The 57,671-nt window shown below is 50.3% G+C and carries 57 protein-coding genes, 2 rRNA genes and 1 riboswitch (1 of these 60 running past the window's edge); of the genes, 56 read left to right on the forward strand and 3 right to left on the reverse strand.

Annotated features, from left to right (window positions below; genetic code table 11):
• The 3 genes from ACPV3A_RS18510 to ACPV3A_RS18520 all read left to right on the forward strand — a co-directional run.
• Nucleotides 1-185, forward strand: a 23S ribosomal RNA gene (locus ACPV3A_RS18510); the annotation flags it as partial.
• A 155-nt stretch (nucleotides 186-340) separates the two neighbouring features.
• Nucleotides 341-457, forward strand: a 5S ribosomal RNA gene (gene rrf / locus ACPV3A_RS18515).
• A gap of 346 nt (nucleotides 458-803) precedes the next feature.
• Nucleotides 804-1,241, forward strand: coding sequence for a hypothetical protein (locus ACPV3A_RS18520; RefSeq protein ID WP_194540285.1), 438 nt, complete (start codon nucleotides 804-806; stop codon nucleotides 1,239-1,241).
• A gap of 96 nt (nucleotides 1,242-1,337) precedes the next feature.
• On the opposite strand, the gene ACPV3A_RS18525 is transcribed toward ACPV3A_RS18520, so the two are convergent.
• Nucleotides 1,338-1,859 carry a hypothetical protein gene (locus ACPV3A_RS18525; protein ID WP_426200562.1) on the reverse strand — a complete coding sequence of 174 codons (522 nt, stop codon included), beginning with the start codon at nucleotides 1,857-1,859 and terminating at the stop codon, nucleotides 1,338-1,340.
• Nucleotides 1,860-2,091: 232 nt separating this feature from the next.
• Between ACPV3A_RS18525 and ACPV3A_RS18530 the strand changes: the two genes are divergently transcribed.
• From ACPV3A_RS18530 to rsmI, 10 genes are all read left to right on the forward strand, one after another.
• Nucleotides 2,092-2,277, forward strand: a complete 186-nt coding sequence (locus tag ACPV3A_RS18530; protein WP_071221101.1) for a sigma factor G inhibitor Gin — start codon at nucleotides 2,092-2,094, stop codon at nucleotides 2,275-2,277.
• Between the two features lie 139 nt (nucleotides 2,278-2,416).
• Nucleotides 2,417-4,084 (forward strand): aminotransferase class I/II-fold pyridoxal phosphate-dependent enzyme, encoded by a 1,668-nt coding sequence (locus tag ACPV3A_RS18535; protein ID WP_426200563.1) that lies wholly within the window; start codon nucleotides 2,417-2,419, stop codon nucleotides 4,082-4,084.
• A gap of 85 nt (nucleotides 4,085-4,169) precedes the next feature.
• Complete coding sequence (tmk, locus tag ACPV3A_RS18540) at nucleotides 4,170-4,814, forward strand: dTMP kinase (protein ID WP_071221099.1); 645 nt, start codon at nucleotides 4,170-4,172, stop codon at nucleotides 4,812-4,814.
• A gap of 64 nt (nucleotides 4,815-4,878) precedes the next feature.
• Nucleotides 4,879-5,208 carry a cyclic-di-AMP receptor gene (locus ACPV3A_RS18545; RefSeq protein ID WP_006207400.1) on the forward strand — a complete coding sequence of 110 codons (330 nt, stop codon included), beginning with the start codon at nucleotides 4,879-4,881 and terminating at the stop codon, nucleotides 5,206-5,208.
• A gap of 336 nt (nucleotides 5,209-5,544) precedes the next feature.
• Nucleotides 5,545-5,988, forward strand: a complete 444-nt coding sequence (locus ACPV3A_RS18550; protein WP_071221098.1) for a YaaR family protein — start codon at nucleotides 5,545-5,547, stop codon at nucleotides 5,986-5,988.
• Nucleotides 5,989-6,073: 85 nt separating this feature from the next.
• A complete protein-coding gene (holB, locus tag ACPV3A_RS18555) occupies nucleotides 6,074-7,060 on the forward strand; it encodes a DNA polymerase III subunit delta' (protein WP_071221097.1) in 987 nt (328 codons plus the stop codon).
• A gap of 56 nt (nucleotides 7,061-7,116) precedes the next feature.
• Nucleotides 7,117-7,917 (forward strand): PSP1 domain-containing protein, encoded by an 801-nt coding sequence (locus ACPV3A_RS18560; RefSeq protein WP_071221096.1) that lies wholly within the window; start codon nucleotides 7,117-7,119, stop codon nucleotides 7,915-7,917.
• A gap of 32 nt (nucleotides 7,918-7,949) precedes the next feature.
• Nucleotides 7,950-8,318: a DNA replication initiation control protein YabA gene (yabA, locus tag ACPV3A_RS18565; RefSeq protein WP_009591928.1), complete on the forward strand. Its 369-nt coding sequence runs from the start codon at nucleotides 7,950-7,952 to the stop codon at nucleotides 8,316-8,318.
• 205 nt (nucleotides 8,319-8,523) lie between these two features.
• On the forward strand, nucleotides 8,524-9,291 hold the full coding sequence (locus ACPV3A_RS18570) for a tRNA1(Val) (adenine(37)-N6)-methyltransferase (RefSeq protein WP_194540289.1): 768 nt from the start codon (nucleotides 8,524-8,526) through the stop codon (nucleotides 9,289-9,291).
• Nucleotides 9,288-10,181, forward strand: a complete 894-nt coding sequence (rsmI, locus tag ACPV3A_RS18575) for a 16S rRNA (cytidine(1402)-2'-O)-methyltransferase (RefSeq protein ID WP_426200564.1) — start codon at nucleotides 9,288-9,290, stop codon at nucleotides 10,179-10,181. The genes ACPV3A_RS18570 and rsmI overlap by 4 nt, the downstream gene beginning before the upstream one ends.
• Before the next feature lie 267 nt (nucleotides 10,182-10,448).
• Here rsmI and ACPV3A_RS18580 read toward each other — a convergent pair whose 3' ends face one another.
• Nucleotides 10,449-10,703: an AbrB/MazE/SpoVT family DNA-binding domain-containing protein gene (locus ACPV3A_RS18580; RefSeq protein WP_006207408.1), complete on the reverse strand. Its 255-nt coding sequence runs from the start codon at nucleotides 10,701-10,703 to the stop codon at nucleotides 10,449-10,451.
• Nucleotides 10,704-11,026: 323 nt separating this feature from the next.
• On the opposite strand from ACPV3A_RS18580, the gene ACPV3A_RS18585 reads away from it, so the two are divergent.
• From ACPV3A_RS18585 to ACPV3A_RS18645, 13 genes are all read left to right on the forward strand, one after another.
• Nucleotides 11,027-12,316, forward strand: a complete 1,290-nt coding sequence (locus tag ACPV3A_RS18585; protein WP_426200565.1) for an HD domain-containing protein — start codon at nucleotides 11,027-11,029, stop codon at nucleotides 12,314-12,316.
• Between the two features lie 97 nt (nucleotides 12,317-12,413).
• A complete protein-coding gene (locus ACPV3A_RS18590; protein ID WP_426200566.1) occupies nucleotides 12,414-13,178 on the forward strand; it encodes a TatD family hydrolase in 765 nt (254 codons plus the stop codon).
• A gap of 204 nt (nucleotides 13,179-13,382) precedes the next feature.
• A riboswitch (cyclic di-AMP (ydaO/yuaA leader) is annotated at nucleotides 13,383-13,597 on the forward strand.
• Nucleotides 13,598-13,868: 271 nt separating this feature from the next.
• Complete coding sequence (locus tag ACPV3A_RS18595; protein ID WP_426200567.1) at nucleotides 13,869-15,056, forward strand: G5 domain-containing protein; 1,188 nt, start codon at nucleotides 13,869-13,871, stop codon at nucleotides 15,054-15,056.
• A 185-nt stretch (nucleotides 15,057-15,241) separates the two neighbouring features.
• Nucleotides 15,242-15,793, forward strand: a complete 552-nt coding sequence (gene rnmV, locus ACPV3A_RS18600) for a ribonuclease M5 (protein ID WP_194540294.1) — start codon at nucleotides 15,242-15,244, stop codon at nucleotides 15,791-15,793.
• Nucleotides 15,790-16,674, forward strand: coding sequence for a 16S rRNA (adenine(1518)-N(6)/adenine(1519)-N(6))-dimethyltransferase RsmA (gene rsmA / locus ACPV3A_RS18605; RefSeq protein WP_339295224.1), 885 nt, complete (start codon nucleotides 15,790-15,792; stop codon nucleotides 16,672-16,674). Before rnmV ends, rsmA begins: the two co-directional genes overlap by 4 nt.
• A 112-nt stretch (nucleotides 16,675-16,786) precedes the next feature.
• On the forward strand, nucleotides 16,787-17,689 hold the full coding sequence (gene yabG / locus ACPV3A_RS18610) for a sporulation peptidase YabG (RefSeq protein WP_071221088.1): 903 nt from the start codon (nucleotides 16,787-16,789) through the stop codon (nucleotides 17,687-17,689).
• Nucleotides 17,690-17,978: 289 nt separating this feature from the next.
• Complete coding sequence (gene veg / locus ACPV3A_RS18615) at nucleotides 17,979-18,254, forward strand: biofilm formation stimulator Veg (protein ID WP_006207415.1); 276 nt, start codon at nucleotides 17,979-17,981, stop codon at nucleotides 18,252-18,254.
• A gap of 234 nt (nucleotides 18,255-18,488) precedes the next feature.
• Nucleotides 18,489-18,671, forward strand: coding sequence for a small, acid-soluble spore protein, alpha/beta type (locus tag ACPV3A_RS18620; protein WP_009591920.1), 183 nt, complete (start codon nucleotides 18,489-18,491; stop codon nucleotides 18,669-18,671).
• Nucleotides 18,672-18,849: 178 nt separating this feature from the next.
• Nucleotides 18,850-19,704, forward strand: coding sequence for a 4-(cytidine 5'-diphospho)-2-C-methyl-D-erythritol kinase (gene ispE, locus ACPV3A_RS18625; protein WP_216535570.1), 855 nt, complete (start codon nucleotides 18,850-18,852; stop codon nucleotides 19,702-19,704).
• 109 nt (nucleotides 19,705-19,813) lie between these two features.
• Nucleotides 19,814-20,641, forward strand: coding sequence for a pur operon repressor (gene purR, locus ACPV3A_RS18630; protein ID WP_071221086.1), 828 nt, complete (start codon nucleotides 19,814-19,816; stop codon nucleotides 20,639-20,641).
• 183 nt (nucleotides 20,642-20,824) lie between these two features.
• Nucleotides 20,825-21,109, forward strand: coding sequence for a septation regulator SpoVG (spoVG, locus tag ACPV3A_RS18635; RefSeq protein ID WP_006207419.1), 285 nt, complete (start codon nucleotides 20,825-20,827; stop codon nucleotides 21,107-21,109).
• A gap of 110 nt (nucleotides 21,110-21,219) precedes the next feature.
• Nucleotides 21,220-22,614 carry a bifunctional UDP-N-acetylglucosamine diphosphorylase/glucosamine-1-phosphate N-acetyltransferase GlmU gene (gene glmU / locus ACPV3A_RS18640; RefSeq protein WP_426200568.1) on the forward strand — a complete coding sequence of 465 codons (1,395 nt, stop codon included), beginning with the start codon at nucleotides 21,220-21,222 and terminating at the stop codon, nucleotides 22,612-22,614.
• Between the two features lie 81 nt (nucleotides 22,615-22,695).
• On the forward strand, nucleotides 22,696-23,649 hold the full coding sequence (locus ACPV3A_RS18645) for a ribose-phosphate diphosphokinase (RefSeq protein ID WP_006207421.1): 954 nt from the start codon (nucleotides 22,696-22,698) through the stop codon (nucleotides 23,647-23,649).
• A gap of 156 nt (nucleotides 23,650-23,805) precedes the next feature.
• Here the strand turns inward: ACPV3A_RS18645 and ACPV3A_RS18650 are convergent, their stop codons facing one another.
• Nucleotides 23,806-24,006, reverse strand: a complete 201-nt coding sequence (locus ACPV3A_RS18650) for a hypothetical protein (RefSeq protein WP_071221084.1) — start codon at nucleotides 24,004-24,006, stop codon at nucleotides 23,806-23,808.
• A gap of 107 nt (nucleotides 24,007-24,113) precedes the next feature.
• Here ACPV3A_RS18650 and pth point away from each other — a divergent pair, with 107 nt between their 5' ends.
• The 30 genes from pth to folP form a co-directional block, all read left to right on the forward strand.
• Nucleotides 24,114-24,677 (forward strand): aminoacyl-tRNA hydrolase, encoded by a 564-nt coding sequence (pth, locus tag ACPV3A_RS18655; RefSeq protein WP_076326543.1) that lies wholly within the window; start codon nucleotides 24,114-24,116, stop codon nucleotides 24,675-24,677.
• Between the two features lie 101 nt (nucleotides 24,678-24,778).
• Nucleotides 24,779-25,009, forward strand: coding sequence for an anti-sigma-F factor Fin family protein (locus ACPV3A_RS18660; protein ID WP_006207424.1), 231 nt, complete (start codon nucleotides 24,779-24,781; stop codon nucleotides 25,007-25,009).
• Between the two features lie 186 nt (nucleotides 25,010-25,195).
• The gene (mfd, locus tag ACPV3A_RS18665) at nucleotides 25,196-28,723 is read left to right on the forward strand and encodes a transcription-repair coupling factor (RefSeq protein WP_194540298.1); all 3,528 of its coding nucleotides are present in this window, start codon (nucleotides 25,196-25,198) and stop codon (nucleotides 28,721-28,723) included.
• Complete coding sequence (locus ACPV3A_RS18670; RefSeq protein ID WP_426200569.1) at nucleotides 28,707-29,792, forward strand: foldase protein PrsA; 1,086 nt, start codon at nucleotides 28,707-28,709, stop codon at nucleotides 29,790-29,792. The genes mfd and ACPV3A_RS18670 overlap by 17 nt, the downstream gene beginning before the upstream one ends.
• 326 nt (nucleotides 29,793-30,118) lie before the next feature.
• Nucleotides 30,119-30,661, forward strand: coding sequence for a stage V sporulation protein T (gene spoVT, locus ACPV3A_RS18675; protein WP_071221080.1), 543 nt, complete (start codon nucleotides 30,119-30,121; stop codon nucleotides 30,659-30,661).
• 199 nt (nucleotides 30,662-30,860) lie between these two features.
• A complete protein-coding gene (locus ACPV3A_RS18680) occupies nucleotides 30,861-32,540 on the forward strand; it encodes a putative polysaccharide biosynthesis protein (RefSeq protein WP_426200570.1) in 1,680 nt (559 codons plus the stop codon).
• 93 nt (nucleotides 32,541-32,633) lie between these two features.
• Nucleotides 32,634-34,148, forward strand: a complete 1,515-nt coding sequence (gene mazG, locus ACPV3A_RS18685) for a nucleoside triphosphate pyrophosphohydrolase (protein WP_426200571.1) — start codon at nucleotides 32,634-32,636, stop codon at nucleotides 34,146-34,148.
• Nucleotides 34,149-34,314: 166 nt separating this feature from the next.
• A complete protein-coding gene (locus tag ACPV3A_RS18690) occupies nucleotides 34,315-34,587 on the forward strand; it encodes an HU family DNA-binding protein (RefSeq protein WP_009591918.1) in 273 nt (90 codons plus the stop codon).
• Complete coding sequence (locus ACPV3A_RS18695; protein WP_076326537.1) at nucleotides 34,587-34,865, forward strand: RNA-binding S4 domain-containing protein; 279 nt, start codon at nucleotides 34,587-34,589, stop codon at nucleotides 34,863-34,865. The genes ACPV3A_RS18690 and ACPV3A_RS18695 overlap by 1 nt, the downstream gene beginning before the upstream one ends.
• Nucleotides 34,866-35,083: 218 nt before the next feature.
• Entirely contained in the window at nucleotides 35,084-35,365 is a 282-nt protein-coding gene (yabP, locus tag ACPV3A_RS18700; RefSeq protein WP_009591926.1) for a sporulation protein YabP, read from the forward strand.
• A complete protein-coding gene (gene yabQ / locus ACPV3A_RS18705; RefSeq protein WP_426200572.1) occupies nucleotides 35,362-35,931 on the forward strand; it encodes a spore cortex biosynthesis protein YabQ in 570 nt (189 codons plus the stop codon). The genes yabP and yabQ overlap by 4 nt, the downstream gene beginning before the upstream one ends.
• An 11-nt stretch (nucleotides 35,932-35,942) precedes the next feature.
• Nucleotides 35,943-36,293 (forward strand): FtsB family cell division protein, encoded by a 351-nt coding sequence (locus tag ACPV3A_RS18710; protein ID WP_113057411.1) that lies wholly within the window; start codon nucleotides 35,943-35,945, stop codon nucleotides 36,291-36,293.
• 114 nt (nucleotides 36,294-36,407) lie between these two features.
• Nucleotides 36,408-36,896, forward strand: coding sequence for a S1 domain-containing RNA-binding protein (locus ACPV3A_RS18715; RefSeq protein ID WP_009591896.1), 489 nt, complete (start codon nucleotides 36,408-36,410; stop codon nucleotides 36,894-36,896).
• A 345-nt stretch (nucleotides 36,897-37,241) separates the two neighbouring features.
• Nucleotides 37,242-39,752 carry a stage II sporulation protein E gene (gene spoIIE / locus ACPV3A_RS18720; protein ID WP_426200573.1) on the forward strand — a complete coding sequence of 837 codons (2,511 nt, stop codon included), beginning with the start codon at nucleotides 37,242-37,244 and terminating at the stop codon, nucleotides 39,750-39,752.
• A gap of 169 nt (nucleotides 39,753-39,921) precedes the next feature.
• A complete protein-coding gene (locus ACPV3A_RS18725) occupies nucleotides 39,922-40,662 on the forward strand; it encodes a vWA domain-containing protein (protein ID WP_076326532.1) in 741 nt (246 codons plus the stop codon).
• Entirely contained in the window at nucleotides 40,646-41,566 is a 921-nt protein-coding gene (locus ACPV3A_RS18730; protein WP_194540303.1) for a serine/threonine protein kinase, read from the forward strand. The genes ACPV3A_RS18725 and ACPV3A_RS18730 overlap by 17 nt, the downstream gene beginning before the upstream one ends.
• Before the next feature lie 453 nt (nucleotides 41,567-42,019).
• The gene (gene tilS / locus ACPV3A_RS18735; protein WP_426200574.1) at nucleotides 42,020-43,450 is read left to right on the forward strand and encodes a tRNA lysidine(34) synthetase TilS; all 1,431 of its coding nucleotides are present in this window, start codon (nucleotides 42,020-42,022) and stop codon (nucleotides 43,448-43,450) included.
• A 68-nt stretch (nucleotides 43,451-43,518) separates the two neighbouring features.
• A complete protein-coding gene (gene hpt, locus ACPV3A_RS18740; protein ID WP_071221070.1) occupies nucleotides 43,519-44,058 on the forward strand; it encodes a hypoxanthine phosphoribosyltransferase in 540 nt (179 codons plus the stop codon).
• A 99-nt stretch (nucleotides 44,059-44,157) separates the two neighbouring features.
• The gene (gene ftsH, locus ACPV3A_RS18745; protein WP_194540305.1) at nucleotides 44,158-46,233 is read left to right on the forward strand and encodes an ATP-dependent zinc metalloprotease FtsH; all 2,076 of its coding nucleotides are present in this window, start codon (nucleotides 44,158-44,160) and stop codon (nucleotides 46,231-46,233) included.
• A 229-nt stretch (nucleotides 46,234-46,462) separates the two neighbouring features.
• On the forward strand, nucleotides 46,463-47,401 hold the full coding sequence (nadA, locus tag ACPV3A_RS18750) for a quinolinate synthase NadA (RefSeq protein ID WP_339220816.1): 939 nt from the start codon (nucleotides 46,463-46,465) through the stop codon (nucleotides 47,399-47,401).
• 38 nt (nucleotides 47,402-47,439) lie between these two features.
• Entirely contained in the window at nucleotides 47,440-49,056 is a 1,617-nt protein-coding gene (nadB, locus tag ACPV3A_RS18755) for an L-aspartate oxidase (protein ID WP_426200575.1), read from the forward strand.
• Nucleotides 49,046-49,921 (forward strand): carboxylating nicotinate-nucleotide diphosphorylase, encoded by an 876-nt coding sequence (gene nadC / locus ACPV3A_RS18760; RefSeq protein ID WP_194540308.1) that lies wholly within the window; start codon nucleotides 49,046-49,048, stop codon nucleotides 49,919-49,921. Before nadB ends, nadC begins: the two co-directional genes overlap by 11 nt.
• Complete coding sequence (locus ACPV3A_RS18765) at nucleotides 49,918-50,682, forward strand: type III pantothenate kinase (RefSeq protein WP_071221065.1); 765 nt, start codon at nucleotides 49,918-49,920, stop codon at nucleotides 50,680-50,682. Before nadC ends, ACPV3A_RS18765 begins: the two co-directional genes overlap by 4 nt.
• Nucleotides 50,683-50,739: 57 nt before the next feature.
• The gene (hslO, locus tag ACPV3A_RS18770; protein ID WP_194540310.1) at nucleotides 50,740-51,624 is read left to right on the forward strand and encodes an Hsp33 family molecular chaperone HslO; all 885 of its coding nucleotides are present in this window, start codon (nucleotides 50,740-50,742) and stop codon (nucleotides 51,622-51,624) included.
• Nucleotides 51,625-51,644: 20 nt separating this feature from the next.
• Nucleotides 51,645-52,580, forward strand: coding sequence for a peptidylprolyl isomerase (locus tag ACPV3A_RS18775; protein WP_194545003.1), 936 nt, complete (start codon nucleotides 51,645-51,647; stop codon nucleotides 52,578-52,580).
• Nucleotides 52,581-53,008: 428 nt separating this feature from the next.
• Nucleotides 53,009-53,944, forward strand: a complete 936-nt coding sequence (gene cysK / locus ACPV3A_RS18780) for a cysteine synthase A (RefSeq protein ID WP_194540311.1) — start codon at nucleotides 53,009-53,011, stop codon at nucleotides 53,942-53,944.
• A gap of 263 nt (nucleotides 53,945-54,207) precedes the next feature.
• Complete coding sequence (locus ACPV3A_RS18785) at nucleotides 54,208-55,872, forward strand: anthranilate synthase component I family protein (RefSeq protein WP_426200576.1); 1,665 nt, start codon at nucleotides 54,208-54,210, stop codon at nucleotides 55,870-55,872.
• 1 nt (nucleotide 55,873) lies between these two features.
• Entirely contained in the window at nucleotides 55,874-56,455 is a 582-nt protein-coding gene (gene pabA, locus ACPV3A_RS18790; RefSeq protein ID WP_071221060.1) for an aminodeoxychorismate/anthranilate synthase component II, read from the forward strand.
• Nucleotides 56,452-57,339: an aminotransferase class IV gene (locus ACPV3A_RS18795; RefSeq protein ID WP_426200577.1), complete on the forward strand. Its 888-nt coding sequence runs from the start codon at nucleotides 56,452-56,454 to the stop codon at nucleotides 57,337-57,339. Before pabA ends, ACPV3A_RS18795 begins: the two co-directional genes overlap by 4 nt.
• Nucleotides 57,336-57,671 carry the 5' end (the start) of a dihydropteroate synthase gene (gene folP / locus ACPV3A_RS18800; RefSeq protein ID WP_426200578.1) on the forward strand. The gene runs 525 nt beyond the window's last position, so only the first 336 of its 861 coding nucleotides appear in the window; the start codon lies at nucleotides 57,336-57,338; its stop codon lies off the right edge, out of view. The genes ACPV3A_RS18795 and folP overlap by 4 nt, the downstream gene beginning before the upstream one ends.

Raw genomic sequence — 57,671 nt, forward strand, 5'->3', positions numbered from 1 at the left:
GCTGAAAGCATCTAAGCGTGAAGCCCCCCTCAAGATGGCTGAAAGCATCTAAGCGTGAAGCCCCCCTCAAGATGAGATTTCCCAATTAGTAAGACCCCTTGAAGACGACGAGGTAGATAGGTTGGAGGTGGAAGTGCAGCAATGCATGGAGCTGACCAATACTAATCGGTCGAGGGCTTATCCAAAAAACACCCCAAAAAGTGAAGTGAAGTGAAGCTTTGAAGCTGACACCGAATACTTTTCGGGGACCCCGATACCACATCGGGTGAATGCTACGAATTCTAATGTGCAGCAAAGATCGTTTCGTATCTAGTTTTCAGGTGATCAAGCATCTGAGCCGTTTGGTGGCGATGGCGGAAGGGTTCCACGCGTTCCCATACCGAACACGACCGTTAAGCCTTCCAGCGCCGATGGTACTTGGACCGAAGGGTCCCGGGAGAGTAGGACGTCGCCAAGCGAAAAACCACTGTCGATGTAATCGATGGTGGTTTTTATTTGTATTCACCGAAGTTTTGATGAAGTGCAGATTTAGAGATTGTCCGACTAATGATATATGCTGCAGCGTGATGTCAGCAGCTTCTCTGTTATATAACATGATCCTAAAATTGACGTAAACAGATGAAGATTTTGTTACCGATACCATGCCAAAAATCAGTATAATAGAATTAGGTATAATCGGGAATGTGATTACCGATATGCGCAGGCAGTAGGAAATAAGGCCTGATTGGAAGGTTCTCCATTAACCAACCAACTATGAATACTCATCTGGAGACCGGTTATTGTGGGGGAAGGAGGACAATTACATGTTGTGTAAACGTGGTCTGCATGTGGCAGGGATGATCTGTGCGGTTACGATCGTGTTGATCGGATCCGGATGTGGGGCATCCACAAAACCAAGCTGGGAAACCTTTGACGGCGCGGCGAATGTGAAGTCATTCCCGGTTCCGAAGGAAGCGAATAAAACGGAGCAAACCACAGGCATTAGTGACTTGGATTATGTACGGTATGCGCTTCCGGGCTTAAAGGGAGACGACAGCATTCCTGAAGCCTACCTGGAAGAGATTGAGTCGTGGGGATGGAAGCAGAAAGAAGTTGAAGATAACGGTTCTTCTTTAGTTTTTGAAAAAGGTAAAAGTATCGTCCACCTATCGGTGCATGACGATTTTCTTATAATCACGGTTCCGGCACAGCTAAAAAAACAAGCCATACAAGGATTGGAAAGCAATAAAGCAAATGAATAAAGACCTCGTTCCGACTTCGGAATGAGGTCTTTATTTAGTTTGAAACGGAAATCGGGTTTATAGCGCTATGTAGTGATGGATGCAGAAGCTTCAACATTATTGCAGGTAGTAGGAGATGTCCTGTTCATTCATTTTCAACATGCCATCTTTACGCTGGCCGCTCAGACGCAGCATCGTATAGCCGCGCGGGAGAAGGAGCCAAAGATGCCAGAACAGAAGCGTAATGGCAAAAGGCAGCGGAGACCAGAAGGCCATGATAGCGCTTAAGACAATCCCCACCCAACAGGTATAGAACTGCACTAAATTAAATACGCGACGGCTGACGTGTTGATCCGGAATATAACCAAGCCAAGGCAACCTCAGACGGAAGCGCCAACGTTTACGGTAGCTTGCTCCCAATAGGACGAGCACGGTATGTCCGACGACATACTGGATCCATAACATAAGCGGAAAGGCGATTAGCAGATAGAGCAGGAAATACGGTGACACCCAAAATGCACCTGCAGCCGCTGCTAGCCAAGGCAAACTTAAGTAGAGGATGAGCAAGCTTTTGGGAATTTGGATTTTCTTAATTAATCGATAGTGATAAAAGGTGGCTTGATCATGTGGATCTGCCATTGGGCTATGCCGTCCCCCTTTAAGTAGAAGTGAATTTCGATAGACGAGAAGATTAAGTCTTTTATGTCTTTATCGGACAAAATCATATTTTTATTAAGCTGAAAAAAAAGGTACAGACACAAGGGCACCAAGGGGTACATATACATAAAGCGTAGACCGATATCCTATGAAAAGGTTTAAAATAATAGAAACTGTGTCATACTAATAGGAAAAGGATCAAGGTGGGATGGTTATGGAAGAATTGACCGAACACGTGTGTATCATATGCAATCAGACGAAGACAGAGGGAATCACCATTGTCTCGCAATTCGTATGCGAGGAATGTGAGTCCGAAATCGTTCATACCAGTGCGGAAGATGCCAAATATCATTTTTTTATTCGTCAATTAAAACAGATTGCCATGCCGAAAAATGCATAGATGCGGGTACACGCGTCAAATGGGCCTGAATGAAAGGCCTTTTTTTGTTTAGAGGGGGCTTTCCGTGCATGGAGACGTAGGCGTAGGTTTCAAATTGCGTTAAAATAGGTTAGAGAATGTAATCCGAAGGGATATGTCGATGACTACACATAGAGAGCGTGCCCCACTTGCAGAAGCTTTAATATGGTATCGAGAACGTGGGGCTTCATCTTTTCATGTACCTGGTCATAAAAATGGCAGGGCATATGCAGAAGAAGGTAACGCTGCGGAGATGCTGCAAGAGGCCATGCGCATTGACGTGACGGAAATTACCGGAACCGATGATTTATTTCATCCGGAAGGCGTTATTCAGGAAGCACAGGAGCTGGCTGCAGATTGTTTTGGCGCAGAGGAAAGCTTCTTCCTGGTGGGGGGAAGTACAGCCGGCAATTTGGCGCTAATCCTGACGGTTTGCCGTGAACCGGGCGATATCGTGCTTGTACAGCGGAACGTACACAAGTCTGTGTTGAACGGATTGATGCTGGCGGGTGCAAGGGCGGTGTTTCTTCAGCCAGAGATGGACAAGCCAAGCGGTTTAGCCATTGCTCCATCTGCGGCTACGCTGGCAGCGGCTCTTGAGGCCTACCCTGAGGCACGTGGGGCGATCGTCACGATGCCGAACTACTACGGGATGGGGAGCGACTTAAGGCCGCTCGCGGAAGCGTGCCATAAGCGCGACATTCCACTGCTGGTGGACGAAGCGCACGGAGCTCATTACGGACAGCATCCCCAGCTGCCGATGAACGCTTTGTCATGCGGGGCGGATGGTGTGGTTCAATCCACACACAAGATGTTAGCCGCCATGACGATGGGAGCCATGCTGCATGTACAGGGCGGGCTGCTGGACCGAAGCCTGCTGCGCCAGCGGCTGGCCATGGTGCAGAGCTCCAGCCCCTCGTACCCGCTCATGGCTTCGCTGGATCTGGCGCGGCGGTTGCTGCACACGCAGGGCGCAGGCGCCTTCACGGCTGGCCTGGCCGCCGTGGAGACCTTCCGGCGCGGCCTCGCGAAGCTGCCGCGCTTCGGGCTGCTGCAGCCACCGCAGCCCGGGGGCCACGCCGCGGGCACGGCCGCTGCGGCGTATACCCGCCAGGACCCGTTCAAGGCGGTCATCTATGACCGCACCGGGTCCCTGAGCGGGTATGCACTCCAGCGCGCACTAGAGGCGCGCGGCTGTGTGCCGGAGATGAGTGACGAGCAGCGCGTCGTCTTATTGTTTACGCTGGCATCGACTCGGGAAGATGCGAATCACGTCTTATGGGCTCTTGTGCATATTGTAGAGCAGGGGGAGAAGACAGAAGGGATCGGAACCGAACCAGGCGCTACGGCAGAGAGCACGGAATTACTGATCCGGACACTGCGGGATCAGGGGGATTTCATGAGCTATGAGCCGCGAGAGGCCCACGAGGATATGGATTCCAATCATTTCGATACCGATGATAAATTGTTAACTGACGCAAGACTGATCTCCGATGTTTCCACGTGGAACAATTTGTCCGCAGAGACTCCTTATTCGGCCCCAATTCCTTTCTCACTCAAGCCGATTGACAGGGGGAGGTTGGAATCGGTGCCGTTAGCGAAGAGCGCTGGGCGAAAGGCGGCGGAGATGGTTATTCCCTACCCGCCAGGCATACCGATCTTATACCCAGGCGAACACATCACAGCGGAAATGGAACAGAGGCTCCTGGTATTAAGGCATGCAGGGGCGAAATGCCAGGGGATATCCGATCCAACGCTGCAAACCATTGTCGTTTATAAGGAAACGTGAAGGAAGGAACTCCACTTTACGCTGGTATACCGGAGTGTATAACTTAGAGCTCCTCGATCAACAAATGATGAAAGCAGGATACGCTATGAATAATCGCAGACCACTATTTATTACCATCGAAGGAGGAGACGGATCCGGAAAAACGACCATGATGGGCAGACTCGCTGCCTTTATGCAGAACCATTCGATTCCGTATCTGATTACACGTGAGCCCGGCGGCATTGAGATTGCGGAGAAGATCCGCTCCATTATTCTCGATCCGGAGCATACCGCGATGGATGCACGCACCGAAGCATTGTTGTATGCGGCAGCCCGCCGTCAGCATCTTGTGGAGAAGGTGGAGCCGGCTTTGAGCCAGGGCTTGACTGTACTGTGTGACCGGTTCGTGGACAGCAGTCTGGTTTACCAGGGATATGCACGCGGACTGGGCATGGAGGAGGTATGGAACATCAATCAATTTGCGATTGATACCCGCATGCCGGATCTAACGCTGTTGTTTGATGTGGAGCCGAAGATTGGCATGTCCCGGATCACGGCAAATGCAGAACGGGAATTGAATCGGCTGGATATGGAGACCATGGCATTTCACGAGAAAGTTAGGGAAGGCTATCTATTGGTAGCAGAACGTAATCAGGATCGAATTCGCATTGTGGATGCTTCCAAAACGCCGACTCAGGTGGAAAGAGAAATGATTCGTCACTTGGAAGACGCGATATTAAAGGATTTTTGAGGTTGTTTGTCAAATAAGTACTGTTAAGGACATACGATGTCCAAATAAACAAGGAGGGTTTACCATGAAATTGATAGTTGCGATTGTCCAGGATAAAGATAGCAACCGTCTCTCCGCCGCATTGGTCAAAGCTAATTTTCGGGCAACAAAGCTTGCAAGTACAGGCGGCTTCCTGAAGGCGGGGAACACCACCTTTATGATCGGGGTAGACGATTCACAGGTTGAAAGTGTGCTCAGTGTCATTCGCACAAGCTGTAAAGTTCGTGAACAGCTGGTCACCCCGGTAACCCCTATGAGTGGTACAACCGATTCCTACTTGCCGCTTCCGGTCGAAGTGCAGGTTGGTGGCGCAACCGTGTTTGTTCTCCCTGTAGAACGATTCGAGCATTTCTAAATTCATTTTCTGGATCTGCGATAGATACGTAACGGATGTTTTTATTGGGATATTTGACGGCTGTGTTCTCCTGTCACCAAAGTCTTCTGAACCACTTCTGTATCATAATAAAAATAGTTACCGTAGATCGCCGCACTCGGGAGATGATCTTAATAGATGGATGATTTCAATGAATTCCGGATAATCGTCCAATTTATCGATAATTGTTAGTAAATCGCTTGACAAGCAATCCATTTCAAGGTACGTTCACGTGAGGCACAGGTTTGTTCGATATGAACGTACCGATGCCTCCGTTTTATTAGATGCAAGAAATAACGCAATAGGCGGTGGATTCAGGTGAAGATCAATCCGGGCTTTCGGCCCATGAAAAGCGAACTCACGGTGCCGGATGGCAACGCCAGACCGATTCAGAAGCGATCGTTCTCGGATATGATGCAGCAGCAGGGAGAACGTGCGACCCATGAAGAGCTGAGTCGTCAAATGCGTGAAATTGCAATGCAAGGTGATCGATTGGCTAAGGCGATGACCGTTCGAGAGCTCAAAGCGTATAAATTGATGGTTCGCCGATTCCTGGAGGAAACGGTACGTCGCGGTGTGAAAATGAAAGAAACGCGCGGCTGGGACCGCCGGGGACGCGGAAAGCGGTATAATGTAATCGATGAAGTCGATTCTGCGCTGCTCGCAATGGCGGATGAACTGCTGGATACGGAGCAGGGGAGAATTGATCTGCTGAACCGAGTTGGTGAAATTCGAGGCATGCTGATCAATCTTGTATTCTAGCTGCAAAAAGCAAGGAAGCGTATCGTAATTCATGACTGCTCCACATGGAGGAGGATCATGAAGGATTGATAGAAAGTGAGGACTTATGTCTTTTAATGATATCGTAGGTCAAGAGACTGCGAAGCAACTGCTGCAAAATGCCTTGCGCCGTAATGCGGTCAGTCATGCCTATCTGTTTAGCGGCCCTCATGGTGCCGGACAGATGCAGACGGCGCTTACGTTTGCCAAGGCTTTGTTTTGTACGGAACTTGAAGACGATGCCTGCGGCCAATGTTTGGAATGCCGCAAGGTAGATCATGGCAACCATCCCGATCTTACATTGGTTGAGCCTGATGGAGCAAGCATTAAGATCGATCAGATTCGCGATCTTCAGCGTATATTCTCTTATCGATCGGAGAATCGCAATCCTAAGGTTTATATCATTGACCGGGCGGAGAAGATGACCACACAGGCAGCCAACAGCCTGCTGAAATTTCTGGAGGAACCCCAAGCGCCGGCTGTAGCGATTCTGATTGCCGAGAACGGACAGGCCCTTTTGCCCACCATTCAATCGAGATCCCAGCAGGTTCCGTTCAGGGCTTTAGATCCGCAGATGATGGAGAAGGTTCTTGTAGGGGAGGGTTATCCTGCCGCACTTGTACGCTGCGCAGTTCACCTTTCATCAGGACTTGATGAGTGCAGGAAAATATTGAGTGAGAATTGGTTTGCAGAAATTAGAAACGTAGTGTTACAATTAGGGAAGGAGTCTTTGAACCGCAGCGGCTCAGCGATCATCACAGCGAGTCAAAAAGTGTTCAAAACCGAACTCTCAGATCATCTGGACCTATTGTTCAGTATGTTTCATTTATGGTTTAAGGACATGATCCATGTCCAGTATGGAAGGAAAGAGTCTCTCGTTTTCATAGATCAGGCAGAGTATATCTCTGGTCATGCATCAGCCCGCAGCACAGCACAGTGGGTGTCATACATGGATTTGGCCGCAGAGTGTCAGAAGAAGTTACGCTATAATGTCAATGGACAGCTCAGTTTAGAGCAGTTATTGATGGGTTTGGGCGGTAACACTCCGGCGTGAGAAGACCCCCAGGCCCGCAGAATGGCCATTATGTACAGGCACAAGGGGGTTTATTTTTGTACAGTGTAGTAGGTGTCCGCTTTAAGAAGGCGGGCAAAATATATTACTTTGATCCGCTCGACCTGCCAGTGGAGAAGGAACAATCCGTCATTGTGGAAACCGCGAGAGGTATTGAGTATGGTCAAGTTGTGATAGGAAAGAAGGAGGTCGGTGAATCAGACGTTGTCCTTCCGCTCAAGAAGGTCATTCGGATCGCTGGTGATTCTGATGCCCGTGTGGTTGAAGAGAACAAACAAGCGGCTAAGGATGCATTCACCACCTGTTTAAATAAAATTCGGGATCACGAACTGAAAATGAAGCTGGTCGATGTGGAATTTACCTTTGACCGCAACAAAATCATTTTCTACTTCACGGCGGAAGGCCGTGTGGATTTCCGTGAGCTGGTCAAGGATCTGGCCAGTATATTCCGTACAAGAATCGAACTTCGCCAGATTGGAGTTCGCGATGAAGCAAAAATGCTCGGCGGTCTTGGACCTTGCGGACGCGTACTGTGCTGTTCCTCATGGCTTGGTGATTTTGAGCCGGTATCGATCAAGATGGCAAAGGATCAAAGCCTATCGCTCAATCCGACTAAAATTTCCGGGCTATGTGGAAGATTGATGTGCTGCCTGAAGTTTGAGCATGATAATTATGAAAGCGTGAAAGAAGAGCTTCCATCCGCTGGGAAAATGGTCGTTACTTCGCTTGGAGAAGGCAAAGTAGTCGGACTGAATGCGGATAAGCGGACGGTTCATGTTCAGCTGTTTGAAATTGGTAAGGTTAAGGAACTTCCAATGGATGACGTTGTCATCAAATAGTCCAATAGAATGTTTATTTTCGGGGTGTAGACTTGGAGAAGAAAAACATTTTTGTGCTCATTCAAGAGTTGGAAACACAGATGGGACATATACACAGTGAACTGGGTGGACTTAAGCTGGTCATCAAGGAACTGCTGGAAGAGAACCATCGCCTCAGTCTTGAAAATGAACAGCTCCGGAAAATTTTAAAGCGGGAAGTCAATCCGGCAGAATTGGAAAACCCAGTGGCTTTACAACCTCAGCCTCATGTGAAGGATGAGGAACATGAAGATGTGGTCGGCGAGGGATATGATAACCTGGCTCGGCTGTATCATGAAGGCTTCCACATCTGCAATGTCTATTACGGACATCTGCGGACGGAAGGGGATTGCCTGTTCTGCTTATCTTTTTTGAATAAATAAGAAGCCGTAGGAGAAACTGCCTACGGTTTTTTTCTAGAATGGAAAGGTTATACTGTAAGGATCGCGATTGAAAAAATACCATACGGCTGCTTGTCATGCAATGTGAAGAGCAGCCTTTTATGTATTTCATTTTATCAGGTACTATGTAGAGAGCCGATACACCAGAAGAGCGTGTTTGGAATTATGGAGATAAAGGGTTGAAACTATGAAATTGAAAGAAGTGTTATTGCAACCATCCGAGCGGATTGATGATCTGCTTACCCATGAGCTTGGCATCATCCAGAGTGAGGAGGTATTCAGCTTTTCCATGGACGCCGTCCTGCTCGCCAGGTTTGCCAGCATTCCGCGCAGGGGCCGTATTTTGGATATGTGCACGGGAAACGGAGTTGTTCCGATCCTGCTGTCAACACGTACAGGAGCGCCGATCGAGGGGATTGAGATTCAGCCCAGACTTGCAGACATGGCCAGACGGAGCGTCGAGATGAATGATCTGCAGGATCAGATCACGATTCATGAAGGAGATCTGCGGGAACTGTACAAGGAAAAAGGGTATGGAGCGTACGACCTGATTACGGTCAACCCGCCTTATATGCCGATGAACGGCAGCGACTTGAAGCTGAATGAGCACCAGGCGATTGCCAGGCATGAAATTCACTGTACGCTTGAGGAAGTAATTGAATCCTGTGCAAGACTGCTTCGCCAAGGCGGGAAGATGAGCATGGTCCACAAGCCCCTGCGGCTGGCAGAAATCATTACGCTGATGAGCAAATACCGGATTGAGCCCAAAGTCATCCGCTTTGTCCATCCGCGCGTGAATATGGAAGCGAACATGGTGCTTATCGAGGGGATTCGGGACGGGAAGCCTGAGGTTCGGCTGAAGCCCCCGCTGATCGTGTATGATGAGCAAGGAAACTACGGACCGGATTTTATGGAAATTTACTACGGAACACATAAGGATGAGACGAACGAATGAGAAATCTTGTACAGCAAAGTTATGCCGACCAGGGAGAGGGGAGCCCGGGCTCTCTGTATTTGGTGGCAACGCCGATCGGTAATTTGGAGGATATGACCTATCGAGCCGTGCGCATCCTTCAGGAGTGCGATATTATCGCCGCAGAGGATACGAGGCAGTCACACAAGCTGCTGACCCATTTCGAAATTCCGGCCAAACCGCTGTTTAGTTATCACGAGCATAATAAGGCGGCCAGCGGGCCTGAAATCATACGTTATATAATAGAAGGAAAAAATGTGGCACTCGTCAGCGACGCCGGTCTGCCGGCGATTTCGGACCCTGGCAGTGATCTGGTTTCACTTGCGATTGAAGCGGGCATTTCGGTCATTCCGATCCCGGGGGCCAATGCCGCTCTTTCCGCCCTAATCGTTTCGGGTTTGCCGACCGAACGGTTTACGTTTATCGGCTTTTTGCCGCGGGAGCGCAAAGATATCGTCCAGCAGCTGCAAGCTTTGCAATCGGCGCAGGGAACGTTATTATTTTATGAATCTCCGCATCGCGTGAAAAAGACCCTGGAGATCTTGCAGGAGGTACTGGGAAATCGGAAGGTGACCTTGGCTCGCGAACTAACCAAGCGCTACGAGGAGTTCTTGCGCGGAACCATCTCCGAATGTCTGGACTGGCTCACGGAGCATCCGCCGCTGGGAGAATATTGTTTGGTGGTTGAAGCCGGCAGTGCAGAAGAGGAGCTTAAAGAGAAAAATGCCTGGTGGCAGGAGCTTTCGCTCCAGGAGCATGTGGAACATTATGAGCGGGAAGGACTAAGCCGCAAGGATGCCATGAAAAAAACCGCGAGTGATCGCGGTGTATCGAAGCGGGATATTTATAATGCACTCCTGACGGATTCGTGATCTAGCGTAACTCGGCGCAGGGGGATAACAAATAGCCCCACAAAGTGGGGCCTATGCTTCGATGTTTATTCAAATCCTTTGCGGGGACCCCAAAACATATAAATAAATGCGATTAAAGAATTGCTCACTTCGCTGAAAACTTATAAATTCTTTAATATCAAAAAAAGACCCTCCTGCGGCCGGGTTCATAGCCGAGGAAGGCACCAAGGAGATATGAAAAAGGTTAGAATTAACAAAATGTAATAATGCTATTATATACTAAAAATCTTAATTTGTCACAGGTGTAGGGATTTCCGAGATACATTCATGGCAAACAATTTTACCTTTGAAGTAAGTGACATTCTCAGCGTTACCACAGAAGATGCAGGCAGGCTCATATTTCTTAAGCATGATGCGTTCGCCGTCTACATAAATCTCCAATGCATCTTTCTCACCAATTCCGAGCGTACGGCGTAACTCAATTGGAATGACGACCCGTCCAAGCTCATCGACTTTCCTTACAATTCCTGTTGATTTCATCATAACTTATAAATGCCCCTCTCGCCATAATTTAAAAAAGTCATAATTCGACATAGTTCTAGTTTTTATGTTATTTATAGTACCAACGATTCCCAAAACAGTCAACCTATATTTTTGAAAAATCGGAACCTATTTACGAAAGTATAGTGAACGAAACCCTTGTATAGCAACGTAATTACCATAAACGAACCAATTTTTGCTGCGGTTTTCTATTTGTCGATTTGGAAAGCGTAATTTTACCTTATTCGACATGGTTCGACATTAGATGTCAAAAGAAGTGTTTATCGGCAAAAACCCAAATCAAAACGATAAGGAGTTGAGATGGAATGCATTCACCAATTTCGGAAGAAAAAGTGTTTAAGGATCCCGTCCACAATTATATTCATGTGCAAGACGATATCATATGGCGATTAATCGATACCCCGGAATTCCAGCGGCTCCGCCGGGTGAGACAGCTCGGGACTTCATTTCTGACCTTTCACGGGGCCGAGCACAGCCGATTCTCCCATTCACTGGGAGTCTATGAAATTACGAGAAGAATCATCTCTCAATTCGAACGGAGGGGGTACTCCGATTGGCCTGCCGAGGAAAGGCAAGTTGCCCTCTGCGCGGCTCTGCTGCATGATTTGGGGCATGGGCCCTTTTCTCATTCTATAGAAGAAGCTTTTCATATGAATCACGAGGATTGGACATGCCGGATCCTGCTTGGGGATACTTGCGTCAATCAGGTACTGCGGGAGCTTGGAGCGGATTTCCCCGAGAAAGTGGCTTCGGTTATTAACAAAACCTACGACAAGCCGATTGTGATAAACCTGGTCACTAGTCCGCTGGATGCAGACCGGATGGATTATTTGTTAAGGGATGCGTATTATACGGGAGTCAATTACGGAACGATTGATATTGACCGGATCTTGCGGATGCTGCGGCCGTACCGGGATCGGGTCGTCGTGAAGGAATCGGGTATGCATGCCGTAGAGGATTACCTGATGTCAAGGTATCAGATGTACTGGCAGGTGTATTTTCATCCTGTCACCCGAAGCTCCGAAATTATCCTGCGCCAAATTTTCCGCCGGGCCAAGGAACTGCATGACCGTGGATATGCTTTTCGTTTCATGATCGAACCGCTTCCTGCGTTGTTTTCGGGGAATATCGGGGTGAATCAATATCTGCGCCTTGATGAAGCTCTGATCCAAACGGCCTTTCTGCAATGGACGGAGGAGGAAGATCCTCTTCTTAGCGAATTATGCGGCCGTTTCATGCACCGAAAGCTCTACAAATATGTAGAAATCGACAACATCGATCTGGAGACCATCGACGGGATACGCCACGCATTCAGTGCCGTGGGATTGCATCCGGAATATGACCTGGAGATTGATTTTCCAACGGATCTTCCTTATGATAAGGTTCATTCCGATATGCCGCTTAACGAGAAGCAAATCCTGCTTCTGGATCGGCATGATGAGCTGAAGGAAATCTCGGAGGTATCCGATATTGTACGCTCGATCAGCGGCATTCATAAAGGACGGTACCATCTTTATTATCCGGAGGAGAAGGTAAGTCCGCTGCTGGCTCAAATGCCGGATAAGATAGCCAGTGTTTTTAAACAACAACATTAACCTAGGTGGAAAACAGGAACATTTGGTTTATCTGCAATTTACCCAGCTAATGGAAGATATACGACACAGAAACGACAGGAAGGAGAGTGTGGATTTTATGTTGTTCGACACGCACACTCATATGGATGCTCCCCAATTCGACGAAGACCGGGAAGAGGCAATCCAGCGGGCGCTCGAAGCCGGCGTGACCCGGATGATCAATATTGGATTTAACCGGGAGACGATTCCGACTACGATGAAGCTGGCAGAAACCTATGATTTTATATATGCAGCGGTAGGCTGGCATCCTGTAGACGCCATTACCATGGAGGATCAGGACCTGGATTGGATCGCCTCTTTGTGCAGTCACGAGAAAGTGGTGGCTATAGGAGAGATCGGTTTGGACTATTATTGGGATACGTCTCCGAAAGAAGTTCAGCACCGAGTGCTTCGGCGTCAGATCGGACTGGCCCGGGAATTGAACATGCCGATTGTCATTCATAATCGGGATGCGCATGAAGATATCGTGAGAATTTTGCGCGAGGAAAAAGCCTCCGAGGTGGGCGGTGTCATGCATTCCTTCTCCGGAAGCTGGGAAACGGCCAAAATATGTCTCGATATGGGATTCCATATTTCGTTTGGCGGGCCGATTACCTTCAAAAATGCAAAGCAGCCCAAAGAGGTTTTGGCGCAGGTTCCGCTTGATCGATTATTGATCGAAACGGACTCCCCTTACCTAACACCTCATCCCTTCCGCGGGAAACGAAATGAGACCACTTATGTAAAATTGGTGGCGGAGGCGGCAGCCGAAATTAGAGGGTTGTCCTATGAGGAATTGGCCCAAATTACCACCCAAAATGCGCTGGAACGATTTGGTATTTAACGAAAACGAGAGCAAAAGCGATGAAAAAGGGAGCATTTTCGATTAATTAAAGTTTTTTAATCAGAAAAGGCGTTGATATTACAATATTTAAACTTTTACATGAGAAAATGTGGTTGAATGTTGCTTTACAACCTGCATACAAACAGGATATCATCTTTTCAGTGATAAGAAGCTGCGATGTGCAGATCGCGGCCGAATATTTCATGAACCGTCTCGCTTAATCTCCGAAATTTTGGGGAACGGGGGAACCGATACCGCCGTGCATACTGGTCTGAATGCGCGCAGCTGTATTTGATTTCTTTTTCGGGTCTTTGGGGTGAATTTGAAGGATCTCGCCATGAGCGGGTATCCGGATCTAGGGCGTCTCTCTTACGTCCGAACCCGACAGCTAACTCCGTAAGCGAAATAAGAGGGGAATTCTCGTGCATACCATTTCCATGATTCTAATCATCAGGAAGCCACGTTAGAGCCTCTAGTACTCTTTCAATGGCTTTCTTTTATTTTTGAATAATGGAGAGGGGATCATCATACTCTTGGTAAACAAGGGGTGGTGGTACATGGACGGAAAGACGGGAATTGACGCAGGGTGTAGATAGATAGCAGGGCGCCTTGTGAGAAAAATTGCTATAGTCACGTCAAATGCATTCATGCGTTTACCTAGACGGCGGGACTATGAAGGAGGATGGAATAGTGGGCATTTTTCAACCTGAAGAAACCCATGAATCACAATCATCCAGCATGTCTTACGCATTGAGATGGAAGCATGACAATTTGCGTCAACTGATGTTGCTCGGTGCCATGGGTGCCGTTACGGTATCACTTCTCATATCGTTGGTCGTACATGATCAGGCAGGCAAGGAGGTTCAGCTTGTCGTCGATGGTCGTGTCACCACAGTAGAAACACGTGGATCATTGCTGCAGGAATTGCTGGATGAGCAAGCGATCACGTTGAGTCCTCAGGATCAGATTTCGATGCCTTTAAACGGCGCGATCCAGGATGGAGACCGGATCATCATTGACCGGGCAATTCCAGTCAAAGTTACAGTAGGCAGCACAACCAAAACCATATTTACATCCCAGGATACGGTTGATCATGTACTTAAAGAGGCTGGTATTACGATCCAGGGTGAAGATATAGTACAACCGGCACAGAACACGAAGCTGACCAGCAATATGAATATCGATGTCGTTCGCGTCACGAAACAAAAAGTTAAGGAGACGGAGGATCGCAATTTCCGCGTGATCAAAACAGCCGACCCATCGCTTGAGAGAGGGGATAACCGCGTTATTCAGCGGGGCGAGCCTGGTCTCATGGTGAACCATTATGAGAAGGTCTACCACAATGGCAAGCTGGTTTCCAAGACGAAGGTCTCCCAAGAGATTGAACGCAGAACGAAGGATAAAATCATTGCTATTGGCACGAAAAAAGTAGAGAAGCCTGTCATCGTTCAGGCGGCAGCCACCGATGTAAAGGCTAAACCGGCTAAATTGTCCGGCACGAAAAAAGTAACGACCGCCAAGGCTGTCGAGAACAACGTGGTTTCTCGGGCAGGCGTTGATTTTAAATACAGCAAGGTATTGAACAACGTGTCGATGACGGCGTATTCCGCTGAGCAGCAGGGAATCGGTACACGCACTGCATCCGGTACACGCGTTACAGAAGGACGCACCATCGCCGTTGATCCTAACATCATCCCGATCGGCTGGTGGGTCTATATCGAAGGCATTGGCTTCCGTCGTGCAGAAGATACGGGCGGTGCCATCAAAGGCAACAAAATCGATGTGTATTATGATTCACTGAAATCGGCCATAAACTTCGGCCGGAAGAGCGGCCGCACCGTTTACGTGATCGGTCCGGTTAAACCTGAATTGAACTAGACGCATGAATTCCAATTTACAATACCATTCTAATGCTATACTATTTAGCTTATAATATATAATGATGAAGAAGAGGGAATATTTCCTCTTCTTTTGTTTTGTTAAGAACGGAGTATATAGGGCTAAGTTGGTAGAACCTAGAGGTTGTACAAGCCTGTTTTCTTGGGAAGGAAGAGAACAAACGCATGATTAAAGAAGTGATTGTTGTGGAAGGCAGAGACGATACCGTTGCCATTAAACGGGCCGTAGAAGCGGATACGATCGAAACGGGCGGCTCAGCGATCAATAAACAAATCCTGAAACGCATAGCGCTTGCTCAGGAGCGCAGAGGCGTTATTATATTAACCGATCCTGACCATGCAGGGGAGCGGATCCGCAAAATTGTGGATCAGGGTGTCCCTGGCTGCAAGCATGCCTTTATTCCGGAAGCGGATGCTACCCGCAAAGGGGATATCGGCGTAGAGAATGCCTCGCCAGAAGCGATACGGCGTGCGCTGGAGCGGGTACATACCTCCTTTGAGGGCGGAGAGAGCCTGATCAGTCTGGAGGACATGCTGGAGGCAGGATTATCAGCCCATCCGGAGGCTGCTGCAAGGCGTATGACGATGGGAAACCTGCTCGGGATCGGATATTGCAACAGCAAGCAATTCCATAAACGATTGGCCATGTTTCAAATATCGCGGGAAGAATTTCTGGCCGCACTTTCACAGCTGGAAGAAGGGGGCGTAAGCCAATGAATCGGATCGAGGATATATCAACACCAAGACGGACGAAGGAGATCATCTCACGGCATGGATTCTCCTTCAAGAAGAGTCTGGGTCAAAACTTTCTCATCGATCAGAATATATTGTATAAAATCGTGGAGGCTGCAGGACTGGATGAAGATAAGGGAGCGCTTGAGATCGGTCCTGGGATCGGTGCGTTAACCGAGAAGCTGGCACAGACGGCAGGAACCGTCACCGCGGTCGAAATTGATCAGCGCCTGATTCCCATCTTGCGGGAGGTCCTGGAGCCCTATGAGAATGTGAAGGTGCATCATGGGGATGTCCTGAAGGTGGATCTTCATGAGCTGTTCCGTCAGGATTTTGCGGGCGTATCGAAGGTAAGTGTGGTTGCGAATCTGCCGTATTATGTGACGACGCCGATTCTCATGAAGCTGCTGGAGGAGAAGCTGCCGCTGGAGAATATCGTGGTGATGATTCAGAAAGAAGTGGCAGAGCGGATGGCGGCCGCACCGGGAAGCAAGGATTACGGCAGCCTTAGCATTGCCGTTCAATATTACAGTGAGCCTAAGCTGGTCTGTATTGTGCCGCATACGGTGTTTATTCCGCAGCCGAATGTCGCTTCGGCCGTTATTCGCTTGGCGGTACGGGAACAGCCTCCTGTCAGCGTAGAAGATGAAAGGTTCTTCTTCGAGGTGGTCCAGGCCTCTTTCGCACAGCGGAGGAAGACGATTGCCAACAATCTGAAGAGCCGGTTCTTTCCGGGAGAAGGCCGTGAACGGCTGGAGCAGCTGCTGCAGGAGGCGGGCATCGAGCCTTCACGGCGCGGCGAGACCCTTAGTATTGAAGAGTATGCCCGGCTTAGCAACATATTGTACAACGCGGATATTCGTTAATACAGCCATTAGGGCGCCCATAGACCCGCGGAAGGTCTCGACGCGATAAATTGATGTTTCCAAGAACCAATAGTCACAGTGGCCCATACCATAGGGTAGGGGTGATGTTGTGATGAACTTGGGAGACTTGGTCGTTCGTAAATCCTACGGCGGCGATGTAACGTTCCGGGTAGAAGGCATGCGGCAAAATAACAATATCGTCATCAAAGGGACGGAATTCCGGTTACTGGCCGATGCTCCCGTTGATGATCTGGTCACGGTCCCGCATCCCACCTTAAGCGAACGAACAAAGCAGGCACAGATCAAAGCCAATGAGTCGCTGGACCGCCTGCAGAAGCACAGACAGGAGCAGAGCGAGCGTCAACTGGCCAGCCTGCGCAATATCGAAGGCGGCCAGCTTGCGGATAAAGGATATTTTGACGTGCCGGGCAAAGTGCTGCATTTGGATGGGGATCCCCAATACCTGAAGAAGAGTTTGACCTTGTACAATCAGCTTCGGGTCCCAGCGGAAGGCCATTATATCAATGAGTCGGGGATGGCCGATTCATTATATCGTCTTCTTCCGCGGGTAAGACCTGATATCGTGGTAATTACAGGTCATGATGGAGTTCTGAAGAGACGACAGCCATACGATTTATATAGCCTGGACAGCTATAAAAATTCACACAACTTTGTCACGGCCATTCAGGTAGCACGTCAATATGAGCGGAATCTGGATTCCCTGGTCATTGTAGCCGGAGCGTGCCAATCGCATTTTGAAGCGCTGCTGCAGGCAGGAGCCAATTTTGCCAGCTCGCCGGGGCGAATCCTCATTCATGCCCTGGATCCCGTCTACGTTGCCGCCAAGGCAGCCTATACGTCGGTCAGGGATACCGTGAACATTCATGATGTCGTTCATCATACGATCAGCGGCAGCCAGGGCGTGGGCGGAATCGAGACGAGAGGCAGCTACCGGATCGGTCTGCCCAAGCTGCAGGATTTGTCCACATTGAAGGTTACGCCTTCGGTCAGTTAGGCTCATACTGTGTGCTGAAAGAGGCTTATCGGCCGTTGAGGAAAGACCCGAGAAGAACCCCACAAGCTGGGGTTTTTTATTTTTTGTTTCAATTCTTTAAGAAAGTTGTCAAAAAAAATACATAAAGCTTGTCAATTTAGCACATATTAAAGCAAATGCACACGAGAAATACAGGGTCAAAAAAAATACGTTGACAATATATTTTTGATGCTGATATAATTAATGTTTTTGAATTGACAAATGACTGAATCTTTTGTATAATGGACAAGGAAAGAGGTGGTCGTCGACAATGGCTAAAAACGCGCTGTTGGAAATCAAACGCAGTCTCGATGCCCATTTAGGGCAAAAAATTACGCTTCGGGCTAACGGTGGCCGTCGGAAGACCGTCGAGCGTACTGGTGTTTTGGAAGAAACGTACCCTTCTGTTTTCATTGTGAAGCTGGATCAAGACCAGCAAACTTTTAAACGTGTGTCCTACAGTTATGCCGATATTCTGACCGAAACCGTGGAAATCATGGTAACCGGTGATGACAACGAGATGCGAATCACCTATATCAAGTCATAACGATATGTCATGAGAGAGCAGTCTCCACTTACAGGGAGGCTGTTTTTTGTTGCCATCGAACCGGGGAGAATGACAAGCGAAAATTAAACGCATACTAAGGCTGCGCGAGGCCTTCTTTATCCGTTCCATATGCGGAGATGGAGGTTAAGCTTGCAGGGGGGCGTAAAAGGTCACTGCATCGCGCCGGATGCTGTTCATGCCATACTCAATACATTTTCCAAGGAGGCGGGATTGATGAGCAGGAGAAGACGAAGCATTATGTCCGATCAATTGAAGACCGAATTGGCTAAGGAATTGGGATTCTACGATACCGTGGAAAAAGAAGGCTGGGGAGGCATTAAGGCCAAGGATGCCGGCAACATGGTAAAACGGGCGATTGAGCTCGCCGAGCGGGCAGCCCGCAAATCCGATCTGTAAGAGAAAGACCATAACGCGGCAGGGGCTTCCGGTTAAGCGGAAGCCCCTGTTTGTTTACCTCCATCAAACGGTCCCATGACTTCAAAGCCTGAGTTTGTTAATATAGAGGCATTAGATGTTTTTCCTCGAATATGTTAAGTTCAAGCATATGGGAAAAGCTAAGGATAGGTGAACGTTCTTGAAAATATACGAAAAAGCACCGGCCAAAATCAATTTGATGCTGGATGTACTTCATAAACGTCCTGACGGCTTTCATGAGGTAGAGATGGTCATGACGATGATCGACCTCGCCGATCGGCTCGAAATGTCCGAACAGAAGCGGGACACCATCATCATCACCTCACAGGCAGGGTACATACCGCTGGACGAGAAGAATTTGGCCTTTCAGGCAGCAAGACTAATTAAAGAGCGCTACGACGTGAAACAGGGTGTACATATTCACCTGGACAAAAAAATTCCCGTTGCCGCTGGGCTGGCAGGAGGCAGCAGTGATGCAGCGGCAACACTGCGCGGCTTGAACCGCCTCTGGGGACTGGGTATCCCCCAGGAGGAGCTGCTCGCGCTGGGGGCAGAGCTCGGCTCGGATGTGCCGTTCTGCGTAACGGGCGGCACCGCACTGGCTACAGGGCGCGGCGAGGTACTCACGCCGATCCCGAATCCGCCGCAGTGCTGGGTGATTGTGGCGAAGCCGCCGATCAACGTGTCGACGGCGGAAGTGTACGGCCGTTTGCGCAGCGAGCAGATTCAGCGCCACCCATCGGCAGAGCGCATGGTAGAGGCGCTTACGCAAGGCAGCTTCCAGCAGATGTGTCAATCGCTGGGTAACGTTCTGGAGGAGGTTACCTTGAAGATGCACCCGGAAGTTCAGCAGCTGAAGGAAGGAATGCTGAAATTGGGAGCTGACGGCGCGCTCATGTCCGGAAGCGGTCCTACGGTCTTCGGCTTGGTCTCCAAGGAATCCAAGGTAGCCCGAATTTATAATGGCCTGCGGGGGTTCTGCAAGGAAGTGTATGCCGTTCGCCTGCTGACTTAGAAACGGTTATGTTTGACAATTCGGGGTCGAATTTCAAACAAAGTTGTATAAATACGTACAAAGGTGTTATATTTAACATATAATATTCGGATTTAGCGAGGAACCCTAGGTGAAAAAATTAAAACGAAGCGAACGATTGGTCGATATGACCCAATATTTACTATCTAAACCGCATACGCTGATTCCGCTGACAACGTTCGCCGAGCGATATGGAGCAGCCAAGTCATCCATCAGTGAGGATTTGGCGATTATTAAGGACGTGTTCGAGAGTGAGGGACTCGGAGAGCTTCAGACCCTGGCCGGCGCAGCGGGAGGAGTCAGATACATTCCGAAGCTGCGCAAAGATCATGCCTTGCGGTTTGCGGAGGAGCTGTGCCAGCAGCTTCAGCAATCGGATCGGATTTTGCCGGGCGGATATTTGTACATGTCTGATCTGCTTGGACAACCTTCGCTGATGAACGAGGCGGGCAAGATCATTGCCACGGCGTTCGCCGACCGGGATATCGATGTGGTCATGACCGTAGAGACCAAAGGGATTCCACTGGCTTATGCGACAGCGGCCCAACTGAACCTGCCGGTCGTACTAGTTCGCCGGGACCATCAAGTGACCGAAGGGTCGGCCGTAAGCATCAATTATGTGTCGGGCTCGCACAAGAGCATCCATACCATGTCATTATCCCGCCGGGCGCTCAAGGAACGCTCCCGCGTGCTGATCGTGGATGATTTTATGAAGGCAGGCGGGACCATTCAGGGAATGGTTGACCTGCTGGGTGAATTTAATGCTGAAGTCGCAGGTGTCGGTGTGCTGGTAGAGTCGGGAGCGGTGGAAACCGAGGAAAGACTTCTGGAGGACTATATTTCACTGGCCATCTTAAGCGATGTGGACTCCAAAACGAAGAGAATTACCGTCAACCCTGGTAATTATTTCGAAAAATAGAGTCGCGATATTTGTCGATATAATAGCGTTTTCATTCGAATTAGCCCGAAGTCTGTCGAAAATATCACATTCTAAAAAAAATTCCTGTTTTTAGGACATTTTGTATTAGAAAAAAGAAGGATTTCTGGTTTGCTGTGTGGAATTATACACCAAGTCTCTGATGGAAAAAGGTGGTGAACACATATGCAAATTACGGATGTCAGACTCCGCCGTGTTAACTCTGAGGGGAGAATGAAGGCAATCGCATCCATTACCATCGATAATGAATTTGTCGTTCACGACATTCGCGTCATCGACGGAAACAATGGAATGTTTGTCGCAATGCCGAGCAAACGCACTCCGGATGGAGAATTCCGCGATATTGCCCATCCCATTTCTTCGGGTACCCGCGAGAAGATTCAATCGGCCGTCCTGGCCGAGTATGAGCGTGCGGCTACAGAAGAAGAAGTGATTGAAGAAGGCGCTTAAGATTTACAATTGGGGTTCAAGGAAAAGAGAGCCATATTTGTGGCTCTCTTTTCTTTTTTTGTAGAATGAGATATATTCAGTAGTGAGTTCAAGAGGAGGAGGCATGGCCCTTGAAAAGATTTGCTATTGTGCTCGCCGCTGGGCAGGGCAAACGTATGAAATCCAAACTATATAAAGTGCTGCATCCTGTTTGTGGCAAGCCGATGGTAGGACATGTACTGCAGACAGTACAGCAGGTGAACTGTGAGCGCAGCGTTGTGGTGGTTGGACATGGCGCTGAAGCCGTTCGCACGTACCTGCAGGACGCAGCGGAATATGTTTTACAGGAGCAGCAGCTCGGAACGGGCCACGCTGTGAAGCAAGCCAAGGATCTTCTTGGCGGGGAAGAAGGCTCGACGATCGTCATTTGCGGGGATACTCCTCTGGTGACGTCCGAGACACTGGAGAATCTTTTGAAGCTGCATGAGAGCAACAATGCGGCCGCTACGGTGCTTACCGCGCATATGGATAACCCGAAAGGCTACGGCCGGGTCATTCGAGGCGAGGATGGCAGCGCACTTCGGATTGTTGAGCAGAAAGATTGCAGTCCGGAAGAGGACGCCGTCACTGAAATTAATACCGGTACCTATTGTTTTGACAATAAAAAGCTATTTGCTGCACTGGACAATGTAACCAACCAGAATGCGCAGCAGGAATATTACCTGACCGATTGCATCGGTATTCTGAAACAAGCCGGCGAGACCGTGCTTGCTTATCAGACGGATGATTACGCGGAATCGATTGGCGTCAACGACCGTCTGGCGCTGTCGGAAGCCGAAGGCTTCATGAGAGAACGCATCAACCGCACGCACATGTTGAACGGTGTTACGATCATTGACCCGTCATCAACCTATATCGGGGCTGATGTTAAGATTGGTTCAGATACCGTGCTCTATCCCGGTACCGTCCTGAAAGGAAATACGGTGATCGGTGAAGATTGCGTGATAGGACCGGATTCCGATATCGAGGATTCCGTTATTGCGGATGGTGCCAGCGTCAAACATTCGGTGCTCAGCAGTGCTGAAGTCGGCTCTCGGACCTCTGTAGGACCGTATGCTTATCTTCGTCCAGGCGCCAAGCTGGGGGATGATGTAAAGGTGGGGGACTTCGTTGAAGTGAAGAACGCCACGATTGATAACGGCTCTAAAGTATCTCATCTCAGTTATGTGGGTGATGCCAAAGTCGGCAAAAACGTTAATATCGGCTGCGGTGCGATTACAGTCAACTATGATGGTTATAATAAGTCCATTACCGAAATTGAAGATGATGCATTTATCGGCAGTAATGTGAATTTGATTGCACCGGTGAAGGTGGGCAAAGGCGCATTCGTTGTTGCAGGCTCTACCATAACGGATTCCGTTTCGGATAATGATCTGGCCATCGCCAGACAGCGTCAGGAGAACAAGCCAGGGTACGCAGAGAAGATCCGGGAACGCGCTATCGCCAAGAAGAACAAGAAATCGTAATTATCCCTGCTTCCTTTACCAAGATATGAAGCGGTGATCGGATACCTAATTCAACGAACCAGCACGGAGGGTTTTTATTCTATGACTTATCTTGATTCTAAATTAAAAATATTCACGTGTAATTCCAATCCTAAACTTGCCCATCAAATCGCCGATTATATCGGCATTCCGATGGGGGAATCGCATACAACCAGCTTTAGCGACGGCGAGATTCAAGTAAAGCTCTCCGAGAGCGTGCGGGGCTGCCATGTTTATATTGTGCAGTCCACCTGCTTGCCGGTGAATGATAACCTGATGGAACTGCTGGTTATGGTGGATGCGCTCAAGCGGGCATCCGCGAAGAGCATCAACGTGGTTATTCCGTATTACGGATATGCCCGTCAAGACCGCAAAGCGCGTTCGCGGGATCCGATCACCGCTAAGCTGGTTGCGAATCTGATCGAAAAAGCAGGAGCTCATCGTGTCATTACGATGGACCTGCATGCGATGCAGATTCAGGGATTTTTCGATATTCCGGTGGATCATCTGCTCGGGGTGCCGATTCTTGCCCAATATTTCCGTTCAAAGCAGATCGAGAACCCTGTCGTTGTATCTCCGGATCATGGCGGTGTCGTTCGCGCGAGAAAGCTTGCTGATTTCCTGAATGCGCCGCTGGCGATTATCGATAAACGCCGCCCTGAGCCGAATGTCAGTGAAGTCATGAACATTATCGGGAATATCGAAGGTAAGACCGCCATTCTGATTGATGACATTATCGATACCGCCGGTACGATTGTGCTGGGTGCCAATGCGTTGATGGAAGGCGGCGTTAAGGAAGTCTACGCGTGCTGTACACATCCGGTTCTCTCGGGCCCTGCCCATGAGCGCCTGGAAAACTCCCCGCTGAAGGAAGTTGTTGTAACAGACACCATTCCGATCACCAATCCGAACCCGAGCAGCAAGCTGACGGTATTGTCGGTTGCTCCGTTGATGGGTGAAGCCATCATCCGGGTTCATGAGGAATTGTCGATTAGTAAATTGTTTGAAATAGAATAATAAACCGTGTAAAGGCAGGGTTACATCTCCTCATGAGGAGATGTAACCCTTGTCGGCTATGGCGACTTTGTAGCTTGGGTTAAGCAAGAGCAGGTGAACAGCCTGGGGGAAAACGTTTTCATAATTTCAGCCTGATAATACGTGCTGCGCAGGCTATCAATATCCGGGCCTGGAGATGAAAGTGAACGTGTTCCGGTTGTATAGCGTCCCCTCAAGCTCGACAAAGTAGGCGTCGACTGCAGTGATCAGACCCACGTCGATGTGACAACCCAGTTCATAGACTTGAACAGGGATGCCATGCTTCATATGGTATTGAAAATGACTGTGGTGCGTTAATTTCTGTTCGAAAGCTTTCAATGCCGATTCACCTTCTTATGAGGGCATAACGCCGATAGGTTTTGTTCATATTGTACTCAGAAATGCGCAAAGAAGAAAGTATAAATCGTGAAAGGAATCAACCTGTGATGAAATGGATTGTCGGACTGGGCAACCCCGGTTCAAATTATGAGAAGACACGCCATAATGTTGGGTTCATGGCGCTGGATGCTCTGGCAGAGCGACACGGCATGAAGTTCAATCAGAATAAATGCAAATCGGTCATCGCGGAAGGGATGATTGGCGGCACTAAAACGGTCCTGATCAAACCGATGACGTTCATGAATCTTTCAGGCGAGGCCGTGCGTGCTTATATGGATTATTATAAAGTGAGTCTTGAGGACATGATTGTGGTCTATGATGATTTGGATACCGTCGTCGGTAAGATCCGCCTGCGATATCAGGGCAGTGCCGGAGGACATAATGGCATTAAATCCATTATTCAGCATACCGGGACGCAGAGCTTCAACCGCGTCCGAATGGGCATATCGAGGCCTGAGCCAGGTTATGCCATTGTGGATTATGTGCTGGGTACATTTCCGAAGAAAGAACGCGAACAGCTGCAGAGCATGGTTGAGGAGACCTGTGACGCGCTGGAATTCAGTCTGGATCATACCTTTGAGCAGACGATGGCGAAGTTCAACAAGTCCTAGAGAAGCATTATAGGATGGAAGCAAACTGCCGGAAGATCGAAGTCTTAAACGAGGGAATTCCGGGCATACTGAAGGTATATACGACCTTCAGGAGGCATATGATGGCGATAACCTATGTTTGCAGACACTGTCGGGCTTTTCAGGGCCGCATCGATTCCAATCACGTATCCGAAGCCCGTCTCGGATTTGATTCCTTGACCCCTGAGGAACGCAAGGATATAATAGCCTATGATTTTAACGGAGAAGTGATGGTCCGGGTAACCTGCGATCATTGCAGAGAAGCCCTCGAAGCCCATCCGGAACTTAGCCTTTTGGCAAATCCCCTGCAATGAGAGTATAATGGGGTTAACGACGTTTTTTGGTAGAAGACATACAGCGGCAGGCCCTGCCGCTGCTCTAGCCTTGGCAGTTTTGCTCAAGGCTTCTTTTCGGTTATAATTTTTTGGCAATCGTCTAAAATTCCATGAGAAATAGAGTCTAGGAAATTCATTTCTTTTGCATAAGAGAGGTGCCCCCTTTTGTTACAAGCACTTATTGATGTATTTTCGAAGGATTCGGACTTCAAATCCATAACCGCTGGCGTTCAAGCCGGCATGAGGGAGCAATTGATCTCCGGTCTTTCCGGGTCGTCCAGACAGATCTTAATGGCTGCATTGCACCAGGACCAGCAGCGCCCGCTGCTCGTGGTCACTCATAATATGTTTTCAGCCCAGAAAATTGCGGATGATTTACAGGAAGCGCTCTCACCGGATCAAGTGTTATTATACCCGGCGAATGAGCTGGTAGCAGCCGAGTCGGCCGTTTCAAGCCCCGAGACTCTGGCGCAGCGGATTGATGTTCTCGTCCGTTGTGCAAGAGGCTTCCGGGGTATTGTCGTTGCGCCATTTTCCGGCGTGCGTCGCCTTCTTCCCGCTCCCGAAGTGATGTCCGATGCCCGAATCGTGCTCCATGACGGCGGTACACTCGTGCTGGAATCCTTTCTGAACCAGATGATTGAGATGGGATATGAACGGGTGGAGCGCGTCGAGAGCCGCGGCGAGATGAGTGTCCGCGGCGGTATCATCGATTTTTATCCGATGACAACGACCATGGCGTACCGCGTAGAACTGTTTGATGAGGATATCGACTCGATTCGTACCTTCGACCCGGCGGATCAGCGCTCGATTGATAAGGTCCGGGAAGTCACCATTACACCATGCAAGGAAATTATTGCCGATTCGGAGCGGCTTAGTCGCACAGCGGATACGGTGGCCCGTCTGCTGGAGACGCAGCTCGAACGCATGAGTGATCGTCAGGCCAAGCTCCGTTTGCGGGACGAAATACACCGGGAAGTTGAGATGCTGCGCGAGCGGATGTATTTCCCTGAAATCTATAAATATATCTCCCTGTTGTATCCGGAGAAGACCAATTTATATGATTACTTGCCGAAGGATACGATTCTGATTATGGATGAGCCTGCTCGCCTGTTAGAAACAGCCAAGCAGCTGGAGCGGGATGAAGCGGAATGGAATTTGCATCTGATGCAAAATGGCAAATCGCTGCCGGATCTGCCGCTGTCGCTGGATACGGAAGAACTGATCTACCAGCATCCCTACCAGAGCCTGTTGATCTCCATCTTCCTGCGTCAGGTGCCAAGAATGCAGCCGCAAAATATCGTCAATATGATTACGCGCGGCATGCAGGATTTCCATGGACAGATGAACGTGCTCAAGGCCGAGATGGAACGCTGGAAGAAGTCGGGCGTTCAGGTCATGATGCTGGCAGGCGATGCAGAGCGGATGGACCGTATGCGGCGGGTGTTGCTGGACTATGGCATCGAAGAACCGGTGATGTATGAAGGGCATTTGCAAAATGGCTTCGAGATGCCTTCGGTCCATGCTGCTATTATTACAGAGAGTGAGATGTTCTCCTCGAAGCAGCGTAAAACACGCAAAACCACGAAGAATATGGACAACGCCGAGCGCATCAAGAGTTATACGGAGCTCAAAGTCGGCGACTATGTGGTGCATCAAAACCACGGTATCGGGAAATATATGGGGATCGGGACGCTCGAAATCAACGGAATCCATAAGGACTACATGCATATTTTGTATGCCGGGGGCGATAAGCTGTCCGTTCCGATTGAGCAGATCGATCTCATTCAGAAATATGTCGGTTCCGAAGATAAGGAGCCGAAGGTTTACAAGCTGGGTGGAAATGAATGGACACGGGTTAAGAACAAGGTTCGTTCTTCCGTTCAGGATATCGCCGACGATCTGATCAAGCTGTATGCCGAGCGTCAGTCTGCGCCTGGATACGGTTTTGAGAAGGATACGTCGGAGCAGCAGGAATTCGAGGACATGTTCCCATATGATGAAACACCCGATCAGCTTCGGGCCATTACCGAAATCAAAAAAGACATGGAACAAAACCGACCGATGGACCGGCTCCTGTGCGGTGATGTCGGTTACGGGAAAACGGAAGTGGCGGTTCGAGCTGCCTTTAAAGCGGCGATCGAAGGGAAGCAGGTTGCGGTGCTGGTACCGACAACGATTTTGGCCCAGCAGCATTACGAGACGTTCCGGGAGCGCTTCGCCAATTATCCGATCAACATTCAGGTGCTGAGCCGTTTCCGGAGCCGTAAGGAGCAGAATGAGACGATCAAGAAAGTAAAGCAGGGCTCCGTCGATATTCTGATCGGAACGCATCGACTGCTTTCGCAGGATATTGTGTTCAAGGATCTGGGACTGCTGATCGTGGATGAAGAGCAGCGATTTGGCGTTACGCATAAGGAGAAATTGAAGAAGCTGAAGACCAATGTCGACGTGCTGACGCTGACGGCAACGCCGATTCCGCGCACGCTGCATATGTCGATGCTCGGTGTTCGGGATTTGTCCGTGATCGAGACACCGCCGGAGAATCGTTTTCCAGTGCAGACTTATGTCGTAGAGCATAGCCAGACCCTGGTGCGGGAAGCGATCGAGCGGGAGCTGGCCCGGGGCGGTCAAGTTTACTATCTTTACAACCGGGTTCAGGGCATTCAGGAGATGGCAGCCCAGATATCCATGCTGGTACCGGAGGCCCGAGTGGGTGTGGGACACGGCCAAATGTCGGAAACGGAACTGGAGAAGACCATTCTCGACTTCCTCGACGGCGAATACGACGTATTGGTGAGCACAAGCATTATTGAGACGGGCGTGGATATCCCGAATGTCAATACGCTTATCGTGCATGATGCGGACAAAATGGGCCTCTCCCAGCTGTATCAGCTGCGCGGACGCGTCGGACGTTCCAACCGAATCGCATATGCTTATTTCACGTACCAACGGGATAAGGTGTTGACCGAAGTGGCCGAGAAGCGGCTGCAGTCCATTAAAGAATTTACGGAGCTTGGCTCCGGATTCAAGATTGCGATGCGGGACCTGTCGATTCGCGGTGCGGGCAACCTGCTCGGAGCGGAGCAGCATGGTTTTATTGCTTCCGTCGGGTTCGATTTGTATTCACAAATGCTGGCGGAGGAGATTCAAAAGCGCAAAGTCAGCATGTTGGGTGAGCCGCCATTGCCATCGAAGGACTGGAACACCTCCATCGATCTGGGGATTGATGCTTACTTGCCGTCTGATTACATTTATGACAGCATCCAGAAGATCGAAATTTATAAAAAAGTGGCTGTCGTTTCGTCTATCGACGAATCGGCTGAGCTTGAGGACGAGCTGCTTGACCGCTTTGGCGAGCTGCCGCTTGCGGTAAGTAACCTGCTTGCCGTATCCCGCTTGAAGGTATATGGTCGTACGTACGGGATCGACTCCATCATCCAGCGCGGCGATGATGTGCTGCTGCAGTTTTATGAAGGGCAGGACAAAGCGATTGATACAACAGGGCTTGCGCAAATTGGAAATATGTTCGAAAGACGTGTACAATTTGAACAAGGGCCGACTATGGCCATTCGAATCAAAGGCAAGGGACTTTCCGATCAACAACTGTTAGAATTGCTGGAGCAATTCCTGGAGGCCGCAAAAGGGCCATTCAACCTGAAGGGAGAACTACAAAATGCCGTCAAGAAATAACAAGGCATGGAAGACGTTTATTGTATCCATCACAGCAGTACTATCCATGTCGATGATCGCTGCGTGCGGAAACGACAAGACTAAGGGAACCGAAGATGATAATAGCAAAGTTATCGTCAAATATAAGGGTGGAGAAATTACCGAGAAGGAATTTGATCTGGAACAGCGCATGATTCAGTTCATGTCCCCGGAATACGCCCAATTTTTACAAATGGATGAATTTAAGGAGTATTTGGCGAAACAGGGGGTAGCCTATGAATACCTGTACGCCAAAGCTGACGATAAAGCGAAGGAAGCTGCCGGGAAGCAAGCGGATGATTTGTTAAAGCAGCAGAAGAGCGGAATGGGCGAGGAGCAGTTTAAAGCTGCTCTGGAATCGCAGAAATTGACGGAAGACGACCTCAAAAATTATATGCTTCGCGTCATGACCGTCATGGAGTACGAGAAGAATCAGGTAAAAGAAGAGGATATCAAGAAGGAATTCGATGCGAACAAGAAGGATTATACCAACATTAGCGTTCGTCATGTCCTGATTGGTTTTCAAGATACCGAAGGCAAGGAGAGACCTGAGGGAGAGGCGCTCAAAATTGCCAAGGAAGTACAGTCCAAGCTGAATAAAGGGGAGGATTTTGCTGCTTTGGCGAAGGAATACTCCCAGGACCCGGGCTCCAAGGACAGCGGGGGTCTGTACGAGAACAAACCCGCAGGCAGCTGGGTGCCTCAATTCAAGGAAAAGGCCTTAACGCTGGAACTGAACAAAATCAGCGATCCGGTAGAAACCGATTACGGCTACCATGTCATGAAAGTGGAGAAGCGTGAGGAAGTGTCTTACGACAAACTGCCTGCCGATCAGAAGGAAGGCATTCGAAATGAGCTGGCTTCGGCGAAGATTGACAACTTCATGCAGAATGAGCTTAACGACCTGATTGAGAGCATGAATCTTCCGAAAAGCGAGAATGCGGACAAGCCTGCCGAGGGTACGGGAGACCAGAAGACAGACGGTACAGCCGACAAACCGGCGGAAGGTGATCAAACACCGGATGCAGGCAAGGACGACACAGGTAAATAAGCCCGCAGACAAGCGGTCGGGCAATGATATTGTAATGCGTTGGGGCAATGCCGGATGTATGGCCAGCGCACGCAAGAAATGGCGGGATCTTCGAATCCATAACGTGCGAAATCGCGCGTTATGGATTTTTTCTCCCCTGACGTCAGTCTCTTTCGAATGATATTTATTTTGGATTTCGCAACCAACAGAGGGTAGATGATGTATAAGGAATTGGGAATGGATGAATACTATGGTCAGACATTAACTCTTATATACCTGGGGACATCCTCTTCCCGAATGGAACAGTAGTTGAAAAATCTTCTTATGAAAGTGGGGCAACAAGTGACATGAAAGCTACTGGTATCGTCCGCCGTATTGATGACCTCGGGCGCGTGGTCATTCCAAAAGAAATTAGACGCACACTGCGGATTCGCGAAGGCGACCCGCTGGAAATTTTCGTTGACCGGGATGGAGAAGTCATTCTGAAGAAATATTCACCGATCGGTGAGTTGGGTGATTTTGCGAAGGAATATGCAGAGTCCCTTTATGAGAGCACAGGTCACATCACGATCATATCGGACCGTGATACATTTATCGCCGTAGCAGGCGGCTCCAAGAAGGAGTATTTGGACAAGCCAATCGGCAACCTTCTGGAAAACTGCATGGAAAATCGCAAGACAGTGCTGGAAAGCAACAGCGGTACGTATGAGATCAGCAAAGACAATCCGGAAACTCTGTCCGCATTTGTCGCTGCGCCTATCATTGCTGGTGGAGACCCGATTGGCAGTGTTGTGCTGCTGAACAAGGATGAATCCGTGAACATGGGTGAGATGGAAGTGAAGATGTCTGAAACTGCTGCAGGCTTCCTCGGCAAGCAAATGGAACAGTAAGACGAGGACATGAATCCTTGGATGGAGACTCCCGCTGAACGTTGATCACAGGTCAATCGGCAGCTGGGAGTTTTTGTTGTCCGGTTTCTTTTTTTGTACCACGCTCACACCCTTGGTTATAATGATGTACATATGGCAGCATCTGAATGATGATGGGTCTATATTTACGGAAAAAGAAACTAGGGGATTGGAAGAGGATATGAAACCAGATCAAACAGGGGCAAGGCTTCTACAGGGAGCGTTTATTCTCAGTGCGGCCGCGCTTTTGTCCAAATTGATTGGCACACTGCAAAAAATACCGCTGCAAAATATGGGCGGGGATGCCGTCTTTGGCATCTACAATACGGTTTATCCGTTCTATATGATGATCATTACGATAGCGGCCGTCGGTTTCCCCGCAGCGGTCTCCAAATATGTGGCAGAATATGAGGCTGAAGGGCGCACCGAGGACGGTCATCGCCTGCTCCGCCTGTCATCCGCCTCGTTGGTGCTGTTCGGTCTGATTCTCGGCTTGCTGATGTATGTCTGCGCTCCGTGGATCGGGATGTGGATCGGAAGCAGTCAGGTTGTACCCGCCCTCCGCGCAGGCGCGTTGGCGCTGGCATTCGTGCCTTGGATGTCGGTCCTCCGCGGTTATTTTCAAGGGCTGCACAATATGGTGCCGACGGCGATTTCCCAGATTACGGAGCAAGTTGTCCGTGTCGGGGTTATGATTGTGCTGCTCCTTTACATGATACGGGCCGGCGCCGATTCCGACATGATTGCCGCCGGGGCCCTGCTAGGATCTGTTGCCGGTGGTGCTGCCGGTCTGGTGGTGATGGGAATCTACTGGCGCAAGCATCTCCGGGGAACTCGGAGTAAAGCACAAGGAAAAGTTGTCTACGGAATCAGAGCAGCGGGTATGAACGAAACGAGGATGCGTGCCGATGTATCTAGAGAGGGAGCAGGTGTTCTGCTTGGACGCCTGCTTGCTTATGGAATTCCGGTCTGTCTTAGTCTGCTCGCGGTTCCGCTGATTGGACTGGTGGATACCTTCACGGTGCCCCGGTTATTGACATCCGGCGGACTGGGCGAAGCAATGGCTATGGCAGAGTTTGGGGTCTATAACCGCGGACTGCCGCTTGTCCAGCTGGTTACGATGCTGGCTACTTCGTTGTCGGTTCTGTTTATCCCTGCCCTGGCAGAGGCCAAGTTCAAGGGAGAGTCCAGCCGGGTTGCAAGCCAAACCCGCATGGCCCTCCGCTGGTTTTGGCTGATCGGGATGACGGCCTCCGTAGGCTTGGCAGTGCTGGCTGAGCCGATTAACGTTATGCTGTACGAGGATGCCGCAGGAACGGTGACGATGCAGGTGATTGCCTTTACAGCCGCCGGGGGTACGCTGAGCACGATTACAGCCGCGCTGCTTCAAGGCATCGGCATTGTAAAGGCCCCGGCGGTTCATCTGCTGGCTGCGGCAGGGCTCAAGCTGCTGCTCAACCTGCTGCTGGTGCCGCAGTTTGGCATTACCGGCGCAGCTATCGCCGGCGTGGCCGCGCATCTGACCGCCGCCGCGCTCAACCTCGCGCTGCTCTCGCGAAGCGCCGGCGCCCGCCTTGACGCCGGCGGCATGCTCGCGAGGACGCTGCCGGTCCTCGCCGCGGTGGCGCTGGCCGCCTGGGCCGCAGGTGAGGCAGCTGGCGGCATTCTGGCGGCGGCCGGCTTCGCCCCAGGTCGCCTCACCCACGCGGCAGCGGGCCTGAGCGGCGTCGCGGCCGGATGCGGCGCCTTCCTTATCGGCGCCGCGCTCACGAAGCTCCTCACCGAGGAGGAGCTTCGGATGCTGCCGAAGGTCGGAAGACCACTGGCAGCCTTCTTGCGGGCCCTGCGTGTGCTGCGCTGAACCGGGCCGATTGTGAGATGTTTGATCTTCTGTGCTATAGTAGTGTACGATAATGACGTCGACAAGGCGGACGAAGACGAAAGGAAGTAGCGTATGAGTGCATCCATTACGGTGGTCGGCTTGGGTTCTGGCAATCCGGATCGATTGACGATAGGTATCATAAAAACCATGCAGCGGGCATCGAAGGTGTATGTGCGTACATTATCTCATCCCGTCATTGCTGCGTTGAATGAATTCCAGATTGAACTGGAATCGTTTGACCATGTGTATGAAGCGTATGACACCTTTCCCGAGGTGTACGAATCCATTGCATCCGCGCTAATCAACTTGGCCAAAGCTGCTGAGGAGGATCGCGAGATTGTCTACGCGGTGCCCGGGCATCCCATGGTAGCGGAGGCAACGGTTCGGTTATTACGGGAACGCTGCCCGGGAGAGCATGTGACGCTTACGGTGCTCGGCGGTGAGAGTTTTCTGGACGAGGCCTTCGTTCGCCTTGGTTTCGATCCCATTGAGGGCTTCCAGCTTCTCGATGCGGCTGAGCTTCGGGCAAGCGTCATCCAGCCGCAGCTGCATACCCTGATCGGCCAGGTGTATGACATGTTTACGGCTTCGGAAGTTAAACTGGCGCTGATGGAGCTGTATCCGGACGATTATCCAGTCATTGTCGGCCATGCGCTGGGCGTTGAGGGCGAAGAAGCGATACAGCAAGTACCGCTCTTTGAACTCGATCGCATCGACGGCTACGGGAATTTGTCGCTGATCTACGTACCCCGAAGCGATGACAGCACGTTAAGGCAGCGAACGTTTGCCCGGCTCCATGAGATCGTTGGCATTCTCCGCAGTCCTGAAGGCTGTCCGTGGGACCGCGAGCAGACCCACGAATCCATCCGCAAAAATCTCATCGAAGAAACCTATGAGGTATTGGAGACGATTGATGAGGATGATCCTGAGCATATGCAGGAAGAACTTGGGGATCTGCTGCTGCAGATTATGCTGCATTCCCAGATGGAAGAGGAGCTCGGTACCTTTACGGTGTATGATGTCATTCAAGCGCTGAATGACAAGCTGATCTTCCGCCACCCGCATGTCTTTGGCGAGAGCAGCGCCAAAGACGCGCAATCTGCCCTGCAGAACTGGGAGCAGATGAAAGCGGAAGAGAAGCGTCGCAAGGGGCTCTCACCTGAGAAAGCCTCGGCGCTGGATGGCATCCCGCGGGATCTTCCCGCCTTGATGAAGGCGTACAAGCTCCAGAAGAAGGCATCCAAGGTTGGTTTCGATTGGGATAATATCGAAGGTGTGTTCCAGAAGATTGAAGAGGAACTCGGTGAACTGAGGCAGGCGGTGACCGAGGGCCAGTCTGATGAGGATACAGCACTAGAGCTCGGCGATCTGCTGTTCGCGGTCTCCAATGCGGCAAGATTTATCGGTGCGGATCCGGAAGAGGCGCTCTCGAGAACGAACCGAAAGTTTGTCAGTCGCTTCAGCTACATAGAGGAGAAGCTTGCCGCCCAGGGGAAAACCTTGCAGGAAAGTACTCTGGACGAGATGGAAGCCCTATGGCAGGCCGCTAAATCGGGATCGGCACAAAACGGCGGTATCGACGTGTGAAAAGGGCAACTTTTCACGTAAAAAATAAAAAAATAGGGATTTGCGGCAGGAATTCCGCAAGGCATCCAGAATAATCATTAATGGTGAAATCTTGCAGGTTGCAAGGCGGTTTAACCGAATAACCGTAAAATCTTATATTTTTCTGATAATTGGGAGGATTTAATTCATGAACAAAACAGATCTGATCAACAACATTTCCGGTAAAAGCGGTTTGACAAAAAAAGACGTAGAGAACGTCCTGAACGGCTTCCTTGGTGAAATCACTGAAGCTTTGGCTAATGGCGATAAAGTTCAATTGATCGGCTTTGGTACATTCGAAACTCGCAAGCGCGCTGGACGTACTGGCCGCAACCCGCAAACGGGTAACACGATCGAAATTCCAGAATCCAACGTTCCTGCGTTCAAGGCAGGTAACAAGCTTAAAGAAGCCGTAAAATAATGCGCGTCGATAAATTCCTGAAAGTATCGAGGTTGATCAAGCGGCGTACCGTAGCGAAAGATGTATCGGATCAAGGTCGGGTGCTGATCAATGGCCGCGAGGCCAAGCCGAGCAGCACGGTTAAATTGGGCGACGAGATCACCGTCCAGTTTGGCCAGAAGCTGGTGACCGTCCGGGTCGAGCGTCTTACCGAGACAACCCGTAAAGATGAGGCGACCAGCCTCTACACCTTGGTCAAGGAAGAACCGATCGTTAAAGATCGCGGATTGGACTGGTAAGCAGCCCAAAGCCGTTCCATCAAACGTCCCTCTCACCATATGGTGTGGGGGGCGTTTTTATGTTTATCATGGATGTATAAACGATTGGAACTCCTGCTCTCTTTCTTTCGCCTGGCTTTCGTCGCAGCGTCACGATCATTCCTGAGGCGGTTGTTCTTCTTCCGGTTCTAAAGACAGGCACCTTCCCATAAGCTATTGTTAAAGGAGGGGTACATGCCATGATCGACCAAGGGAAGGGTAAGTTTCATGACCTGCGGATGCAGAACCGGAAGCTGCTGGACATAACGGGTGTCCAAAATGTGGAGAGCTTTGACAGTGAAGAATTTCTGCTTCAAACCGAGCTTGGGCATCTCACCATTCGGGGGCAAAATTTACATATTAAAAATCTCAGCCTGGAAGAGGGGCTTTTGTCGATTGAAGGTCAGGTGCATTCACTGATTTATTTGAATCCCGGTTCGCAGACCAAGAACAAGAGTCTGCTGGGTAAGCTGTTTAAATGAACCCCAGCGTACAATGGATCACGCTGCTCTGGATGCTCTTCTCCGGAGCAGCGATGGGAGTCGCCTTCGACAGCTACCGGGTGCTGGCAGGGCAGCTCCGTTTCCCGCGATGGTCCAAGCATACCCTGGACTTCCTTTACTGGATTGCGGCAGCCTTCTTCATTTTCCGCATGTTGTACATGACCAATGACGGTCAACTGCGTTTTTATGTGTTTGTGGGCTTGTTTATAGGGGTTTGGATCTATTTTTTATTATGGAGTGTCATAACCCAGCGTTTTGTGGTAATGTTAATTCAAGTGACAAAAGGCTTAATGGCCTTTTTGTACAAGCTGTTCCGTATGTTAGTGTGGAATCCCATCAAAGGAATCCTAATGCTCATCTTGGGATTGTTAAGGTTTCTATGGAAGTTTCTCCTGTCGCTGTTGCGTTTAGTCCTTAAATGCCTCATGCCTTTTTGGCGACTCTTGAAATGGATGCTGAGACCGATCACATCCAGAGTCAGGCTGCCGGCATGGAGCAAGCAACTCGCGGACAAGGTTATTAAGGCGTGGAAGCGCTGGTTTTAGGAGGTATGGTCATGGGAAGATTTGCTGATCCGTCGAAGCAGGCTCCCCAACAAACCAAGACAAAGAACAAGGGCGCACGCCGGCGAAAAAAAATGTTTGTGGCGATGATGGCGCTGTTTTTGATCTGGGCAGGTTCAACGCTCTGGTCCCAGAATGACCGCATCCGTAATCAGAACGAAGCGCTTGCTCAAAAGCAAGAGGATTATAAGTCCGTTGAACAGTCGCTAATCCAGATTACTCATGAAGTGGAGCGATTGAAGGACCCTGAATATATCGGGCAGATTGCCCGCAAGAAGTTTGGACTGTATCTGCCAAATGAGACGCCGATCATTCAGCCCCAAAATTCGGGCGAAAAGCCGTAATTAGGCATGACAGACGTCTGTTGACCTTGTTTAGGTCATTATCGTATAATCAAATCACCGCAGCGCGATTTCTAAATCGGACTGTATATTTTTAAGGGAGGATCATTTTATTCTATGGCAATTGAAGTGGGCACCAAGTTAGAGGGCAAGGTGACAGGCATAACGCATTTTGGAGCATTTGTGGATCTGTCAGGAGGTGTCACGGGTCTCGTTCACATCTCGGAGATCGCCGACAATTACGTTAAGGATGTCAACGATCATTTGAAAATCAACGACGTCGTTACCGTGAAGGTGATTAATGTCGACAAGGACGGCAAGATCGGTCTTTCGATCAAGCAGGCTGTCGACAAGCCGGCTTCCGAAAGTCGTCCACCCCGCGCACCGAGACCGGAACGCAGTGGAGGCGGCGGAGAACGATTCGGAGGTGGCGGTGGTGGAGGATTCAACCGTGAACGCGGCGGACGCCCGTTTAAGCCTGCGGCCAACAAGCCTTCATTTGAGGATAAAATGTCACGCTTCCTAAAAGACAGTGAAGAACGGATCTCTTCGCTTAAGAAGAATACGGAAGGCAAACGCGGTGGACGCGGAGCCAAACGTATGTAATTCGATAAAATATAAACTGACCGCAGAGGGAAATCGCCTTCTGCGGTTTTTTTGTCGTTGCATCCAAGGGTACGACAGGTTCCTACGCAATTTACGGCGCTGTCGTATGGAATGAGCACGGAATGTCCGCCTCAATTCGGGAAATGATCCGCAAGAATGCTGCAGGCTTGACCCGTGGAAACACCGCTGGGCGCGGGGGATGGACGCTCTTTTCCCGAACGTTCGCAAGACACGTTGATTTTGTCGGAAATTTCTTTCGGGCTTGTCCGGTGTTCTGACAAACTTTCCTGAACAGGGGTTTTATAATGGGACCAACAAATTCGTGAAGAATGGGGTGCCAGCGTAATGGATAAAAGAAATCTGGTGATGTTTCCGGGTACTGAGGCGGTTAAAGGGGGAGCGGGTTCCATTCGTGCCCGTGTAACAGAACGGTTAGGGCAGCTGCCTTTCCTGCAGCGTCCCATCCACTTCCTGGCCGCTAAGAAGTGGATGATTCTGCTAACCTTCATGGGTTTTCTGCTCGGACGAGCTATGATTCTGGGGGAGCTGTCTCCATTTGCAGTCGCTTATTTTGCAGTTATTGCCTTTATGCGTCGTGATGTTTTGCTGCCGGTAGGCGCAGCGATCGTTGCAGGTAGTTTATTTGCGTCCTTTCCGGTGGCATGGATGGTACCGGCAGAAATCTTGATCTTTTACTTTATGATGCGGGGATTGGAGACCTATGATCGGGCAGAATTGTCGTATGCGCCGCTGATGGTATTTGTCTCCACCTTCTTCGTGAATCTGTTCAGTGTTCTCATCGGACCTAGCATTACCTGGTATTCCATGATGATGCTCACCCTGAACGCCGTACTCAGCTTTGTACTGACACTGGTCTTTATCCAGGCGATTCCGGTGCTGACCCTTCGTAAAAAAACACATGCTCTTCGAAATGAAGAAATTTTATGTATCATCATTTTGCTGGCGTCGGTCATGACAGGAGCCGTTGGCTGGACGATCCAAACCCTGTCGGTAGAGCATGTCCTATCCCGATACTTAATTCTGTTGTTTGCTCTAGTCGGGGGAGCTCCACTAGGCGCCTCGGTTGGTGTAGTAACAGGCCTCATCCTCAGTCTTGCCAACATTTCGGCATTCTCCCAGATGAGTCTGCTCGCCTTCTCCGGGATGCTCGCCGGTATGCTGAAGGAAGGGAAGAAAGGCGGCGTTTCGCTGGGAATGCTGCTCGGGGCTACCATTCTCTCCATCTATTTCAGCAATCCTGGAGAAGTGATGATCTCCACTTGGGAAACCTGCGCGGCTATTGTGTTATTCCTCATTACGCCCAAGAGCGTGATGCAGGCTATAGGCAAATATGTGCCAGGCACGCAGGATCACACCCGTTCACAGCATGAATATGCCAAGCGGGTCCGGGATCTTACAGCGGATCGTGTTACCCAATTTTCCCGGGTGTTCCGGCAGCTCTCGCAAAGCTTCGGACAAACGTCCGGGGTTATACAGCCTCCGGGCAAACAAACGGAGGAGATGAATCATTTCATGAATGCCGTGGCGGAGGGCAGCTGTGCCACATGCTTTAAACGGAATCAGTGCTGGGACATGAAATTTTACCAGACTTATAAATATATGACCGATATGATGACCTCCATCGAGGAGAACCCTGAGATGGAAGCAGATGATCTGCCACCGGAATGGAGCCGGATCTGTGCCAAGAAGGAGGAGGTGCTTGGCATCCTCAAGCAGCAGTATCATCTTTACCAACATGATATGCAGTGGAAACGCCAAATATACGATAGCCGACATCTGGTAGCGGAACAATTATCCGGGGTTTCTCAGGTTATGGAAGATTTGGCACGAGAGATTAAGCGGGAAAGCCAGACGATGCACATTCAGGAAGAACAGATTCGGGAAGCGCTTCAGCAGCTGGGTTTATCGATTCAAGGCATTGATATCATCAGTTTGGACTCCGGGCAGGTTGAGATTGAGATCGTTCATGCGTATACCCGGGGTTATGACGAATGCAGGAAGATTATCGGACCGCTGCTGTCCGACATTCTCGGGGAGCATATCGCCGTAATGGAAGAGACCTTGACCCATCCAAGGGATGGATTGGCCACCGTGCGATTCGGCTCAGCGAAAACATATGAAATTATGACAGGCGTAGCCGCAGCGGCTAAGGGAGGAGATATTTTATCAGGTGACAGCTTCAGTACGGTCGAGTTGGGGAACGGGACGTTTGCGGTAGCGCTTAGTGATGGTATGGGCAACGGGGAAAGGGCTCGGCTTGAGAGCAGCTCGGCTCTGAATATATTAGAACAACTGCTTCAATCCGGGATGGATGAGAAGCTGGCGATCAAATCGGTGAACTCCATCCTTATGCTGCGTTCACCGGATGAAATCTATGCTACGGTCGATATGGCCCTAATTGATCAATATACGGCTCAAACCACCTTTATGAAGATCGGTTCGACGCCAAGCTTTATCAAGCGGGGGAATGATGTCATACCGGTCTCGGCCAGCAATCTCCCGATCGGGATTATTCAGGATATCGAAGTGGATCTGGTGTCGTTACAGCTGCAAGCCGGTGATGTTCTCATCATGATGACGGATGGCATATATGATGCGCCGGGTTATGCGGTGAACAAGGAGCTATGGATGAAACGAATGATTCAGGAGGTGAACAGCGAGGATCCGCAGGAAATAGCCGATTGTTTGCTGGAGAAAGTGATTCGCTATCAACAGAATCAAATACATGATGATATGACGGTGGTGGTCGGGCGTGTGGATCACTTCCATCCGGAATGGTCGAATGTGCATGTTCCGGGCTTCGCCCGAATGGAGCGGCCGCGAACGGTTAGCTGATGCGATAGATAAAATAGATAAACTAAGTGATTACCCGGGAAATGGAGGACCCCGGAGAGGGTAAATCTTTTCCGTCGATTCTTCTATATATCGTTTGAACTCTCTTGAATGTGGAAATGATAGAGACAGAAGTCAAATCGATAGGATGAGACGGAGGCGATCATTTATTATGAAGCAAATTCTACTGATTACGGACGGATGCTCGAACGTGGGAGCCAGTCCGGTTCTGGCTGCAGCCCATGCGCTCCAGGATGGTATTGTCGTGAATGTGGTGGGGGTCCTTGATTACGGAACGATCGGTGAGCTTGGGGGATTGGAAATTCAGGAGATAGCCAAAGCGGGAGGGGGTATACACCGGATCGTAGGTACACCGCAGCTGGCGCAGACGATACAGATGATGACTCGGAAAACGGTGGTTCAGACGATCCAACAAGCGGTAAATAAGGAGATACAGCATATTTTGGGGGGCGGGTCGCTGGAGGAACTTCCGCCGGACAAGCGATCGCAGGTCGTTGAAGTTGTGGATGAGCTGGCTGAGACGTCATCTCTGCAGGTCGCGTTGTTAATCGATGCAAGTGCTAGCATGAAACCCAAGCTGGCTGCCGTTGAGGAAGCGATACGTGATTTAATGCTGAGTTTGAAAGCGCGCGCAGGCTCAAGCGAATTGTCCGTATTCCATTTTCCTGGAAAACACAGCGGCGAGGATATCGTGATGGACGTGAATTGGACCTCGGATCTGGACGGCGCCCGGGGAATGTTCAGCCGCCTGCAGATGAGAGGGGCTACGCCGACGGGACCTGCCTTGTTAAAGGTGATTGAATTTTACCGATATGGTACACTAGAGGGTAATCAATCATGGCAGGGTCATTCCAGCCAAGAGGAAGGGATGCTCGGTGACTACGTTGTCTAACCCGGGTTATCCGCCAGGAACCGTAATTAAGGGCAAGTGGCGGAACAGCCGGTACATCGTGGAGCGTATGCTCGGCAAAGGGGCTAACGGCAAGGTGTATCTGGTCCATCGGGCAGGAGTACGCGAGCGTTATGCTCTAAAAGTTGGGTATGACGCTCTGGATCTTCAATCCGAAATTAATGTCCTGAATGCGTTGAAAGAACAGATGCCGAACCCTTATCTCGTGGAGGCGGACGATCATCATGACGGCAGTGGGGAAGTGTCCTTCTATGTCATGCGTTACATTGAAGGGAGTCCGCTGCATCATTTTATTCGCAAGCGTGGTGCCGATTGGATCGGATTGATCGGACTGAAGCTGCTCGAGAAGCTGTCCGTTCTGCATGCATCCGGTTATGCATTTGGTGATTTGAAGCCGGATAATGTGATGGTCTCGGCATACGGAAGAGTGGAACTGATCGATTATGGAGGCGTAAGCCCTTTCGGACGCAGCGTCAAGCAGTTTACGGAATGGTATGATCGGGGATACTGGAATGCCGGAAGCCGGACTGGCGACGTATCCTATGATTTGTTCTCGTTTGCCGTGATGTGTATCGGCCTGCTGGATGAGAAATCATTACGGGAGGCGTCTTGTCAGCTTCCCCAGACCCGTAGTGTTGCCGATCTGCAGCTGGTGCTGCGAAGAAACCTCCTGTTTAAGCCATACGCTGTGTGGCTGAACAAGGCTTTGTCGGGAGATTTCGCGGATTCACGGGAAGCGTTGAACGAGTGGAGAAAACGAATATATGAAGGTTCGGGCCGGAGCGTGCGTCCTAAACCGGGACGAACTCCGCGTTGGCTGAAGAACGCGTTTGGTTTGTCGTTAGTCATCATGGCCCTTACTGTTTATTTTTTCTTCCGCTCATGAAGTTGTTACCTTGTTACTGGGAGTTCATAAAGGTGCGAGTTCAAAAAGGTCGGTTTTCAGCACCGAAGCTTATGCTCCCGATGTGCGTTTTTTCAAAACGCTTCAGTTGGATGAAGCAAGGGACGTCAGGAGTGGAGCTACACGTTTTCGCAGAAAACGCCTTCGAAAGCATCTGCTGTTTTTGGTACGTGAGCACCTGAAATGTTTCCGCAGGAAACATACTTCGAAAGCATCTGCTTAGGCCCGGCTGAATTCAAGATTCGATGCCGAGTGGCTTCCTGATTCACTTCGTGTTAGATATAGAATTTATGAGTTATCAGTGGAACTGATGAAATTCTATATCGCAAGAAAACCTACCTATGCATCGCGCTCGCTCATCCTTGAAGTGGCCTCGATAGGGGTTTTCTTATCAAAAGCGGGCTTTTTGAACAACCTCTAAAGGGGACCTGGAAAGTGAAACAGGATTATTTACGGACATTCGTCAACCATGTCGAGCGTACAGCCGCAGAGTTTGATCTGTGGTCAGAAGGCGATAGCATCGTGGTCGCCGTTTCCGGCGGGCCTGATTCCGTTGCGCTCCTACACGTACTGCATGAAATTTCTATGCACCGGACGCCGCTCCGATTGATCTGCGCCCATGTGCATCATGGGTTTCGGAAGGAATCAGACCAAGAGGCAGAGATGGTGCGTGAACTGGCGGAGCGGCTCGGACTTCCATTAGAAACGGCGTTTCTCGATATTCCTGCTTATATGGAAGAGAGCGGTAAGGGTGGGCAGGAGGCTGCAAGAGAGAAGCGTTATGAATTTCTGCTGCAAACAGCCCACAAATACAATGCGCGCGCCGTAGCGCTGGCTCATCATGCTGACGATCAAGCCGAGACGGTGCTCATGCGGCTTCTGCGCGGGAGCGGCCTGTCCGGACTTGCCGGAATAAAATTTAAGCGAACGGAAAAAAAAGTGGAACTTATCCGTCCGTTCCTACGTATGTACAAGGCGGATATCGTGGAGCTGTGCCGTATATGCGGATTCCAGTATGCGGTGGATAACAGCAATCTGCAGACGAAGTACCGCCGTAATGCGATTCGCCTGGAAGTATTGCCTTTTCTGGAACGATACAATGGGCAGTTCTCCTCCTCACTCAATCAGCTGGCCGAGATTGTCCAGCAGGAGGATGATTTTGTGGAGCTTGAAGCTGCGAAGCAATTTCGGAGTATGGTACAGGAGAACGATGGGAGGCTCGCTTTCGACGCGCCTTCCTTTTTGGGCTTACATGTCGCTTTACAACGGCGTTTGATTAAACTAATATTAAATTACCTGCCCTCAGACCAGGAAAACACCGATTTTGTCAAGATTGAAACGGTGCGCCATGGCATTCTTAACGATCAGCGAAGCAACTGGCGTCTGGATCTGGGTGACGGCATTACCTGTGTTCGTGAGTACGGAGTGATCCAGTTTTGGCCTAAGCCTCCGGAAGAACAGGGACAGTACATATACATTCTTGATTCTCCTGATGTTTCGCAGCAGTATGTTAAGGAAATCGGAAAGATGCTGAAATTGTCGTTAAAGACAGGAAGCGAAAGCCGGAGCGGCTCCAGACCATCGGCCTTTGTGGCGGATTTTGATGCGGATGAGCTTAGGTTTCCTTTAACCTTGCGTAACAGACAGCCGGGGGACAAGATGAAGATCATGGGATTAAACGGAAGCAAAAAGGTGAAAGATATTCTCATTGATGAGAAAATCCCACCGTCTGTCCGTGCCCGGATTCCTATTCTTTGTGACGGTTCCGGCAGCATTGTGTGGATTCCAGGTGTACGACGTTCCGTTCACGCCGCTTGCGGGCGGCACACATCACGAGTTCTCCGGATGGAGCTATCGGATGCTTAAGGCAAGTGTAAAACGAAGAATGGCCCGTTTCACGCTTTCATAGTATAAACGTAGGAGGTCCACTTAAGTTGCAGAATGACATTCAGGAAATACTCATCAGTGAAGAAGAGATTCACGCAAAGATTAAGGAACTTGGTTCCAAACTCAGCGCCGAATATGTGGGACGCAATCCACTCGTTATTTGCGTTCTTAAAGGTGCGTTTATTTTTATGGCCGACTTGGTTAAATCCATAACAGTACCTCTTGAGTTGGATTTCATGGCTGTATCCAGCTATGGGGCATCAACCAAATCCTCCGGCGTGGTGAAGATCATTAAAGATCTGGACGCATCCGTTGAAGGCAGGGATGTGCTGATTGTGGAGGATATTATCGACAGCGGTCTTACGCTGAGCCATTTGATTGAGCTTCTGAAGAGCCGCAAGGCAAACTCGGTGTGCGTTGTCACCTTGTTTGACAAGCCGGCACGCCGTACGGTGGATTTGCAGGCCGATTATACCGGATTCGTGCTGCCGGATGCATTTGTTGTCGGATACGGACTTGATTATGCCGAGCATTACCGGAACCTCCCCTACATCGGGATTTTGAAGCCGGAAATCTACAGCAGTTAAACCGCGCCAATGGGCCGCTATCACAGTTCAGGGCCCTTTGTTGAGATGGCCAGACAGGCTGTGGTAAAATATCTTATGTGTCTTGAGAGGAGGTAGGGGATGAGTCGGTTCATCCGGAATTCTGGTTTTTATTTGATTCTATTTTTAGTCGTGGTGGGCATAGTACAATTCGTTACTAATGGCGGCGAGCAAGCCGATGCCCCTAGTTATAATGAACTGCGGCAGGAAGTCAAAGCTAACAACATAGAGGAAATGACGGTACAATTTGACGGTTACGCTTATCTGGTGACCGGTAAGTATAGGGAGGTTTCCGAAGAGAAAAAATCGGAGAATTTCTCAGCCTATATTCCTGCCACGGATGCAGCGATGCAAGAGCTGACTGCAGCCAGTGAGAGCAACAAAGTCAAACTGTCCGTGTTGCCAATGGAAGGCCAAAGCATTTGGCTGACATTGCTTTCATCCTTTATTCCGCTCATCATTATGTTTGTACTGTTCTTCTTCCTGTTTAATCAGGCTCAAGGCGGCGGCGGCAAAGTGATGAACTTTGGCAAGAGCAAAGCCCGCTTATATAATGAAGAGAAGAAACGGATTACATTTGAAGATGTAGCCGGAGCAGATGAAGAGAAGCAGGAGCTTGTTGAAGTTGTTGACTTCTTGAAGGATCCGCGCAAGTTCAACACGGTTGGCGCTCGCATTCCGAAGGGCGTTTTGCTTGTCGGTCCTCCGGGAACCGGTAAGACGCTCCTGGCTCGTGCCGTTGCCGGTGAAGCGGGAGTGCCGTTCTTCAGTATTTCCGGTTCCGACTTCGTTGAAATGTTTGTCGGTGTCGGTGCTTCTCGTGTACGTGACTTGTTCGAGAACGCGAAGAAGAATGCACCATGTATCATCTTTATCGATGAGATTGATGCAGTAGGTCGTCAGCGTGGCGCTGGTCTTGGCGGCGGTCATGACGAGCGTGAACAGACACTCAACCAGTTGCTGGTTGAAATGGACGGTTTCGGAGCGAACGAAGGCATTATCATCGTTGCTGCGACCAACCGCCCGGATATTTTGGACCCGGCGCTTCTTCGTCCGGGACGTTTTGACCGTCAGATTACCGTAGATCGCCCGGATGTGAAGGGCCGTGAAGCCGTACTGAAGGTTCATGCACGCAACAAACCATTGACGAAGGATGTTAAACTTGACATCATCGCCAAACGTACAACCGGTTTTACAGGCGCCGATCTGGAGAATCTCCTGAACGAGGCTGCCTTGCTTGCAGCTCGCCGCAACCGTAAAGATATTTCCATGCGAGAAGTGGATGAGGCGATTGACCGCGTTATCGTCGGTACGGAGAAACGCAGCCGCGTGATCAGTGACCGCGAGAAACGCATCGTGGCATACCATGAAGCGGGTCATACCATTGTGGGTTACTTCCTCGAGCATGCGGATACGGTGCATAAGGTAACGATTATCCCTCGTGGCCGTGCCGGCGGATATGTCATTATGATGCCGAAGGAAGATCGGATGCTCGTGACGAAGCAGGAATTGCTGGATCGCGTAACCGGTTTGCTTGGCGGACGTGTCGCTGAGGAGCTGTTCATCGGTGAAATCGGGACCGGGGCATACAGTGACTTCCAGCAAGCAACAGGCATTATCCGCAGCATGGTTGTGGAATACGGTATGAGTGAGAAGCTCGGACCGATGCAGTTCGGTACATCCCAAGGACAAGTGTTCCTTGGACGTGATATCGGACATGAGCAGAACTATAGTGATGCAATCGCTTATGAGATCGATCAGGAAATGCAGCGATTCATTAATGATTGCTATGAGAAATGTAAAGAGATCCTGAATAAGCATGCTAAAGAGGTTCATCTGATTGCGAATACGCTCCTCGAGATGGAAACGCTGGAGCTTGAGCAAATCAAGAATCTCATTGAGACCGGATCAGCTGAAGGCAACGGCAGTGGCGACGGTGAAGGAGAAGGTTCTTCCGAGAATGGTGAACCGATCATCGACAACATTGGCGACGTGAAAGTTCGCATCCAAGGGAAAGAAGACGGCGAGCAGCCGACTTCCACGGAGGAAATTCCGAACAACCCGATGGATTCGAATGATCCAGGGCCAGAGCGCAAAGATTCGGAGCGCAAGGATCCTCCAGGCGGATCGGACAACGGTAACAGCAGCTTAACGTAATATTTGCTGATAAAACCTCGAATACCGAATAAAATTGAAGAACCGGAGAACGATAATTCGTTTTCCGGTTCTTTTTGTGCTTTCTATCACATTGACAGGGGGCAGAACGAACGTGTACATTAGTTGTTAAATAAGGATGCGAATCCTTTCACAAAGGTGGAAACCATCCTGAAAGTCACATGGTCATCAGCGGCGAACTGCCGGACTATATAAGGGGAGAGGGTCGATCATGGAAGCGTTGGCACTGGAGCGTAAGGCGGAACAGAACCGTGAGCTGCGCGAGCGGTTAATGCAATTGAAGAAGGAACGTAACGCAATCATTTTGGCACATTATTATCAACGGGATGAAATACAAGAGGTCGCTGATTTCCGGGGGGATTCCTTCCTGCTCGCGCAGAAGGCAGCACAAACGGATGCCGAGGTTATCGTATTTTGCGGTGTGCATTTTATGGGCGAAAGCGCTAAAATTCTGGCACCGGGCAAGACGGTTCTTATACCGGATGAGCGGGCCGGCTGCCCTATGGCGGACATGGTGAACGTTGACGGACTGCGGAAGCTGAAAGCGCAGCATCCGAATGCCAAAGTGGTCACGTACATCAATTCATCGGCTGAGATCAAAGCTGAGACGGATATCTGCTGTACTTCATCCAATGCCGTGAAAGTGATTCAGTCGGTGGATTCGGATGAAATTATATGGGTGCCTGACAAAAATCTGGGGCATTATGTTCAGCAGCATACCGACAAGAAGCTCATTATCTGGGAAGGGTACTGCAACACGCATGACATGCTGACGGTGAAGGATGTCGTCGAGATGAAGGCCAAATATCCTCATGCTGAATTTGTCGTGCATCCGGAATGCCGTCCGGAGGTTGTTGCGATGGGGGATTTTGTAGGAAGTACCACCGCCATCCTGGAGTATTGCAAGAATTCATCGGCCAGGGAGTTTATCGTGGGTACTGAGGACGGAACCGGTTATCAGCTTCGACTGGATAGCCCGGATAAATCGTTCCATTTCGCTACGAAATTCCTGGTGTGTCCGAATATGAAAGTGAATAACCTCAAAAAGCTGGTTAAAGCGTTGGAAACGATGAAGCCGCAAATTTATGTGCCGCCGGTCGTTGCAGAAAAAGCCAGAACTTCATTAGAGCGCATGTTACAGGTTAAGTAGCATGCGCTACTCTTTCGTGAAAAGACAGGTGAGGCATCGTGATACCGCAGTATTTAATTGATTTTGATCTGAACGATCTTCCTGCAGTTGAGACGGACGTCATCGTGATCGGTTCAGGCATTGCGGGTTTATATACGGCGATCATGGCAAGTGCGACTCAGAATGTGCTGCTGATTACGAAGAAATCGCTGCTCGAAAGCAACACGCGTTATGCGCAGGGAGGAATTGCAGCCGTAACAGCTGAGGATGACTCCCCGGCCTATCATCGGCAGGATACCCTCTTGGCAGGGGCGGGCCTATGTTCATCTGCCGCGGTGGATGTCCTTGTAAACGAGGGGCCGGTTGGCGTTCAAGAGTTGATTCGGCTCGGCACGATGTTTGATGTGGAGAATGGCGAGCTCGCGCTGACCCAAGAAGGCGCACACAGTCACCGCCGGATCCTTCATGCCAACGGGGATGCTACCGGATATGAAATTGTGCGTGCCCTTTCCATTCAGGTTGAAATGCTTCACAATATAGAGGTGTGGGACGATCATTTTGTCATTGACCTGATTACCGAGCAGGGAGAATGTCATGGCGCTTTGGTACAAATGCCTGATGGAAAACGGGTATTCGTTCGTGGACGGGCGACGGTTATGTGTTCTGGCGGCGCCGGTCAATTGTACCGGTATACGACCAATCCGGAGGTTGCCACAGCCGATGGCGTTGCCATGGCTTATCGGGCAGGCGCAGAAATTCGGGATATGGAGTTTATACAATTCCACCCGACGGCGCTTAGCTATCCGGGTGCGCCCCGATTCCTAATATCAGAGGCGGTGCGGGGTGAAGGCGCCGTTCTTCGGAATATACAAGGGGAACGCTTCATGCCCAAATACCATGATTTACTGGAGCTGGCACCGCGGGATATTGTAGCACGGGCTATTGTCAGTGAGATGGAAGCAACGGGGTCTACCTTTGTTTATCTGGATATTACCCATGAGTCGCCGGAAATGGTCAGACATCGATTCCCAACGATTTATGAAACCTGCATGCAGTATGGACTCGATTTATCGTCAGATTGGATTCCTGTCTCCCCGGCTGCGCATTATATGATGGGGGGCATCAAAACCAATCTGCACGGCGAGAGCAGCGTGAAACGTTTATTTGCTTGCGGGGAGGTATCGTCTACCGGTGTCCACGGGGCGAACCGTTTGGCCAGCAATTCGCTGTCGGAGGCGATTGTGTACGGTAGTCGTATTGTCGAGCGCATTAAGAGCCTGCCGGAACCTTCAGGCGATCCGCTTCATGTATCATTCCACCTCGGTCGCAAGGACGCTCCGTCCCAAGCGATGGTGGAAAAACGCTTGAAGCTACAGAAGGTAATGGTACGTTATGCAGGACTTCGGCGAAATCGGGATACTCTATTAAGAGCAGCGGAAGAGCTTGGCCGTCAGCTGCCATTGTTCCAATCCGTGCTCACCAAGCGTGAGGAATACGAGTTTGCTAACATGCTCACAGCATCCCTGCTCGTGGTTCAGGGTGCGCTGGGTCGTGAAGAAAGCCGGGGAGCCCACTATCGTGGGGATTTCCCGGAACGGAATGACAGCGTATGGCAGAAACATATTGTCCATACACGGGATCAAGAAATGACGGAGGAATTAAGCGATGATGTTTAACGGATACAACGATGGCCTTCTCCAGAGTATACGGACTTGGCTGCAGGAGGATATCGGGTCGGGGGACATTACGACCCTCACCACCATTGAGCCGGGTCATGAATCCAAGGGTGTTATTCATGCCAAGGAGGCAGGAATCGTAGCAGGTATGCCGGTTGCAGAGCTGGTATTCGAAACGGTTGATCCGTCGCTGACGTTTACGGCATTGGTCCGTGATGGAGACGAGGTTGAAAAAGGAACGGTTCTCGCCGAAGTGGAAGGAAGCACGCACCGTATTTTGACAGGCGAGCGTCTTGCTTTGAATTTGCTTCAGCGTCTGTCGGGTATTGCAACAAGAACACGTTCTTTTGTTGATGTGCTTGAGGGATTGCCAACAAGGCTGGTGGATACCCGCAAAACAACGCCAGGCCACCGAATGCTTGAGAAATATGCTGTTCGGGTTGGCGGCGGCGCGAACCATCGTTTCGGCCTGTACGATGCCGTCATGATTAAGGATAATCACATTAAGGGTGCAGGCGGAATCGCGCAAGCGGTCAGCCGTGCAAGAGCCCATATTCCACATACCATGACTATAGAAGTTGAAACCGAGAGCTTGGCGCAGGTTGAGGAAGCACTGGCTGCAGGCGCAGATATTATTATGCTGGATAACATGAGTCATGACATGATGGCGGAGTCTGTTCGAAGAATCAAGGCCAAGGCCCCTCATGTTCGCGTCGAAGCATCGGGGAACGTGACGCTGGAAACCGTGCGCGGGATTGCCGAAACCGGGGTCGACGTCATATCCGTTGGACGGCTGACTTATTCTTTCCATAGTCTCGATATCAGCTTGGATCTAAATGCGAAGAAAGGAGGGACAGAGAGTTGATTCTGGTTGTGGATGTAGGGAATACCAATATTGTACTGGGTGTGTATCAGGGAAAGAAGCTGCTGCATGATTTTCGAATCAGTACATCGCGTCAGTCCACCGTGGATGAATACGGTGTATTGATACACAATTTGTTTCAAATGTCCAATATACTGGTAAGCCAAATAGAAGGTGTTATTGTTTCTTCCGTAGTTCCTCCCCTTGTGCGTGTGGTCGAGGAGATGTGCAATAAATATATTGGCAAGGCGCCCCTGATCGTAGGACCAGGCATCAAAACCGGACTTAATCTGCGGTATGAAAATCCGCGCGAGGTTGGCGCTGATCGGATTGTGAATGCAGTAGCAGCCGTCGAGCAGTACGGGGGGCCGCTGATTGTGGTGGATTTCGGTACGGCGACGACGTTTGATTGCATCGATGAGGCAGGCAATTATCTTGGCGGAGTAATTGTGCCTGGTATTGGCATTGCCACGGAGGCTCTTGTACAGCGTGCTTCCAAGCTTCCTCGCGTAGAGCTCGAAAAGCCGAAAAAGGTAATCGGGCGCAATACCGTGCATGCCATGCAGGCCGGTATCGTTTTTGGTTATGCGGGACAGGTCGATGGCCTGGTCAAGCGTATAAAAGCCGAGATGGGTACGGACAATGTTAAGGTTATCGCTACGGGGGGACTGGCTGAACTGATTGCTGGCGAGACGGAGTCCATTGAAGAGATTTCTCCCCTTCTGACATTGGAAGGCTTGCGTATTATTTATGAGCGTAACTAGAACCGATATAAAACCGTTAGATATTACAAACAACTAGAAAGACAAGGAGGCCTCAAGATGGGTAATCAAAAAGACCGTTTGCTGCGGGGAACTGCATTAAACGGGAAAGTACGGACATTTGCCGTGCGGACAACCGATTTGGTCGAAGAGCTTCGCCAAAGACATGATACGTTCCCTGTCGTTACAGCCGCTTTGGGCCGCACCGTGTCAGCAGCAGCGATGATGGGAGCTATGCTGAAAGGAGACGAGCGCCTTAGCATTCAAGTGCGCGGCGACGGACCGATCGGTTTGATTGCAGCGGAGAGTAATGCTAACGGCGAGGTGCGCGGATATGTCAAAAATCCGCATGTGGAGCTGACGAATATCCGTCCGGGCAAGATGGATGTGGCCGCTGCTGTAGGTACCACCGGCCATATTGATGTGATCAAGGATTTCGGCTTGAAGGAGCCTTACCGTGGCAGCGTGCCGATTATTTCGGGCGAGCTCGCTGAAGACTTCACATACTATTTTGCCGTATCCGAACAGACCAACTCGGCGGTAAGTCTGGGAGTGCTGGTTTCCCCGGATTATTCCGTGGCGAATGCCGGGGGCTTCATCATCCAGCTTCTCCCCGGGGTTACGGAGGATGAGATTACGGAGCTTGAGCTTGCGCTAAGCAAGATTCCTCCGATCACCGAGATGCTGGAAGAAGGACTGGAACTGGAAGACATCCTGAAGCGAGTCGTTCCGGATGTAACCATTTTGGAGGAAATGGAAGTGTACTTCAGCTGTGACTGCTCGCATGAGCGGGTGGAGCGCGCTTTGATCAGCTTGGGACAGGTAGAGCTTGAACAGATGATCGAAGAGGATGGCAAAGCCGAAGTTTCCTGTCATTTTTGCAATGAAAAATATACGTTCGATAAAGAACAGCTGAAATCCGTGCTAGAGCGGGCCAAATCTTAACGTTGGGATGAGCGACCGTGATGACGAGACAAGAGAAGGGATTGTGGGCGACCGTCATTGTCTTGACAGCATGCGTATTGGGTATGGGCGGCTGGATGCTGTTTTCCGGGAATTTTTCGCAAGAGGCTTCACCACCGTGGAAAGAGGGCTCCCAACCAGTTGCATCCATCCAGGACAGGGCGATTACCGAAGACGAGTGGGTTGACGAGCTAAAGAAGCGTTACGGCCGCGAAATGCTGATGACCATGCTGAATCGGCACGCTGTGGCCCTGGAAGCCAAAGCGAAGGGTATTGATGTTACGGCGGCTGAAGTCGATGCAGAAATCGAAGTCATGAGCCGCAGCTACGGTTCTATGGAGCGTTTCTTATCGGAAATGGAAAATCAGCTAGGCATTACGGAGAGTGAATTAAAGACAGAGACGACGTATCGGCTGCTGCTTGAGAAAATTGCAACTTCCGACGTGCACATCGAGGAGCAGCAGATCGATTCGTATCTGGAACAGTATCCTGACCAATTTCGTCCCAAGAAGCAGCTGAATTTATCCATGATCGAAGTCGCTTCGAAAGATGAGGCGGAACGGGTGATGGATCGGCTGGAGAATGGAGAAGCTTTTGCGGATCTCGCATCCCAGGTATCACTCGATGAGTATACTCGCGAAGACGGCGGGCAGATCGGACTGGTCGAGGAGGATGATCCCTTTTTGCCGCCGGCACTGCTGGATGCAGCTTTAACGCTGGAGCCCGGGGATATTGCGGGGCCAATCTCGCTCACAGACACCTATGCCATTGTTTATGTGAAGGACATTATCGAGCCTCAGGCCCCTAGTGAGGAAAGTGTCCGCGAGGCGGTTCGCAAGCAGCTGGCGCTGGAGCAGGCGGTGTCTTTATCCGAACTGGAGCGTCAGCTTCGTGAGAAATACGAGGCACGGATTAGTGCGGGTACGGTCACGTTGTAAAAAGAGGAAGAACAGGGAAAGCTCGCTGTGGCGGAGTAAGATGTAGCTGCAGGAGCTTTTTTTGCGTTAAAGGATGCAATAGGTTACGTTCACTGAAGGATGATGGCTTTTTGAGCGTGTATACCTTGGAGGCGAGTCCCCCGTTATCTCGTTCGGGAGGCGCAGGAAAATCCACCTAGAAATGTTGATTTTCGAGGTGTGGGATATTGACAATGACTCGTAACGTTGTTAAGATGAAGGTATAAAAACCTACCTTTTTACTCGGATATCAGAGACCTCAATAATCAAGGAGTTTGCGTCTATAAGCTGGCTCCGCTTTTCTTTCAACATCCAGACACTACAAATTTAATGATTCAACATTAAATGTATAACACCATTATGGACTTACTAGTTTATCTAAGATTCATATTTAGAGGAGGGCTTCATTCATGGCAAAAGTCGTAAATAATGTGACAGAATTAATCGGTGGAACTCCACTCGTCCGTTTGAACCGGATCGTACCGGAGGATAGTGCAGAGATCTATCTGAAGCTGGAATACCAGAACCCGGGCGCAAGCGTTAAAGACCGGATTGCGATCAGCATTGTGGAAGAAGCGGAGAAGGACGGACGTTTGAAGCCGGGCGATACCATTATTGAAGCAACCAGCGGTAATACCGGCATTGGTTTAGCTATGGTGGCAGCTGCCAAAGGCTACAAAGCCGTTATCGTTATGCCTGAAACCATGAGCTTGGAGCGCCGCAACCTGCTGCGTGCCTATGGTGCGGAATTGGTACTGACACCGGGATCGGAAGGAATGAACGGTGCGGTTAAGAAGGCAGAAGAAATTTTGAAGGAAAATGCCGGATTCTTTATGGCCGAGCAATTCAAGAACCAAGCCAACGTGAAGATTCACCGTGAAACAACAGGTCCGGAAATCGTTGAAGCGATCGAATCCATCGGTGGTTCCCTGGATGCGTTCGTTGCTGGGATCGGAACAGGCGGAACGATTACAGGGGCTGGCGAAGTACTGAAGGAGCAGTTCCCTGACATCAAGGTTATTGCGGTTGAGCCTGCTGCATCACCAATCCTTGCAGGTGGCAAACCGGGTCCTCACAAAATCCAGGGCATCGGCGCAAACTTCATTCCTGAAATTTTGAACCAAGAAGTCTACGATGAAATCATTCATGTTGAGAATGACGATGCCTTTGAAACTTCCCGCCGCGTGGCGAAGGAAGAAGGCGTTCTTGGAGGTATATCCTCCGGTGCGGCTGTATATGCTGCATTGAAGGTTGCCAAGGAGCTTGGTAAAGGCAAGCGGGTAGTAGCCGTGATCCCAAGTAACGGAGAACGTTACCTGAGCACACCGCTTTACAACTTCGAGTAAGATGATATCGTAATATGCACCTGTCTCCTTACCTCATCTGGTTGAGGTAACAGGTGGCAAGGAAGGAGCTCTCAATGTGTTTTTATAGCATTGAGGGCTTTTTGCGTATACTACTCCCTAAGATAACGCTTTATTAGAATCCGCCTGATGACCGCTCCAAAAATTATTGTTGGACGAGCTTCTATTTAGGGTTTTCAAGAGAAGCGGGATACAGTATACTGACAGGCAACAGTAAGGCTTTTGATGACTAAGGGAGGATCGGCATGGAGAGAAGAGTGGAGCTGGCCCAGTGGCAGGCATGGGCTGAAGAGGGCTGGTCCGTCGTTCCCTATCTGGTTCAATATAAAGGAGCAACAAGTGGGTTACCCCTGTCATGGAGACATGCATGGAACGCCGCATCACCATATGCCTTTGTGCTGGAGAGCGGTAAGGGCGGACGCCATACGTATCTTGGATTGCGGCCGGTGTCCATTCTGCAGGGGAAGGGATGCCATGGTGAGATCATCGAGCTGTCTGACGGTCTGCGAACGCAGGTAACGGGAGAGCCGCTGCACCTGTTAGAGCAGTGGATGAACAAATGGAAGGCTCCCCGTGTACCGGGGTGGCCGGACTTCCGCGGAGGCTGCACCGGATTCCTGAGTTATGATGTGATTCGGTCGATTGAGAAATTGCCCACGATGGCCAAGGATGAGCCGGGGTTCCTGGATTATATGTGGATGCGGATGGAAGAGATTTGGATCTATGATCATTCAGATGACAGCATCTACTGTTCGGTGCATGTCCCTCTGCCTTGGGCATTCGGGACCGGGGGAGTTTCGAAAGAAAAGAAAGCGCCCGGTGCTTCTGGTGATGAATCCAGTGGTTCGGTGCTTTCAACCGACCAAGAGAAGTTATTGCAGGAGTTATATGATCGGGCTGTCATAAGGGCTGAATCGATGCTGTCCCAATGGAATCAAATGTTCGGAACGGGCTCAGGGAACGACTCGAGTTCCGAAGATGAGCGCGTGCGGCAGGAACGATGGAAGAAAGCGCAGGAGCTGTCAGGGCCGAATGTCGAAATCTGGGATCGGCTGGAGATTGATTTTACGCAGGAAGCGTTCGAGCAGGCGGTGCTCTCGATTCAAGAATATATTCGGCAGGGTGACGTATTTCAAGTCAATTTGTCTCTTCGCCGGCACTTGCAGCTGCATGCGGAACCTGCCGATATTTATGAGTGGCTGCGTATCCTGAATCCGTCGCCATATATGGGGTATATCTCTTCACCGGGCTTCAGCTTGGCCAGTGGCTCGCCGGAATTGCTGGTGAAGCTGGATGGCGATGTCGTGTCTGCACGGCCGATCGCGGGAACGCGGCGCCGTGGAAGCAATCCGGAAGAGGACGCGGCAATGGAAGCGGAGCTGCTTGGCAGCGAGAAAGAACGGGCGGAGCATATTATGCTGGTCGATTTGGAACGTAATGACATTGGCCGCATTGCCGCATACGGGACCGTGCATGTTCCGGAGCTGATGACGGTTGAGAGGTACTCGCACGTGATGCATCTGGTGTCGCAAGTGGAAGGGCGGATTGCAGAGGGCAACCATGCGTACGATGTCATTGCGGCAGCGTTCCCCGGCGGCACCATTACAGGCGCACCCAAAATCCGGACCATGGAGATCATCGAGGAGCTGGAGCCTGTGACGCGAGGGCCCTATACCGGCTCCATGGGCTGGATCGATTATAATGGTGATATGGAGCTTAACATTATTATTCGGACCCTCGCCGTGAAGGATGGGGTTGGTTACATTCAGACGGGAGCAGGGATTGTTATTGACTCCGATCCGTACCGGGAATACAGGGAGTGTCATAACAAAGCAAAGGCTTTGATTGCCGCACTGATATGCAGCGAAGAGGAAGCGGCAGCAGTGGCTGCGAATATAGGGGGGAAATAACATGATACTTGTCATCGACAATTATGATTCGTTTACGTATAACCTGGTTCAATATTTGGGTGAGCTCGGCGAGGAAGTGAAGGTTTACCGGAATGATGAGATCGACATCGCCGGCATCGAGGCGTTGGCTCCGGACCATATCCTGATATCGCCGGGACCGTGCACGCCGAATGAAGCCGGCGTCAGTCTGGATGTGATTTCGCATTTCAAGGGTGTCATTCCGATCTTCGGCGTCTGCCTCGGCCATCAGGCGATCGGGCAAGCCTTTGGCGGCAACGTGATTCGTGCGGAGCGCCTCATGCATGGGAAAACATCTGCGATCCAGCATACGGGTGGCTCGGTCTTCGAAGGCTTGCCAGTTCCGTTCACCGCAACGCGCTATCACTCGCTGATCGTTGAGAAGGAGACCTTGCCGGATGAGCTGGAGATTACCGCATGGACCGAAGAGGGCGAAATCATGGGGCTGCGGCATAAACAATATCCGGTAGAAGGGGTGCAGTTTCATCCGGAGTCCATCATTACGGACCATGGCCATCAGATGCTGCGCAATTTCCTGAAGCGTACGGCCGGCGCCAAAGCATGAAATATATTGGCATGAACGGCGGCATCGTTGAAGCTGCCGAGGCTGTCATACCTGTAATGGATCACGGCCTTCTGTACGGAATGGGGTTATTCGAGACCTTCCGCACTTATGAGGGGAAGCCTTTTTTAATAGAGCGGCACTTGAACCGGCTCATGGACAGCTGCCGGGAGCTCGGGATCGTTCACAGGGCGGATGCTGAGAGGATCAACCGCTGGATAACGGAACTGATGGAGGCCAATGGTCTTCAGGATGCTTATATCCGGTATACCGTAACGGCAGGAGAGGGATTGCTCGGTTTGCCTGCTGGCGATTATTTGAAGCCTTCCGAGATTTTATTCGCCAAAGAGCTGCCGGCCGCAAACGAAATGCTCTACGAGAAAGGCAGAGCCTTGCGGAGGTTGTCCCTTCCGCGTAACACACCGGAATCATCGGTTCGGTTTAAATCTCTGCATTATATGAACAATATTCTCGCAAAGCGGGAATTGGCCGGATACCCCGGCCACTCGAATGGTTCAATAGAGGGGCTGATGCTAACGGCGGCCGGGGAAGTGGCAGAGAGCATTGTCAGCAATGTCTTTTTTGTCAAATCGGGTCGATTATATACGCCTGACGTTGGAACGGGCATTTTGCCAGGGATTACCCGGGCTGTGGTGCTGGAGTTGGCTGCCGATCTTGGTATTGAAGCCGAAGAAGGCCGATACAGTTGGGAGTTCTTTACCGGAGCGGATGAAATATTTACGACAGGCTCTGTGCAGGAGATTGTTCCGGTCACGACGTTGATTGGAGCTGAGGACGAGACTCTAGTCGTTGGACAAGGATTGGCCGGTCCGATAACCCGTACATTACTGAGCGCATATAGAAGGAAAGCAGGGCAAAAGGCATGAAAACAACGATTTACGAACGTGAATTTCGTCTGAGCAAGGATGCTGTGTTAAAGCTCGGTCAGTCCACGCTCATTATGGGTATATTGAATGTGACCCCGGATTCCTTCTCGGACGGAGGTCGATACAACGATACGGAGCGGGCCGTCGAGCACGCGCTTCAGCTGGTGGAAGAGGGAGCCGACATCATCGATATCGGCGGAGAATCGACGCGTCCGGGCCACGAGCCGGTTGGAGCCGCAGAGGAGCTTGCCCGGGTAATCCCGGTTATAGAAGCCATTCACCGGCACGCGCCGCATATTCCATTGTCGATTGACACGTATAAAGCGGAAGTT

The sequence above is a fragment of the Paenibacillus sp. Dod16 genome (assembly GCF_049893405.1).
Taxonomy (GTDB): domain Bacteria; phylum Bacillota; class Bacilli; order Paenibacillales; family Paenibacillaceae; genus Paenibacillus_AQ.

What these genes read in the sequence shown, in the direction of transcription:
- yabG (WP_071221088.1), top strand. Translation starts at nt 16,787, where the DNA reads ATGAACTTGGGAGACTTGGTCGTTCGTAAATCCTACGGCGGCGATGTA.
- spoVG (WP_006207419.1), top strand. Translation starts at nt 20,825, where the DNA reads ATGCAAATTACGGATGTCAGACTCCGCCGTGTTAACTCTGAGGGGAGA.
- ACPV3A_RS18580 (WP_006207408.1), bottom strand. Translation starts at nt 10,703, where the DNA reads ATGATGAAATCAACAGGAATTGTAAGGAAAGTCGATGAGCTTGGACGG.
- ACPV3A_RS18660 (WP_006207424.1), top strand. Translation starts at nt 24,779, where the DNA reads ATGGCGATAACCTATGTTTGCAGACACTGTCGGGCTTTTCAGGGCCGC.
- rsmA (WP_339295224.1), top strand. Translation starts at nt 15,790, where the DNA reads ATGAATCGGATCGAGGATATATCAACACCAAGACGGACGAAGGAGATC.
- yabP (WP_009591926.1), top strand. Translation starts at nt 35,084, where the DNA reads ATGATCGACCAAGGGAAGGGTAAGTTTCATGACCTGCGGATGCAGAAC.
- ACPV3A_RS18680 (WP_426200570.1), top strand. Translation starts at nt 30,861, where the DNA reads ATGAAACCAGATCAAACAGGGGCAAGGCTTCTACAGGGAGCGTTTATT.
- ACPV3A_RS18795 (WP_426200577.1), top strand. Translation starts at nt 56,452, where the DNA reads ATGAAATATATTGGCATGAACGGCGGCATCGTTGAAGCTGCCGAGGCT.
- ACPV3A_RS18590 (WP_426200566.1), top strand. Translation starts at nt 12,414, where the DNA reads ATGTTGTTCGACACGCACACTCATATGGATGCTCCCCAATTCGACGAA.
- ACPV3A_RS18545 (WP_006207400.1), top strand. Translation starts at nt 4,879, where the DNA reads ATGAAATTGATAGTTGCGATTGTCCAGGATAAAGATAGCAACCGTCTC.
- ACPV3A_RS18725 (WP_076326532.1), top strand. Translation starts at nt 39,922, where the DNA reads ATGAAGCAAATTCTACTGATTACGGACGGATGCTCGAACGTGGGAGCC.
- tmk (WP_071221099.1), top strand. Translation starts at nt 4,170, where the DNA reads ATGAATAATCGCAGACCACTATTTATTACCATCGAAGGAGGAGACGGA.
- pabA (WP_071221060.1), top strand. Translation starts at nt 55,874, where the DNA reads ATGATACTTGTCATCGACAATTATGATTCGTTTACGTATAACCTGGTT.
- veg (WP_006207415.1), top strand. Translation starts at nt 17,979, where the DNA reads ATGGCTAAAAACGCGCTGTTGGAAATCAAACGCAGTCTCGATGCCCAT.
- rsmI (WP_426200564.1), top strand. Translation starts at nt 9,288, where the DNA reads ATGAGAAATCTTGTACAGCAAAGTTATGCCGACCAGGGAGAGGGGAGC.
- ACPV3A_RS18690 (WP_009591918.1), top strand. Translation starts at nt 34,315, where the DNA reads ATGAACAAAACAGATCTGATCAACAACATTTCCGGTAAAAGCGGTTTG.
- ACPV3A_RS18525 (WP_426200562.1), bottom strand. Translation starts at nt 1,859, where the DNA reads ATGGCAGATCCACATGATCAAGCCACCTTTTATCACTATCGATTAATT.
- hslO (WP_194540310.1), top strand. Translation starts at nt 50,740, where the DNA reads ATGGGTAATCAAAAAGACCGTTTGCTGCGGGGAACTGCATTAAACGGG.
- spoIIE (WP_426200573.1), top strand. Translation starts at nt 37,242, where the DNA reads ATGGATAAAAGAAATCTGGTGATGTTTCCGGGTACTGAGGCGGTTAAA.
- ACPV3A_RS18520 (WP_194540285.1), top strand. Translation starts at nt 804, where the DNA reads ATGTTGTGTAAACGTGGTCTGCATGTGGCAGGGATGATCTGTGCGGTT.
- ACPV3A_RS18775 (WP_194545003.1), top strand. Translation starts at nt 51,645, where the DNA reads ATGACGAGACAAGAGAAGGGATTGTGGGCGACCGTCATTGTCTTGACA.
- holB (WP_071221097.1), top strand. Translation starts at nt 6,074, where the DNA reads ATGTCTTTTAATGATATCGTAGGTCAAGAGACTGCGAAGCAACTGCTG.
- yabQ (WP_426200572.1), top strand. Translation starts at nt 35,362, where the DNA reads ATGAACCCCAGCGTACAATGGATCACGCTGCTCTGGATGCTCTTCTCC.
- ACPV3A_RS18695 (WP_076326537.1), top strand. Translation starts at nt 34,587, where the DNA reads ATGCGCGTCGATAAATTCCTGAAAGTATCGAGGTTGATCAAGCGGCGT.
- ACPV3A_RS18620 (WP_009591920.1), top strand. Translation starts at nt 18,489, where the DNA reads ATGAGCAGGAGAAGACGAAGCATTATGTCCGATCAATTGAAGACCGAA.
- spoVT (WP_071221080.1), top strand. Translation starts at nt 30,119, where the DNA reads ATGAAAGCTACTGGTATCGTCCGCCGTATTGATGACCTCGGGCGCGTG.
- ACPV3A_RS18785 (WP_426200576.1), top strand. Translation starts at nt 54,208, where the DNA reads ATGGAGAGAAGAGTGGAGCTGGCCCAGTGGCAGGCATGGGCTGAAGAG.
- cysK (WP_194540311.1), top strand. Translation starts at nt 53,009, where the DNA reads ATGGCAAAAGTCGTAAATAATGTGACAGAATTAATCGGTGGAACTCCA.
- pth (WP_076326543.1), top strand. Translation starts at nt 24,114, where the DNA reads ATGAAATGGATTGTCGGACTGGGCAACCCCGGTTCAAATTATGAGAAG.
- ACPV3A_RS18570 (WP_194540289.1), top strand. Translation starts at nt 8,524, where the DNA reads ATGAAATTGAAAGAAGTGTTATTGCAACCATCCGAGCGGATTGATGAT.
- nadA (WP_339220816.1), top strand. Translation starts at nt 46,463, where the DNA reads ATGGAAGCGTTGGCACTGGAGCGTAAGGCGGAACAGAACCGTGAGCTG.
- ACPV3A_RS18535 (WP_426200563.1), top strand. Translation starts at nt 2,417, where the DNA reads ATGACTACACATAGAGAGCGTGCCCCACTTGCAGAAGCTTTAATATGG.
- ftsH (WP_194540305.1), top strand. Translation starts at nt 44,158, where the DNA reads ATGAGTCGGTTCATCCGGAATTCTGGTTTTTATTTGATTCTATTTTTA.
- ACPV3A_RS18645 (WP_006207421.1), top strand. Translation starts at nt 22,696, where the DNA reads ATGACTTATCTTGATTCTAAATTAAAAATATTCACGTGTAATTCCAAT.
- ACPV3A_RS18715 (WP_009591896.1), top strand. Translation starts at nt 36,408, where the DNA reads ATGGCAATTGAAGTGGGCACCAAGTTAGAGGGCAAGGTGACAGGCATA.
- ACPV3A_RS18710 (WP_113057411.1), top strand. Translation starts at nt 35,943, where the DNA reads ATGGGAAGATTTGCTGATCCGTCGAAGCAGGCTCCCCAACAAACCAAG.
- ACPV3A_RS18670 (WP_426200569.1), top strand. Translation starts at nt 28,707, where the DNA reads ATGCCGTCAAGAAATAACAAGGCATGGAAGACGTTTATTGTATCCATC.
- ACPV3A_RS18585 (WP_426200565.1), top strand. Translation starts at nt 11,027, where the DNA reads ATGCATTCACCAATTTCGGAAGAAAAAGTGTTTAAGGATCCCGTCCAC.
- ACPV3A_RS18530 (WP_071221101.1), top strand. Translation starts at nt 2,092, where the DNA reads ATGGAAGAATTGACCGAACACGTGTGTATCATATGCAATCAGACGAAG.
- nadC (WP_194540308.1), top strand. Translation starts at nt 49,046, where the DNA reads ATGATGTTTAACGGATACAACGATGGCCTTCTCCAGAGTATACGGACT.
- rnmV (WP_194540294.1), top strand. Translation starts at nt 15,242, where the DNA reads ATGATTAAAGAAGTGATTGTTGTGGAAGGCAGAGACGATACCGTTGCC.
- mazG (WP_426200571.1), top strand. Translation starts at nt 32,634, where the DNA reads ATGAGTGCATCCATTACGGTGGTCGGCTTGGGTTCTGGCAATCCGGAT.